Below are 55,741 nucleotides of genomic sequence, written 5' to 3' on the forward strand. Positions count from 1 at the left end.
ATTAAGGATCTACAGATTTTGTGCAACCCTTTTCTGACAAAAAAGACGATTAATTTAACAACCAACCCTTTTTGTTCACATAACAAACAAAAACACCCTTTTTAGAGTGTTTTTTGATCAAACAAAAACGAAAAAGCCCTGTTACAGTTAAGTAACAGGGCTTTCTGAACACTTAAAAATTAAACTTCAACGATACGAAGTTCTTTCGGCATAGAAAAAGAAACGTTTTCTTCTCTACCTTGCAATTCTTCAGGCGCATTACCGCCTTCATCAATTAATCGCGATATCACTTCATTAACTAGAACTTCAGGAGCCGATGCGCCCGCGGTGACACCAACACTCGAAACACCATCGAACCAATCGACATTAATTTCACTAGCATTGTCGATCAGAAAAGCTTTAGCTCCCATTCGCTCCGCTAATTCTTTCAATCTATTCGAATTAGAACTATTAACAGAGCCAACAACCAACACAAGCTGAGATGTTTCAGCCAATGTTTTTACTGCATCTTGGCGGTTCTGTGTTGCATAGCAAATATCGTCTTTTTTAGGACCACGGATCTTTGGAAAATGACGGCGCAATGCATCAATAACGACTGAAGTGTCATCCATTGATAAAGTAGTCTGAGTCACAAACGCCAAATGCTCTGGATCTTTGACTTTTAGGTTCGCCACATCTTCAGGTGTTTCAACAAGGTAAATCGCGCCACCTTGTTGATTATCATATTGCCCCATGGTCCCTTCCACTTCTGGATGACCATCATGACCGATCAAAATACATTCCATTCCGTCACGAGAGTAACGCAATACCTCTAAATGCACCTTAGTAACAAGCGGACAAGTTGCATCAAAAACTTTTAGGCCTCGATTAGTCGCTTCGTCACGAACCGATTTTGAAACACCATGCGCACTAAAGATAACAATATGATCGTCTGGCACTTGATCCAGCTCATCAACAAATACTGCTCCGCGTGCTTTTAATGACTCAACAACAAATTTATTGTGGACAACTTCATGGCGCACATAAATCGGCGCTTCAAATAAATCCAAACAACGATTAACGATTTCAATGGCACGATCAACACCAGCACAAAAGCCACGAGGATTCGCAAGCTGAATAGCAAAACTCATGCTGCATCCTCTATTGCGACAATGCGCACTTTAAAAGTAAGCGAACGACCTGCTAATGGATGATTAAAATCCACCACCACTTCTTTGTCGCCTATTTCTGCAATCACACCAGGCAATTCGTTTTTGCTCATATCCGCAAAAGAAACCACCATACCTTCTTCTAAATCCATTGCGAATTGAGAACGAGGCATACGCTGGATATTACTTTCGTTGTGAACGCCAAAGGCTTTTTCTGGAGGCATAACCAATGAGGATTCTTGATCTACTGACATCCCTAAAAGCGCTTCTTCAAATGCAGGCAACAAACTTCCGTCACCAAACACAAAACTTGCAGGCGTTTGAGAGAAGTTAGAATCCACAATAGAACCGTCTTCAAGAGACAATTCAAAATGAAGTGTCACTCGGCTACTCTCTGTAATTACACTCATTTGCCACCTTCTGTTTTCTTAACAAAAAAGCTTTCAAGCAACATCAAAATAACACCAACCGTTATTGCGCTATCTGCCACGTTAAAAGCAGGAAAATACCAAGACTGCTGCCAATGCAGTTGAATAAAATCCACTACATGACCATAAACCAGTCGATCATATAAATTACCAATGGCACCGCCGAGAATAAAACTAAGAGACAACGCCTCCCAACGATTTTCATTCGCAATCTTAATCAACCGCCAACTAATTCCCACCACAACCGCTAAGGCAATCACAGAGAAAAACCAACGCTGCCAGCCACCAGCTTGTGCAAGAAAACTAAAAGCGGCACCCGTGTTGTATCTAAGCGTCAGATCAAAAAATGGCAACAGAGGAATTTCCTGCCCATAAGACAAATACGCCTCAACAGCTTGCTTAGTCGCCCAATCCAATACGAACAAAATAAGAGCCAGCACCCACCAGCGCTGAACTCTTTTAAACATAGTAGAGACTGTCATTTATGCGTACAGGCGTTGCTCACCTTCCCCATCCGGTAAATTAGAGATACAACGATCACAAAGCTCTGGATGAGATTCACGTTTGCCAACCTCTTCACGGTGGTGCCAGCAACGAACACACTTAGCATTTTCGCTCAATGCAACATGTACTTTTAGGCCTTCTAGATCTGTATCTATCGCATCCGCTCCAGCTTCACCTAAAGGCAATACTTTCACATCAGAGGAGATTAAAACGAATCGCAACTCTTCACCCAAAAGGTTTAGTGTTGTCTGCAATGCTTCATCACAATACAAGGTGATTTCAGCACTCAAGCTCGCTTTTATCTTACCTTCTCCACGAACAGCCTCGATCACTTTATTAGTAGCGACTTTCGTTTCAAGAACATGCTTCCAGAATTCACGACCTAATTTTTCTTCACCAGAAAACTCTTCTAAACCTTCATACCAAGTTTCTAAGAAGATTGACTCTCCTCGCTCCCCCGGTAATGTTTGCCAAATTTCATCGGCAGTAAAGCTCAAGATTGGCGCAATCCAACGAGTGAAGGCCTCCATAACATGATACAAAGCAGTCTGCGCTGAGCGACGAGCCAAGCTGTTTTCTTGCGTTGTATATTGACGGTCTTTGATTACGTCAAGGTAGAAACCACCTAAATCAACCGAACAAAAGTTCTGAATTTTCTGGTTAACCGTGTGGAATTGGTATTCGTTATAAGCTGTGTCCAATTCTTTTTGCAACAAGGAAGCACGGTCAAGAATCCAACGATCTAATGCAAGCATGTCACTAGCAGGAACCATGTCTTTTGCTGGATCAAAGCCATTCAAGTTCGCCATCATGAAACGTGCAGTATTACGAATACGGCGATAAGAATCAGCAACGCGCTTAAGAATCTCGTCAGAGACCGTCATCTCAGTTGTGTAATCTGTCGCTGCAACCCATAGACGAATGATGTCAGCACCCAAAGTGTCCATCACTTTTTGAGGAGATAAGACATTCCCCAAAGACTTAGACATTTTGCGGCCATCGCCATCAACAGTGAAACCGTGAGTAAGTACTTGCTTATACGGAGGCACGCCACGAACAGCAATCGATGTTTTCAAAGAAGACTGGAACCAGCCACGATGCTGATCAGAACCTTCCAAATACAAATCTGCTGGGAAGCTTAGCTCTTCACGCTGATCGATAACAGAATAATGTGTTACACCAGAATCAAACCAAACATCGAGCGTATCAGTGACTTTGCTGTATTTATCCGCATCTGCACCTAACAACTCTTCCGCTTCCATTTCGAACCAAGCGTCGATACCTTCTACTTCGATACGCTTCGCTACTTCTTCAATTAAACGAGGCGTTTCGGGGTGAAGCTCTTGCGTTTCTTTGTTGATAAACAAAGCAATCGGCACCCCCCAAGTACGCTGACGAGACACACACCAGTCAGGGCTGTTATTCAACATTCCTTCCATGCGATTTTGCCCCCAGCTTGGCACCCATTTCACACCTTCAACAGCGTGTTTAGCCGCATCCAACAAGCCTTCTTTGGTCATGCTGATAAACCATTGTGGCGTAGCACGGAAGATAAGCGGTGTTTTAGTACGCCAGCAATGTGGATAACTGTGGAAAATCTTCGACTCAAACACCAAAGCATCATTGCGATTAAGTGCTTCTAAAATAGCACCATCCACTTTATAAACGTGCAAACCTGCAAATTCGCCAGCCGCATCAGAATACACACCATTGTCTTGAACAAGGTTGATGGTACCAATGCCATTTTCACGGCCAACGTTAAAGTCATCTACACCATGATCTGGTGCTGTATGAACACAACCTGTACCAGCTTCTGTCGTTACGTGCTCACCAAGAATTACGGGGATATCACGCTCTAAGAATGGATGATCTAGTAAAGTGCCTTTTAACTCAGCACCCACTGTACGACCAACAATACGGAAATCAGACACACTGTAACGCGCCATCAAACCTTCAACCATATCTTCAGCAACGATCAAGCGCTCTTTGCCTAAGCCCATATTCACTTCAACAAGCGCATAGTTAAATTCTGGGTGAACAGAAACCGCTTGGCTTGCTGGTAGAGTCCAAGGTGTTGTCGTCCAGATAACAACAGAAACCTTTCCTTCGCCCTCTACATCAGAAAACTTAGCCAATAACGCCGCTTCATCTTGTGGCGCATAACGCACATCCAATGACAAAGACGTTTTATCTTGGTATTCCACTTCCGCTTCTGCTAAAGCCGAACCACCAACCACACTCCAGTAAACTGGCTTAAAGCCTTTTACCAAATGTCCGTTCTCAGCGATTTTGCCCAAAGCTCGAACGATATTGGCTTCCGTTTGGAAGTTCATAGTTAGGTAAGGATTTTCCCAATCGCCCATTACACCAAGGCGGATAAAATCTTTTTTCTGTTCTTCAATTTGCGTGTAAGCGTATTCACGACATTTCGCGCGAAACTCTTTGTAGGAAACTTTAACACCAGCTTTACCGATAAGTTGCTCAACCTTGTGTTCAATCGGCAAACCATGGCAATCCCAACCAGGAATATAAGGCGCATCAAAGCCACTAATGGTTTTAGATTTAACAATAATATCTTTGAGGATTTTGTTAACCGCATGACCAATGTGAATACTGCCATTTGCGTACGGAGGGCCATCATGAAGAATAAAAGATTTACGGCCTTTACTTACATCACGTACTTTTTTATACAGATCCATATCCTGCCAACGTTTTAACATTGCAGGCTCACGTTTTGCCAAATCTCCACGCATTGGGAAACTAGTATCTGGCAAATTCAGTGTCGGTTTATAATCACTCATGGTTTATCAACTTATCCTCAAAGATCATCAGTTCACTGATTGGACAAAGAAACGTAACGCCTCTTCTTTATCACATTGAATTTGTTTTTCCAGCGCTTCTAAGCTGGCCATTTTTCGTTCCGACCTAATAAACTGACAAAAAGTCACTTGCACATACTTATCGTACAAGTCGCCATTAAAATCGAATAGGTGTACTTCTAATATTGGCGTTTTACCCTGAACAGTCGGTCGAACACCGATATTCGCCACGCCATTATGCAACATACCGTCAACGTCTAGCGTCACAGCATACACACCAGATAACGCAGATTTAATTCCTTTTAGATGAACATTCGCTGTTGGAAAACCAAGCTTTCGCCCTAATTGTTGGCCATGTATTACTCGGCCATTCAAGGAAACAGAATGTCCCATATTTTCTTGTGCTGCAGAAATGTCACCATTTTCAAGCGCACCTCTGACCAAGGTACTGCTAACACGCTCACCTAATGCATTTAAAACAGAAGGTGTATTTTCAACATCAAAACCATTCTGACTGCCAAATTCTTGCAGGTAATCAAAGTCACCCTGACGATCACAACCAAATCGAAAGTCGTCACCAACCACCAAATGCTTCACTGTCAAACCGTCCAACAAAATTTGCTGGCAAAACGCCTGAGCATTTAGCTGCTGTAATTTCGGGTTGAAAGGCATACAAAGAACATAATCAATGCCTTGGCCTTCCAATAACTTTACTTTATCTCGCAAGCGACCAATGCGGCCAGGAGCAACTTCAGGTGCAAAAAACTCTCTTGGCTGAGGCTCAAAAATCATGATCCCCGCCGGCGCATCATATTGTTTCGCCAGAGATTTAACTCTCGCCAAAATAGCACTGTGCCCCAAATGCACACCGTCAAAGTTCCCAATCGTCAGCACACATTCTTTATGCTTTGAACGGATATTATGAATACCGCGAATTAACTCCATAGAACCCCGTACAAAACAATTAAACCCAGCATCAGAAAAAATAACCGCGATTATATAGCAGTTAACAAGATGAAGGTAGGCCAGAACTTGCACAAGCCGTGCAAACCGACTTCATAAATCAAAAGTTACTAATGTTTCAAAATAGATAGACGTAACCCCGCCGCCACGGCAACCAAGCCGTAAACCGAAACACCACTAACAACAATCAACAAGATATAGCCAACTCGATGCACATCACTCATCTGTGTCCACAACCAACCTTGTTGAAGATAAAAGAACAAACAGCCCCCTAACGCCAAGGTTGCACAAACCAATATTCGCAACAGCTTACGCCATTCACTGGAAAACACATGATGACCTTGCTTATGCAAACCGCGCCAAAGTAGGAACGCGTTTAACCCCGCAGACAAACTTGTCGCCAATGCCAAGCCCACATGCCCAAGCGGCCAAACAAGAATCAAATTCAAAACCATATTCGACACCATTGCGATGATACCAATGCGGACAGGTGTTTTTGTGTCTTGTCGAGAGTAATAGCCAGGCGCCAAAACCTTAATGAGCATCATAAACACCAACCCCAAAGAATAGGCCTGTAAACTCTGCGCAGCTTTCTCCACATCAAGCACGGTTAATTCACCACGATAGAAAATGGTTGCAATCAAAGGCTCAGCCAACATAAACAAAGCCAGAGCAGATGGAATCGCAATAAGCAGCAAAAGACGCAAAGCCCAATCCAATGTTTTAGAAAAGCCACCAGATTCACCACTAGCAAAGCTACGGGACAAAGAAGGCAAAATAACTGTACTGATCGCAATCGCAAAAATTCCCAAAGGCAGTTCGTATAAACGATCAGATAAATACAACCAAGTGATGCTGCCTGTTTGCAAGAAGGAAGCTAAAACAGTGTCTAACAACAAATTGATCTGACTAACAGACACACCAAACAAAGCAGGCCCCATTAAAAGAAGGATCCGCTTTACACCTGCGTGTCGAAAACCGAATCTTGGCATTGGCAACAAACGCAGTCTTGCCAAAAAGGGCACTTGAAACATCAACTGTATCAAGCCCGCAAAGAACACCCCCCAAGCAACCGCCACTTCAGCTTGAGCCGCTGAGCGGGCAAAAAATACAGTAGCAACAATTAAAGAGATGTTCAGAAAAATAGGCGTGATCGCAGGAACCGCATACTCACCATGCGCATTCAAGATTCCACCTGCCAAAGCCGTCAAAGAAATAAACAACAAATAAGGGAAAGTAATCACCAACAAATCGGCAGTTAATGCGGATTGACCAGCATCCCCAGCAAAACCTGGCGCAAACACATAGACAACCCAAGGCGCACACAACATAAATACAGCAGTGACGCACAATAAAACTAAAGACAACGAACCTGTGACAGCGGCAACTAACGCACGAACCTCTTCCTTGCCTTCGTTTATGCGATAATCACTTAAGACAGGAACAAATGCCTGCGCAAAAGCACCTTCAGCAAACAAACGTCGAAAAAAGTTAGGAATTTTAAAAGCCACATAAAATGCATCCGCACTGCCACTTGCCCCCAAAACATAAGCCAATGCCGCATCCCTCACCAAGCCTAAAATACGGGAAAGAAAGGTACAGATGGAAACCAAAATACCAGAACGTAACAAAGACAAAGACTTACGTCCCTTATCGGGCGTGGGATTTATTTCAGACATACAATTTGACAGCACACACAAAGGATAGATAACACAAAGAATACCACCTGCCGACACAAGAGCGCAGCCAAATATCGCAACTCATTTGACTATTTTTGCATTATAGGGTTGTGGCAGCGCAAAAAACTGGTAAAATCCGCCGCGAGATTTTAAAGTTAAAACTTGACATTAATTTCACGACTCAGCAAATTGCTGTGTCGTTTCATGTATTAAACAAAGGAGCCAGACCGTGGCAAATTCCGCAGGTTCAAAAAAACGTGCGCGCCAGGCAATCAAAAGCCGCGCTCACAATGGTAGCATTCGCTCTATGGTTCGTACTTACTTGAAAAAAGTAGATGCAGCTATTGAAACAGGCAACCAAACTGAAGCACAAGCAGCTTACGTTCTAGCGACTTCTCAGCTAGATAAAGCCGCTAACAAAGGCCTATACCATAAAAACAAAGCAGCTCGTCATAAGAGTCGCTTGAGTGCTAAAATCAAAGCACTGGCCTAATACCTATAAAAAAACCGGCAGCTGCCGGTTTTTTTATATCTTCAAAACAGTCATTAGTGGCTAACCAAGCAAAATCACCAACCACACAATACCCGCCAAAATTAAAGCCAGCATTACCGCAGCAGAACCCAAATCCTTCGCTCGACCAGAAAGCTCATGATGCTCATGACTAATTCTATCAACGATAGCTTCAACACTAGAATTCAGCGTCTCGACAATTAGCACCAAGCCAACAGAGAGAATCAGAACCGCTCGCTCCAAGCCACTGTCGCCAAGCCAAATAGCAAAAGGCAGTGCAAACAAGAACAAACAAACTTCTTGCCGAAAAGCTGCTTCGTGTTTCCACTGAGCTCGCAACCCTTGCGACGAGTACTTCATAGCACCGAAAACTCGGTCAAAACCCACTTTCCCAGGCTTAGCCATGACAACCTCTTCTTTTAAATAATGACCAAATCATCTCGATGAATAAGTTCAGGCTCACCTTTATAGCCCAAAATATCACCGATACTAGAGGACGGTTTACCCAAGAGCTTCAACGTCTCGGCCACACTATAATTGACCAAGCCACGCGCAACAAGACCACCGCGCTCATCAACACAGATAACCATGTCTCCGCGAGAAAAAGAGCCTTCAGCATCCTTAACACCAACAGCCAACAAGCTTGTTCCTTCCTGACGAAGCGCCTTTACAGCACCCGCATCCAATACCAAAGAACCTCGGCTCTTAAGATGACCTGCAAGCCACAACTTACGTGCCGCTTGAGGACAATAATCCGGTTCAAGCCAAGTACCTAAAGCCTCACCAGAAACCACTTTAAGAAGAATACTTTCTTCGCGACCAGAAGCAATTAAGGTGTCAGCTCCAGAACGAGCCGCCAAACGAGCCGCTCGAATTTTCGTCAGCATGCCGCCGCTACCTAAAACACCAGCACCACCACTTGCCATCGACTCCAAACGCTCATCCGACGCCAGAACATGAGAGATCAATTCTGCGTCTTCATAGTCACGCGGGTTTTTATCAAACAATCCCTGCTGATCCGTCAAGATAACCAGCAAATCCGCTTCTACTAAGTTTGCTACTAAAGCACCAAGCGTGTCGTTGTCTCCGAATCGAATTTCATCGGTTACAACCGTGTCATTCTCATTAATAATAGGTACAACACCAAGCCCAAGCAGTGTTCTCAACGAAGATCGTGCATTTAAATAGCGTCGACGATTCGACAAATCATCGTGAGTCAGTAGAATTTGCGCCGTACACAAATCATGCTTTTCAAAAAAGGATTCATATACACCCACCAACTCCATTTGACCGACTGCAGCCGCAGCCTGCAATTCGTTAATTTGAGTGGGTCGAGAAGAAAAGCCTAAACGCTTCATACCTGCAGCAATTGATCCAGAGGAAACTAAAACCACCTCTTTCCCTTGCTCACGTAATTGGGCAATTTGCGCCACCCAAAGACCAATTCGAGCAACATCCAATCCCTGTCCATCATTCGTCAACAGTGCACTGCCAATTTTGACAACAATACGCTGCGCCTTTGCAATCTTCTCTCGCATTATCATGACTCTACTTCTACCCACCAATCAAACTAGCTAACGTATTCCACTTCAACATCGTAATCATCATCGTCAAAATCGTCGTCATCCAAAGCTTGGCCAGCTTTGCGACGCTTCTCACGCAATGACATGATACGATTTCGACCTTCTTCATCGATCAGAGCTCGAACTGCTTTCTCTTTCTCGCGGGCTTCTTCACTTTCTGCCAGCAATTCTCTTTGCTCTTCCAATGCGGTCATCAGATCCAAACATAAGATCTCTGTGCCTTCGCCAGAAATAGCAGAAATTCGATACGCCTTACCTTCCCAGCCAAGTGCATCAATAACACTCTGACAACGCTCTTCAAGCTCTTCTTCTGGAACCATATCGACTTTGTTCAGAACCAACCAACGATCACGTTCAGCAAGTGCAGGACTAAATTGATGCAACTCATTTACTGCAATCACAGCCGCTTCAGCAGGCGTAATTTCATCCCACGGAGCCAAGTCAACGATGTGCAATAAGATACGATTACGAACCAAGTGTTTCAGGAATCGAATACCAAGCCCAGCACCTTCAGATGCACCTTCAATAATCCCTGGAATATCAGCAACAACAAAGCTTTGATGCTTTTTAACCTTAACCACACCCAGATTTGGAACAAGCGTTGTAAAAGGATAATCCGCCACTTTTGGCTTAGCAGAAGAAACCGCTCGGATGAAAGTAGATTTACCAGCATTAGGTAGACCCAACAAACCAACATCAGCCAAAACCTTCATTTCTAACTTAAGAGTACGCTCTTCACCAACCGTACCTTTTGTTGTCTGTCTTGGCGCACGGTTAGTACTCGACTTAAATCGAGTATTACCCAAACCATGATGACCACCTTGAGCCACTTTTAACTTTTGACCATCTCGAACAAGATCCCCTAGAGTCTCTCCGGTATCTTCGTCGATCACCGTCGTTCCAATAGGCACCTTAATTTCAAGGTCAGCTCCTTTTGAGCCAGTCATATCACGGCCTTGACCGTTTTCACCACTATCGGCAATGTACTTTTTGGTAAAACGGAAGTCGATCAAGGTGTTAAGAGCATCATCAGCAACCAAGACTACGCTGCCGCCATTTCCGCCATCACCACCATCAGGACCACCTTTCGCTACGAACTTTTCGCGCCAAAAGCTTAAACAACCATTACCGCCCTTACCTGCTCTTACATAGATACTGGCTTCATCAACAAATTTCACAGATACACCTCTTCGGTGGATTATCAGAATCAACAGACACTGATTATAGAATTCTTCCAAAAAAAAAGCCCCGCGTCGCGGAGCTTTTTTTAAGTTTTTAGTAAGCGATTAAGCAGCAACGACAGAAACTGTACGACGCTTCAACTTACCTTTCACTTCAAACTTCACTTGGCCTTCAACAACAGCGAACAAAGTATGATCTTTACCAATTTGAACACCTGCACCAGGGTGGAACTGAGTACCACGCTGACGAACAAGAATGTTACCTGGGATCACAACTTGACCACCAAAACGTTTGACACCTAATCGTTTCGACTCGGAATCGCGACCGTTACGAGTACTACCACCCGCCTTTTTATGAGCCATGACTTACTCCTTAAATTTGAATAGTTAGCGCTTAGTTAATGCCAGTTATTTTCACTTCTGTGAACCACTGACGGTGACCCATACGCTTCATAGAGTGCTTACGACGACGGAATTTCAAAATTTTCACTTTGTCTCCGCGACCATGTGCAACAACTTCCGCTGTTACTTTAGCGCCTTCTACAATTGGTGCGCCAACTTTAACGTCGTCGCCATTGCTTACAAGAAGAACGTCGTCGAACTGAATCGCGCCACCTTCTTCAACAGCTAATTTCTCAACCTTAAGGGTTTGGCCTTCTTCTACACGGTATTGCTTACCGCCAGTTTTGATCACTGCAAACATGTTCTTCTCCAATAAGATTTACCCGGCTACTGAAATTGAATTTGACCTACTTCTAGTGGCAATATTTTTCTGACCGAATCGGACAAAAATCACTAACCATATGATAGGGAGCAAAATGTGGGTAAATCGGACGCGAGATTGTACAAAATCAAACCAGCCAATACAAGTAAAAAGCAAGGTCTTTAGAGATTTTTAATAATTTGGGTTGACCCTGACACAAGCCTTACCTAGCATGATGCAAACTTGCTGATCAGCTCGAGATAATTTAGCTTCGGAAATTGCATGCAACCTACACAAATACATGATGTTGTGGCCAATGAATTTGGCCAAGTAAATGAATATATAGTGTCGCAACTGAGTAGTGACATCCCTCTTATCGAGCAAATCGGTTACTACATCATTAGTAATGGAGGCAAAAGACTCCGACCTTTATTGGTTTTACTTGCCGCCAAAGCAAGCGAAGAGCTGAATAGCGAAAAACAACACCAAGCTATACAAATGGCGACCATCATCGAATTTATCCACACATCAACATTGTTACACGATGATGTTGTTGATGAATCAGATATGCGCCGTGGTAAAAAAACTGCTAACGAAGAATGGGGAAATGCCCCTAGCGTTCTCGTTGGTGACTTCCTGTATTCTCGCGCCTTCCAGATTATGGTTGATGTTGGCAGCATGCAATGCATGAAAGTATTAGCAGAAACCACAAACGTTATTGCCGAAGGCGAAGTACAACAACTCATTAACTGTGGCGACCCAGACACAACGGAAGAAAGCTACTTAAAAGTAATTCAGTACAAAACGGCAAAGCTTTTTGAAGGTGCAGCACTTTGTGGTGCCATCATTGCCAATACAAATAGCGAAACACAAGAAGCACTCAGACAATACGGCATGTATGTCGGCACAGCCTTTCAGCTCATCGATGATGTTATGGACTACACAAGTACAGCAGAAGAAATGGGCAAGAGTGTGGGAGACGATCTGGCCGAAGGCAAACCTACTCTACCTCTTATCTACACCATGAAGCATGGCAGTACAGAAGCAGCTGGCAGAGTTAAGAACGCTATCCTTACTGGCGGTTTAGAGCAACTAGACACTATCATTAAAGATGTTCAAGCTTGCGGCGCTATTGAATACACTGAGAAAAAAGCTCAGCAGCAAGCAGACATGGCTATTAGTGTCATCAACAAGCTACCAGAGTCAGCATACAAAACAGCACTCATTTCCTTAGCTCACGCATCTGTTAAAAGACGCAACTAGAATTCACAAGAGGAACATAGGAACATTTGAGAAGAGCAGATAAGGCTTCCGCTCTTCTTCCTATTTCTCCTCTTTCAGCAAATCCATTACCGCCTCTGCCGACAAACTAGAGTGTTGCTGCATAAAGCAATGCCCGCCATCGACTTCCACAACCGTGATATTAGGGTTCAACTTGGCAGCCAAACGATAAGCTTCCTTGAAATAATCAAACGTCTCTTTACCTTGCACTATGTAGGTAGGCACGGAGATATTCTTTATAGCGCGCCACAAACCTTGTGGATAACTTGAAAAAATTGCCGCCTCCATCCAAGTAGGACAACCTAGTTGATAATGTCCATTTTCATCGCATTTAATTGACGAAGAAATATAATCATCCAAACACTCGTCTTCCCAACCTTTAAAGGTACCTCTTTCAAAGAAGTTTCCTCTAACTTGAGCATAACTTTCCCACTGAGTACGACGGCGCTTTGCTTGCCTCGCCAATGGCACTCGACTCTTCAGTCCTGCCAACTTAACACCACGCATCATCCAGATTAATCGAGGCGGAAAAATAGCCGGATCCAAAAGTACCATGCGATCAAAAGTAGATGGTTTTTGATCGTTCATCAGTACCGTCACACAGCCGCCAAAGCTATGCCCCATACCAATCAAACCGGTATCCGGCAATGCAGACTTCTGCTGTTTCAACGAATCAATGAAGCGTGTCGCCGTTTTATTCCAACCAACAAAACGCTTACCCGCTGTTGATCCACCATGTCCAGCCGCGTCTTGTAAAATTAAATTATACGCTCCCAGTTTTCCCAAAAAGCAAGAATAGGTTTTGACAGAAAACCCATTACCGTGAAGGAAATGAATACTTGGCTCAGTGTCGTTTTTACGGTTCAAGTAGCCTTGAATAGAGCCATCTTCTAATGAGCTATTCCAAGTCACGAAATCTATTTTTTCTTTACTCGCCATACAAAATCTCAAACATCAGACATTACCGAAACAAATATCTTAAAAAGAAAATACTGGCCAAATAGTAATATCAAACAGCCAAAAAATCGCCCAAAAGCAACATACTTTCGGCAAAACATGAAAAACAAAAGTAAAATGATCATTTTTCATGCAGGTAATTTGGTTTTTTTACATTCAAACATTCATATTGAGGCTTCGAACCGATATAATCAGCTAGATTTTATACTGCAAACTGGACCACACAAATCCACCTGACTACTTTTAAGTCATTCTGGATGTGGATATAGGAATACAATGACTACTGCTTCATCTTTTGAAAAAGACGAACTATTAAAATGCGGCTACGGCGAAATGTTTGGTGAAGGTAATGCCCGACTTCCTGTTGGCAATATGCTTATGATGGATCGTATTACTCACATTTCTGCCGAAGGCGGAGAATATGGCAAAGGCGAAATCATCGCTGAGCTAGATATCAACCCTGACCTTTGGTTTTTTGAATGCCACTTCCCAGGTGACCCAGTTATGCCTGGTTGTCTTGGCTTAGATGCAATGTGGCAACTAGTTGGTTTTTTCCTTGGCTGGAAAGGTAACAAAGGGCGCGGACGTGCTTTGGGTTCCGGCGAAGTGAAATTCACAGGTCAAATTCTACCAACAGCGAAAAAAGTTACTTTCAACATTCAACTTAAGCGCGTTATTGAGCGTAAGTTGGTAATGGGTATCGCAGATGGTAGCGTTAAAGTTGACGGACGTGAGATTTACACAGCAAAAGACTTGCGTGTAGGTTTGTTCACATCAACAGACAACTTCTAAAGATTAAGAATGAAAGAGGCACACTTATGCGTCGTGTAGTAGTAACAGGTCTTGGCGTTGTTAGCTGCCTAGGCAATGACAAAAGCAGCGTTCTAAACTCCTTGCGCGAAGGGCAATCAGGTATTCGTTTCGTCGAAGACTATAAAGAATATGGCTTCCGTAGCCATGTTGCTGGCCGAGTTGACTTAGATGACAGTGAAATTGACCGTAAAGTACGTCGTTTCATGGGCCCAGCAGCAACTTATGCTTATGTATCTATGCAACAAGCTATCACTGATGCAGGCTTAACAGAAGAGCAAGTTTCCAATGTTCGCACTGGTTTGGTTGCAGGTTCTGGCGGTGCATCCGCTGATAACCTAGTGCAATCAGCAGACACACTACGCGAAAAAGGCGTTAAACGTGTTGGTCCATACCGTGTTACCCAAACAATGGGAAGTACTGTATCTGCTTGTCTAGCAACACCATTCAAAATCAAAGGTGTGAACTACTCAATCACATCGGCTTGCTCAACCAGTGCACACTGTATTGGTAACGCTATGGAATTAATCCAACTTGGCAAGCAAGACATTGTTTTCGCTGGCGGCGGCGAAGAAGAAAGCTGGGCTCAAACCTGTATGTTTGATGCAATGGGCGCACTATCTTCTAAATACAATGAAACACCAGAAAAAGCGTCTCGCGCATACGATGCAAACCGTGATGGTTTTGTTATCGCTGGCGGTGGCGGTATGTTGGTTATCGAAGAGCTAGAACACGCTAAAGCTCGTGGCGCAAAAATCTATGCAGAACTTGTAGGTTACGGTGCAACATCCGATGGCTACGACATGGTTGCTCCTTCTGGTGAAGGCGCGGTTCGTTGTATGCAAATGGCAATGAGCACTATTGATGGCGACATTGATTACATCAACACTCATGGCACAAGTACTCCTGCTGGTGACATGAAAGAGCTTCAAGCTGTTAATGAAACATTTGGCGACAAGATTCCATTAATTAGCTCAACAAAATCTTTGTCTGGTCACTCTCTGGGTGCTGCAGGTGTACACGAAGCAATTTACTGCTTGCTAATGATGGAAAACAACTTCATCGCAGCATCAGCAAACGTAGATGACCTTGATCCTGCTGCGGGCAACATTCCTGTAGTAACGACTCGTAAAGACAATGCTGATCTTAAATACATCATGTCTAACAGCTTTGGATTTGGCGGTACAAACGCCAGCTTAGTATTTAAAAAATACGAGGCTTAATCCTCTAGCGAGAATCTAGTCACAAAAAAGCCGCATTTCAAATGCGGCTTTTTATTGCTTAAAATAAGTAAGCGTTTGATTAGTCTTGCCCTAGACAACTCTTAGTCTAAAGAGCTATTCCCTTTTGGTAATTTGGCCATTTCAGCGCGCATCCAAGCGTCCATTTCCTCATGTAACGCTGAGGTTTTCTTCCCTTCAGATTCAATAACAGAACCAATCACAACTCGGATTGACCCAGGAAATTTACGCCAGCGTCTACCAGGCCATGTATAGCCAGCATTATGAACAACAGGCAGAATCGGCACATTAGCAGACGTCGCCAACATAGCTGCACCTTTATTAAAGGCTTGCTCTTCGTTTGGCGCAATGCGAGTGCCTTCAGGAAAGATAAGCACAGAACGACCATCTTCTAGTCGCTCTTTACCTTGGCTAATGATTTGCTTAAGAGCATTGGTTCGCTGAGAGCGATCAATCGCGATTGGCTTCACCATGCGCAACCCCCAACCAAAAAATGGTACAGCAAGCAGCTCTTTCTTTAATACAGTTGAAACCGGCGCCATAAGCACCTGCAGAACATAGGTTTCCCATTCGCTTTGATGGTTTGCCACTAAGACAACAGGTCGATTTTTATCAATATTCTCTCGCCCTATTATTTCTACCTTCACGCCACACAGAAGACGAAACGCACACAACAAACCTTTATTATGTAAATTTAACACTGGTTGACGTGCATTTTTAGGCAACAACAGCGTAGCAAAAGGAGCAAGAGCGCCGAACAAAATCGTTGAAACTGCATAATAAGCAAAGAAGACAATTGAACCTATCCAAGACCTTGCTGATTCCCAAACACTCATTAACACCGCACTCCTTTTCTATTTTTCCAAGTATTTTTGCTGCTGCTTCAGAGGGTTAGCATACATAGCCAACACGGTTTCTCTGATGTTTTCAGGGCAAGTTTCAAGGTAACTTGAGAAAGCACTATCCGTTGACGGCAAACCTTGCTGTAAAGCATAAGCCGCTTCATTGGTTGACTGTATCGCATAATTTGTAATGATCTGACGATCCACTTCCGCCACAAACTCTTCTGGCGTTTCAAAGCTATCGTCCATAACATCACCAAAGGTTACAACCACTTTGCCTTTTTGGCCGACAATACCATTTTTAATACTGTCGATGTCTTCGAACTCTGCCTTTTCGTAATTACCCGTTGTCGACTTCTGATACAGCTCTTGCGCCTTATCAAAGGCACAAGGATCATATTCGTAAGAAATCGACACAGGAACAATCTTCAAGTTTGCCATCGCACTGGAAAAAGGGATTTTCTCTTTCTTTTGGCTCATGTAAAACATCTTGATAATCGCAGGGTCTGTTTGGTCTAAGCCATCCTTTGCACGACCCTCTTTTTGCGCAATCCAAATATTCGTCTGCTCTTTCATCAAGGATTCAGAAATGTAAGCCGACAACTGACCAAACGCTGCCATCATTTCACGAATACCATTAGCAGAACGCTTCACGATAAAGCTTTTGTTCAGACGCATAAGATCCGACACAAAAGGACGTCGTAGCAAATTATCACCAATCGCAATACGCACTGTATTTAGGCCAGCCATATATAAGCCATAATTGACAAAAGCGGGATCCATAGCGATATCTCTATGGTTCGACAGGAACAAATAACCTTGGTTTTTATCAAGCTTTTCAATACCACGATATTCCACATTGCTTGTTGTTGTCTTGATCATACGCTCCATGTAACCCGCAACGCGCATTTGGAACTCATGAACATTCGAGATACCGCTAATCTGACGCTTCAAAGCCAGCTTCACTATAAACGACAAAGGCCCATGAAAAACCTTAGGCCATTTGGCAAAACGAAAACCAATAATGGTGTTTATAAAGTCTGGTGTTTCAACCAGGTTATTCAGTACCTCCGCAACTTCGTTGTCATTGTAAGGGCGTATATCGTGAAACTGATCCATTGATTTTTCCAACAATAAAAAACTATTCTGTTTTTTGTTATATAAAAGTCAGCGTTACAGGGTTTGAATATCAAACCCTAACGCTTCTAGCTCTGCACGTTTTGACGTTGACGTCACCACGGCAATGTTTTCATTTTCTTTGACCAAGTAGGTTTTCGTTACTTGCTTAAGCTGCTCTATCGTCACCGCTAGAATTTTAGCGCGGAACGCTTCTCGGTAAGCCAAGCTGCGTCCATGTAATTGCACATAGAAATCACTCTGCGCTTCACCAGCTGGTGAACCAGGTTTATCCATAGAACCAATCACACCCAAAATCGCTTCTTCCAAAGCTTCTTCCGTGTGTTCTTCGTTCAGCATCCAATCAATAGAAGCGTCAAAATCCGCCAAGGTTTCTGTCAAACGCGGATCGCGATAAGAATAGAAACGGAATGAACCTGTGCTGCCATCAAAGCTCGCACCGCCACCGTAAGCACCACCTTGCTCACGAATCGCGCGATGTAAGAAGCCATTACGTAAGAAGCCGCCCAATACTGTAAGAGCTGCCACATCAGGATGCTCACCAGATTCAGTACGGAAAGCCTTACTGCAAAAACTCACCTGTGTTGACGTTAACCAAGCTAACTTCACTCTTGAATCAACAGGCTTCAGCGCAAACTTACTTACTTCCGTTCCTACTGGTAAATCGGTGAAAATAACACGCACATCCGCAAGGATAGCAGCTTCATGTTGAGGCTCTGCGACAAGAAGAAGCTGCTTGTTCGCTTTAAGCAACTTACCATGCAAACGAGCGAACACAGCCAATACATTATGCACCGCGTCATCACTTGCTTTCATGGCATCATCAAGTGCAATCGCAGAGCGAATACCGGACATACCGCCCCAAGCTTCTTGCTGTGCAGCCAAACCAGAAAGCGCACTAGACGCAGCGGTCATCGCCAAGGAGTGACCTTGACCTGTAATAGATTGTTCTCGACGCGCACGACGCTGAGCCACCAGCTCTTTTACTCGAGCCACTTCATCAAATCGAACCGACAACATAGTATCTTTCAGCAATTCACTCATTGCTTTGACATTCGGCACTAAGGCTTTCGTTGATAAAATAAAGTAACCATTTAATGACTGGCGATCTTCAATGGTAGCGCGGATCGAATTCGACGCGCCCAAACCGCCACACACTTGTGCTTGACGCTCTTGAACCGCTAAATAGTCAGACTCGCCAATCCCCAGCTCCGTCATCATGGAAGAGAACAAAGGCAAATACGCAATTTCTTCTTCGTCTAATTCAGGTAAATCAATGACCAACTGCTGGTACACCAAACCATTGGTGCCTTGAGGGTAGAAAGTGATTGGCAAGTCTCCTGCCAATTTTTGGTTATCATATTCTGGCAAGCGAGCAGGAACATCTTCTAAGCCGACTTTCGGCAGAATGCTCATGTCATCTACTTGAGATTGACGTGCTTTCAAAGCCGCACTTTGTTCAACGATGCGCTGTTTTTCTTCATCGGATAACGCTGATTTTATTTTGCTTAATCTGTCTTTCTCTGCCGCATTTCTTCGTGTTTCAAGCGCATCATCTGGGCTTAACGTCAAAGTCACACGATGAGCGTTAGACAAAAGTAAGGTTTTAATCAAACTAGGAATGTAGTTTTTGTCTTGGACTTTTTCACGCATTGCCTCGATCACTGGATCTAAATCCAACTGAGCAATCACGTCACCGGAATGCACCGCTGTCGATAAACCAGCCAAAATCAGCTGTAAACCATAAGGGTATCCGCCGCCGCCAATTTCGCGCTGACTTAGCTCTAACTGATGCAACATGGCATCCACAGATTCTTGCGGCACGCCTTTCTCTGCAATATCTTCTAACGTAGAAATGATCAGTGCTTCCACTTTGGTCGCGTCTTCTTTTTTAACGCCTTCCAAACCACACATAAAACTCATTTCTTTGTTCGAGTCTTCTAAACCACACAAAGGCGACGGCGCTCGTCCTAAATCAGAGTTTTCCAATACACGGCGCAATGGCGATGCACTGTTATCCAATAACACACTCGATAATAGTTGTGCTTCAAACTGTTGGTTCAAATCAGTGCTTTCACCTAACAACCAACCAACAACCACATGACTGCCATCTTCTTTCACTTCGTCAGCGGCGTAGCCTTCTTCAACACGAACAGGCGAGAAATAACGTTTCGCATTAGGAACAGTAACTTGCGTATCTAAGCGTTCAAAACGACTCAAGACCTTGGCTTCGAATTCTTCTTGCAATGTGTCTGCAGGAATATCACCAAACGTCATAAAGACAGCATTAGAAGGGTGATAATGTGTGCGATAGAACGCCAAAAGATCATCGTAAGATAAATCAGGAATATCTGTTGGCTCACCGCCAGAGTTGAAATGGTACGTATTGTTCGGGAACAAATATTTTGTCAGTGTTTGCCACAAGACAGACGTCGTAGAACTCATCGCGCCTTTCATCTCATTGAAAACAACACCCTTGAAGGTTAAATCCGATTCCGTGTTTTCTGGCTCGGCAAATTCAAGACGGTGACCTTCTTGAGAAAAGTCCAAAGGATCTAAACGAGAGAAAAACACCGCATCCAGATACACGTCCAAAAGGTTGTGGAAGTCTTTTTTGTTCTTGCTCGCGAAAGGGTAAGCCGTCCAGTCGGATGATGTGAAAGCGTTCATAAAAGTATTCAATGAACGGCGAATCATCATGAAGAAAGGGTCACGAACAGGGAAACGTTCTGAACCACACAATACTGTGTGTTCGAGAATATGCGCGACACCACAAGAATCCGTCGGAACGGTTTTTAAACCGACAAGAAAAACGTTTTCATCATTCTCTGACGCAATATGAAAATGCTTAGCGCCAGTCACCGTATGTTCGAATTCCTGTACTGTAACGTTAAGAGCATCAATAAACTCACTGCGAAGAAATGTAAACGCAGGATGTGCCTTGATATTGGTCATTATCTACCTCAATAGAATTAGAATGCGATGACAATAATGTTTGGGACTGCTTGGATAAACTCAAGTCAGTAAAGTGGCGGGATTATAGCAAAAATATGGCTTTTACTGCACGAAATAACGTGAAAGCTTTCTATTTTAGCGACAAAAAAGTCTAGCGTTTCTGATGTTTTTCCCAGTCATCTAAGCGCGCTTTTTCAGTCTTCTTCAATAACACATACACGGCACCTAAACCGCCGTGATAGCGCTGGGCGCTATGGAACGCCATCACAGCATCCAGATCTCGTAACCACTTGTTTATATGGCTTTTTAACATGGCTCGACTCTCAGGATCCGGCGTTCGCTCTCCTTTGCCATGCACAATAATCGCGACACGAATATCGTTGCGCATGCAGTCATCCACAAACTGATAAACCTGCTCTCGGGCTTGGGCCACTGTGTGATTGTGCAAATCTAACCTAGCCTCAATGCCGTATTTGCCCTGACGAAGACGTTTAAAAACACCATCTTGTACACCAGAGCGTTTATATTCCAGCACGTCGTTCGGCTCAACCTTCTCTATGTAATCTTGGGAAAGGTGATTCTTATCTGCTTCTTTTGCAATCATCGCCGCTTTCTGGCGCTCTTCAAAGTCCACCTGCGGGCCTTTTTTTGCAAGATACACTTCGCTTTTATCAAGCGGCTTAATGCCTGCTACTTCTTGAGCAAACAAAGATGTCTCGTCATCTGCCATCGTTATTCACCTCAAATACCATTCATCACACTCATTAAGACCGCCAAAACAGAAAAAGGCTCCCAAAGGAGCCCATTAAAGATTTCTCAGCTTTTCGCTTAATTAACATACCTTAAGATGCGTGAATTATAACAGCATAACCAAGCCACAGCACAGATTGTCAGCGTTTTTCGGAAAGTCGATTCTTTCTCCGTTTTCTCAACAACCAAATGGCGAACAGTCCAGATGGTGACCAAACCAAAGGCAGGATAAAAAGTTCTTCAACAAAACCATAGCCTGCCCTTGTTATTCCTAACCACATATTCACCAATGAGATTGCGCTCCAAAGTACAAGATACACCTCAAGCCTCATAATGCGGGAAACCAGACTTACCTGTTTCGTCTCCAATACAAGGAAAAAAGCCAAGAGCGCAAAACCACCAAGAATCATATTTAAGGAGTGCATGATTACACTAGACCGCCATTTGCACGAAGTGTTTGACCATTAATCCAACCACCATCAGGGCCAACAAGAAAAGCAATGCTTCCTGCGATGTCACTTGGTTTACCTAAGCGCTCAAGTGGACTCATTTTACTCATACGCTCAATGACTTCTTGTGGCTTACCTTCTAAAAACAAATCTGTCGCCGTTGGTCCAGGAGCCACCGCATTCACCGTAATATTGCGACCACGCATTTCTTTCGCCAAGATGCCTGTCGCCACTTCAATCGCCCCTTTTGTCGCAGCATAAACACTGTAGTTTTCCAGTTTTAATCCCACCACTGTCGTGGATAAATTCACCACTCGGCCACCGTCATTTAAATGCTGAGCCGCCGCTCTTAGAGCATATAACGAACCTTTTAAATTGATATCAATATGCTTGTCGATCACTTCGTCCGTTACGGCAGCCAAAGGTCCTAGCGCCATAACACCCGCATTATTTATCAGAACATCTATACCGCCAAATTTCGCTTTAATATCAGTGAACATACGATCCACTTCGGCTGAACTTGCCACATTTGCTTGAAAGATCGCTGCAACACCATTACTCGCTTCAATTTCCTTTTGCACTGCTTCCGCTGCTTGCTGGTTACTGCTGTAATTAATCGCCACAGCGAAACCGTCTTTCGCTAAACGTCTTGCCACCTCAGCACCAATACCTCGTGATGCTCCCGTCACCAATGCAACTCGCTGATTATTTGCCATATCCTCTTCTCCACTTGTTTTACTGATTACTTTATATGGAAGACTTTTCCAACCTTGCCAAGAGAAACATCAGACTAACACTTTAGATTTTTCGGATAATTATCTAATATTCGTTATCAGAATCCGAAAATAGCAAACAATTATGGATAGAATCGATGCAATGCGCGTTTTCACACGCGTGCTTGAAAGGCGCAGTTTTACTCTCGCTGCCAAAGATTTGGATCTGCCTCGTTCAACCGTCACAGATGCCATCAAAAAAATAGAGCACAAACTGGGTGTTCGTTTACTTGAGAGAACAACGCGACAAGTCACGCCTACGTTAGATGGTGAGGATTTCTATCATCGCTGCTTATCCATCATCAGTGATGTGGAAGATGCGGAAAGCACCTTCTCAGGACACAACCCAAAAGGCCTATTACGGGTCGATGTGCATGGCACACTTGCTCGGCACTTTTTACTGCCTTCTCTTCCGACATTTTTATCACGCTACCCAGACATAGAACTCTATATGAGCGAAGGAGATCAGCTCGTTGACCTCGTTCGTGAAGGCATAGATTGCGTACTGCGAGTTGGCAAACCTCAAGCAGAAGATTTGGTCGCAAGAGAAATCACACAGTTGAATGAAGCCACCTTAGCGGCACCAAGTTATCTAGAAAAATTTGGTACGCCTCACCATCCAGACGACATAGCAAGGCACAAGATGATAGGTTTTCGCACAACAGGAAGCCGTACTCCTATGCCATTAGAATTTATGATGGATGGTAAGATCATCACTCAAAAGCCGACAACATCGCTCATGGTCAACTCAGCAGAAACGCTTATATCCGCAGCAAAAATGGGCCTAGGCATCATTCAAGCGCCGAAATATCATGTCGAAAAAGAACTGGCGAATGGCGAACTGGTCGAACTGATTCCTAACCATCCACCAAGCCCTTCTCCTGTTTGCATTCTTTACCCAAGAAACCGAACACATTCCCCAAGAGTGAAAGTCTTTATTGAATGGTTAGAAAGTCTGTCTTTTTAAAAGCCTTTTGAAAAGGCAGAACAAGCATCAATACCTCTTCAAATTACTCGGCAAGAATCAGATGGCATAGCGAAAATAATTGTGATCAGATAATCCCTAAGTAGCAAAAGAGCGAATATCAGAATGACCATGCCCACCGAACAAGACATGATCCTAGCCGTGGCAAAAAGAAATTCTCTGTTTGATGGTGTATTCTATTATGGCGTCATCACAACAGGCATATTTTGCCAACCATCTTGCTCAACAAAACAAGCCCACCCAGATCATTTGAGATTCTTTCCCGACATAGAATCGGCTATGACTATGGGGTTTCGTCCCTGCAAACGTTGCTATCCAGCGGGAAACGACCCACGCCATCAAGAAGTCATTAATCTGGCCAGACACATAGAAAAACATGCCGAAGAAAAGATCACTTTGGAGTCCCTTAGCAAGGTTGTGAAACTTTCCCCATCACGCTTACAAAAAGCCTTCAAAGATACTTTTGGCATTTCACCAAAACACTATCAAGATGCTCTAAGAATGAAAAAATTCAAACAAGACCTAAAGCAAGGAAGCCAAGTAACAACAGCCATTCATGCATCAGGATTCAGTTCAGACAGTCGAATCTATGGAGAAACATTAAGACAGATAGGCATGACGCCTAAAACTTACCAGAAAGGAGGCATTGGCGAAGAAATTCATTATGCCTGCCGCTCAACTCACTTTGGTGTCTTGCTCATGGCCGCCACAGAAAAAGGCGTTTGCTGTGTTCAATTTGGCGATGACCAAGGCCAGCTTATCCAGCAATTACACGAAGAGTTCCCAAGCGCCGATTTGAAAAAATCCCCAGCACAAGATTCCATCGAGCTAGACCATTGGCTCGAGGCTCTGGATCAACACATCAACCACAATGCTCCTCGTCCAAACATTCCCTTGGATATTCGAGGCACGGCTTTTCAAATGACAGTTTGGCAGTTTCTCACTCACATCCGAGAAGGAGAAACCATGACCTACAAAGACCTGGCTGAAAAAATAGGCAAGCCCAACGCCGTCAGAGCGGTTGGCACAGCCTGCGGAAAAAACCGCATTGGCGTCTTAATACCCTGTCATCGAGTATTAAGAAGCGACGGCGGATTAGGGGGTTATCGCTGGGGGTTAGAAAGAAAGCAAACCTTATTAAACAATGAGAAACAGGAGTCCAATCTATGACACACCCTTATGATCGACTGACATTAGACAATGGCGCTACTTTTATTTTCACGCCTTGCCCCGGTACAAAAGAAGCTGACTTAACCTCTTCCATCAAAACGCTCAAAGAAGCGGGCGCGGATATCATTATCAGCATGTTACCCAATGATGAAATCATCAAACTGAACGTCACAGAGCTTGGCAAAGAAACGGAGCAACAAGGCATGATTTGGTATCAACTGCCTGTGGAAGATGATCACGCTCCTGAGCAAGCTTTCTTCTCTGCGTTTAACCCAGTCAAAGAAGCAATACTTGGTCATTTAAAAGAGAAAAAGACCATTGTAATTCATTGCCGTGGAGGAACAGGCCGCACAGGAATGATGGCGGCGATATTATTACTGGAATCTGGATATCAGTGGGAACGCGCTAAATCTCTCGTCCAATCCATTCGCCCGACGTCTTTGACGATTCCAGCGCACGTGACCTTTCTTGAAGAGCAATATGGTTTTTAATTGCCTCTAGCTCTCTCACGACAAAACGAAGGATAAGCCCAAAACAGGAGCTTATCCTTCACAAGCATAGGTTACGCCAGCTACAGACAACATCGCTTCGCTTCCTTTGTTCCAAAAGCGCACTTTATCATCTGTATATTGCGCGCCAGACGCCGTCGGCTGGCGCTGTAAAATACGCGTTTGTTCACTTGCCGTAAGCTCTATGGTTTCAGGCCCAACGAAACGAAATTGAACCTCTCCGATTTGATCGCATTGATACCGATTTATTTTGCTTAAGCCTTTATCAATGGGTTTGTCTTGAGGCGACATTCTGACTAATTTAAGTCGCTGCTCGTTATTAGCGTCATAAACCACCAGTCCTTTATACTCTTGCCATTCGTATCTGGAAGCATCTTGTAACGCAGCCAGAAAACGTGATTCTTGCTTTCCGATTGCCGGAACACAAGCTCGACGTGTCGACACAGCCTCGCTAACAATAAAGCGCCCTTGCTCAGTATCCACATTTGCACTGTAGCGATTACAGCCAGTAAAACCAGCGATTCGCCCTTCAGCACCGAACTCAACCGTCATCATGCTGCTGTCAATAATGCCCGCTTGATCAATGTCTTCGACTTGCCATGAACCAGATAAAAGATCTTCATGTAAAACAGCTAATGTAGACTCGTCTGTGTCTTCCGATATAGCGCTGCATCCGACCAATTGAATACTGGCCAGCAATACTCCCAACAACATGCTTTTTGGCATTTTCTATCCCTAAAAATAATATCGCTTCACAAGCTAAGAGTGGCGGATTTACCAACCACTCATTAAAACAACTACTTAACCTGATATCTCAGTAACACTTCATTATCGAGCACCACATTGCTCGACCAAATAAACTGAGCGCCTGCGCCACTGAACTGATCAATAAAGTTCATATAACTGCGCTTATTATCAACACCTATATCGTCTTCACTGTATAGCGTTGCTTGCGGCCAAGCGCTGTCGTCGAAGTCTTCACTCAACCAATCCGCCGGAACAGGCCAATGCACGCCATACACTTCACTTTGATCATCTTGCCCTCGCGTTTGGCAACTCTTGGATAGTCGAGCACCAGCTTCTTCACTCAAACAACTCAGATCATAAACAGGCGAGGTATAAAAGGTTTGCGCTTGCCAATCATCATTGGTCACTGTGCCATCACTAAAGCTAGCAATAAAACCGCCGTCTCCTGGATGATACTTGGTGCCGCGATTACGTTCTGAGCCGAGGCCTAAATTTTCTTCCCAATCAATAACTTTCACCGCCAAAGTGTACGGCTTATTGACTTTAAATTTCACGATGCTGGAGTTAAAAGGAGTGAAAGGAACGGAATCAACGCCAATCAGCTTGCCATTTACGTAAAGCTCAAAATAGTTATCCGCAAAGATATAACCCGTCACTACTTCTCCATCAGGATCTACTTCCACAACAGGAACGGATGCTTCATCAACTTGCGCTAAGCCAGATGGTGTAATTTGGTGGCATTCTTCATATAAATCGTTTGCCTTTGTCCCAGACTGAAACAAGTTCGCTGCCGGAACCGTCCAGACTTTACCCCCTTGATCGGTTATTTCGCCTACTGGCGAGGGGCGGCTATAACCATTGGAACAATCAAATAAGTTGGACACTAACGTGGTTGCGCCGCCTTGAGTCAGGCTGCCAGTGCCTTGATAAGATGAAGTTGAACTGGCGACCGCCAATGCAGGAAGTCCGAGACCTAACATCACCACAGGCAATATAGAACCCATTTGATTTTTCGACATACACATACACTCCCTCTAAACATTCTGATCCGCGCAACAAGCGAAACGCTCACTGACATGAAGTATAACGAGGTATCCGTAAATCTATGTCAGCGAATCTTTGAATTGCGTAAAGATCTCAACTCATTTAAAACACAAGCAGCATTTCTCGGTTCGCTTAACTCCCTTTAGCTAGGATTTGCCTCATGCACTACATGAAGTTTATTGCCGTCCAAATCTCGACAGTAAGCGCCATAATAATGTGGCCGATAGCGATAATCTGGCGCGCCTTCGTCTACCCCACCAGCAGACAAAGCGGCTTGGTAAAAGTGATCAACCGCTTCATTGCTCGGTGCCTGAAAGCTAATTTGCACGCCATTACCTACCGTTGCAGGCTTTTTATTAAAAGGCGTCAAAACCCAAAAACAACTTGAGCCGCCTTTAGAACCATAACCAATTTCACCTTCCACCGTCATGGTACGCACCATATCAATAGTACCAAGCACTTCATCATAAAAAGCCCCTGCTTTCATGAGATCATTGGTTCCTAGCATTGCACCCAATAGCATCCGATTATCCTTTGTCTCTTCAAAATAACCGTCAGTGTAACCAGTTTCGCCTAAAAATACCGACCAAAATAAGAACACTTTGCGCTATCACTCACTTTGTAAAAGCGTCTTAGACGAAAAAGGTGATAGCACGACACCAATCGAGGCCACTACGATTGCGCCAATACCCAAGCATTGCAGTAAAGATAATTGCTCCCCTAAGATCAAGAAGCTGACAATCGCCCCCATCACAGGCTCGCCACTCGCCATGACACCATAAATATGAGTTGGCAAATTACGCAAGGCAAACATCTCAAACATCAATGGTATAGCGCTGGATAACAGAGCGATCACTACCACTAATAAAAACACATTAAGGCCTAATATCTGGGAAAGCGAATCACTGTCGCCCACAGGCATCACGATCAAAGAGGCAACCACCAAACCGAGTGATGGCGCTTTACTGCCGAAACGCTTACCCGCTTTTTTCCCCATGATGATATAAGCACCCCAGAAAAACGCGGCCACCAGCGCGTAAAAAAGTCCTACCACATCAAGGCTCTCAACCTGTTCTGACTTTGGCAACAGCAAATAAATTCCCATCGCCGCCAGTAACACCCACAGATAATCGGAACGGTTTTTCGAATAACACGCCGCCACACACAAAGGGCCAATCAATTCCACCGCCAAAGCCACACCGACCGGCACTGTCTTGATCGACATGTAAAAGAACAAATTCATACCAGCCACGGTGATGCCGTAAGCCAAAACCGTGGCTAAACTGTAACGATTAAAGCGCACTCGCCAAGCTTTTAAGAGGAAAAATAAGATCACCGCCGACACTGACAAACGCAATACAGTGACATCTTCAGGAGTCAGCACAGAAAACATAGATTTCGCCAACGCCGCCCCAGCGGTAATCGACACAATGGCCATCAGCAACGCCGCTACAGAAGTCACGAGTTTGAATGAGGAGGATGCAATTATCATAGGTTGATCTCTAATAAGTCGAAAATATGAGATAAAATTTATCAGCTTGACGTATATTTCTAAGTCATAATTCACTTAGATTTGATAATTTTTATCAAAATATCCCTAAGAAAGGTCAAAACCTGATGGACGCATTAGATAAGAAGATCCTCGAGCAGCTGCAAATAGATGCCAAAGCTTCCATGGGTTCAATTGCCGAAAAAGTCGGCCTATCTGAACCTGCCTGCTATCGCCGAGTGAGACAACTCCGCAGTAGTGGTGTTATTGAAAAGGAAATGGCCATCGTCAAACCCAAAACCATGGGTTGGCCCCTAAGCATGCTTGTCATGATCACCTTCGAAAGAGACCACAGCGCCATCATAAACAGCTTCCTTGCTCGGGTTAACAAGGAGCCAGAAGTACTCGATTCATGGTGTGTAACAGGGGATCATGATGTGGTGCTGCAAGTACTGTCTACCGACATGGAAGCCTTCGATGACTTTGCCAACCGAGTGCTGCACAAAGACGACAGCGTGAAATACTTTCGCACCCTAGTGGTACTCAAACACGCCAAAGCCAACAGCCCGATACCGCCAGCGGGGTAGCTGCTCTCAATCAAAGTAAAAACACGAAGGCAAATTTCGATAAAAAACTAAACTGGTTATTTAATACCAAGATAGATAGAATCCTTTTTTCTTTAGAAAACAATATTAATTTCATTTTTATATGGAGTATAAAATGACAAAGCCTTTCTTCACCCCTTTTAAAAAAACTATCTATTTTCTTTTTTTTTCATCCGTCTTAGCTTTAACAGGGTGTTCAGCAACTCAATCTCACAAAGCCATATCAACTGAGTCTGTAGCAAGCTACAACACTGAATATAACGGCACTAAAACCACATTAGTGGTTGGTAATTTTCAGAACCGCTCATCTTATATGCAAGGGCTCTTTTCATCTGGAACAGATAAGTTAGGAAACCAATCAAAAACCATCCTTAAAACCCACCTTCAACAGACAAATAGATTTAAAGTTGTCGACAGAGAGAACCTAGAGTTATTAAAGCGCGAAGCAGAGTTAAACGGTGTAACACAAAACCTTACTGGCGCTCGATATACAATTACAGGTGATGTTACAGAGTTTGGCCGTAAGGTCACAGGTGACAAGCAACTATTTGGTATTCTCGGCTCTGGTAAAACCCAAATAGCATACGCAAAAGTAAGTATGAATATCATTGATGTTCTGAATGGGGAAATAGTTTACTCAACTCAAGCTGCGGGTGAATATGAGTTAAGTAACCGCGAAGTGGTAGGTTTTGGTTCAACAGCAAGCTATGACGCAACCTTAAATGGTAAAGTTTTAAATTTCGCAATTAAAGAAGCGGTCAATAATCTTGTACGCGACTTAGAACATGGCATATGGACGGTGCAATAAAATGCAATTAAAAAAAGAATTTAAAGCAACATTAATAATACTATCCATCCTTGTACTAGGAGGCTGTGCTTCTAAACAAAATACATTCTATTGGGGTGAATATGAAAACCTGATTTATGACATGTATATTGAACCGGGCAGTGCAGACTCAACTACCCAAATATCAGTTTTGCTTGCAGACATTCAAAAAGCGGAGGCAAAAAATATTCCTATCGCACCAGGTATTCATGCACATTTAGGCTATATGTATGCCCTTGAAGGTGATATAGACCAGTCAATCACAGAGTTTAACACTGAAAAGTCTCTCTACCCAGAATCTGCAACACTTATAGATGGAATGCTAAAACGTTTAGAAGGAGCTAATTAATGAACAATTGTAAAAAAGTCTTTTTATGTTTTCCTCTTTTTCTGGCTCTATTCATTACAGGGTGTGCCACAAAACCTTATAATTACGACGCGCTGTTAGCATCCAAACCAAGATCGATATTAGTTATTCCCCCGAAAAATAATTCGGTTGAAGCCAGTGCTCCATATATTTATTTATCAACAATCAGTAAACCACTAGGTGAAAAAGGTTATTACGTATTTCCTGTAGCTGTTATTGATACATTTTTAAAAGAAAATGGGCTGCCAACTCCAGAAGAAATGAACTTTGTCCCGCTTGATAAATTATACGAGCATATTGGAGCTGATGCAGTCCTATATGTTGAAATAAATGACTGGGGGCAAAAATATCGTATTCTATCCTCAGACACTGTTGTAGAAGTTTCTATGAAGTTAGTCGATGGTAAAACGGGAGCTCTTTTGTGGGATGCAAGCTCATCAGCTATTCAAAGTTCTAACTCAGGGAATGGAGGGCTAATTGGTAATCTAGTAGGCGCCTTAGCATCACAAGTTATCGGTTCTGTCTCTGACAGAACGCCCGAGGTGGCAAGAATAGCCAATACAAATGCTATCTATAGTCCTAGCAAAGGACTATTAACCGGCCCATACGCCCCCGAAAGTGAATAGTATAAAAAACCGAATACTGTTTATAATATCCCTGTGACTTGATCAACCTAGTTATAGGGGTATTATCATGCTTCCTTATAACAAGCTACACCCCACCTTGATTTTGGCGACCCAAAAGACTCAATCAAATGGGGCAGAGTTAAATTAACAACTCCTCTGCTCCGATTTACACCCATAACGAGCACATATTCAATCCAAAAATAAAAAAGCCCCGCATTAGCGAGGCTTTGAAGCTATTTCTAAACGAGCTGGAACAACCTTTTAAGACAATCCTCAGAACGGTATATCATCATCGAAGTCGTCAAAGTTTGGCGCTTGCTGTGGTTTAGGTGCCGCTGGTTGCTGCGGTGCTTGTCTGGCTGGCTGCGCTGCTTGTGGCGGACGCTGCTGAGGTGCAGCTTGAGCTGGCGCTTGTTGAGGTGCATTGCCCCAGCTACCAAAAGATTGTGGTTGTGGTGCCGCTTGAGCTGGTGCAGCCTGTTGTGGCTCTTGACCATATCCACCTTGTGGCTGATTAAAGCCTTGTGGCGTTTGTTGAGGTGCAGCCGCTGGCGCTTGACCATAACCGCCTTGCTGAGGTGCCGCTTGTTGTGGCGCGCTGTTGCCATAACCACCTTGAGCACCACCGTCGTTACGGCCGTCTAACAATTGCATTTCGTTCGCTACGATTTCTGTTGTGTAACGTTTAATACCGTCTTTTTCCCACTCACGAGTACGTAATGAACCTTCTACGTAAACTTTAGAGCCTTTCTTGATGTAATCACCCGCGATCTGACCAAGACGGAAGTTACCACGGTCCATGAATGAAACACGGTGCCATTCTGTACGTTCTTGCATTTGGCCAGTTTGCTTATCACGCCAGCTTTCTGTTGTTGCTAAGTTAACGTTTGCAACCGCAGCGCCGGATGGCATAAAGCGTACTTCGGCATCATTGCCGGCATTACCTATCAAGATTACTTTGTTTATTCCACGGGCCATGACCTAGTTCTCCAACTAAAAAGTAAAATAATGTTTTTCTAAAGAGCAATTTGAGGCGCCAGATGCTTCAAACTCTCTTTATCTAAGATCTTTTTATCAACTTTAAGATAAGCGGTTTGCTCATCTTTGAATATTTGCATACCTTCCACTCCTTGGATTTTAATAAGTTGATCCGCCAACTTAGTTATTTCTGTTTCGGTCATATTGGGTAAGCTGAACGCAAGACTGCTTAGCTGACGAGGCGCTGCTTGCGCTAAAGCAACCAGTGACCAAGCTAAGAAGACAACACCAACCACCCAGAATATGCCGCTGTTTGAATAGCTCTGCAGTAACCAACCACCGCCGACACCACCCAAAAAAGAACCTATAAATTGATGTGTCGAAAACACACCCATTGCCGTGCCACGATAACCCACTGGAGCTTGCTTGCTTATTAAGGAAGGCAATGTCGCTTCCAATGCATTAAAGCCAACAAAATAGCCCCAAAGTAAGACACCAAACAACCAAATAGAATGTGTCCATTGTAACAAGATCGCACTTGCGCCCAATAGCATCAGCACAAAAACTAAAACGCTTTTCATTTTGCCTTTTGATTCGGCAATAATCACCAATGGTAACATACCTACAAAGGCAAAACCCATGACGGTTAAGTAGAGCCAGCTGTGTTGAGACAGGGGTAAATCAAAGTGCTCAATGAGTAAGTTTGGTATCGTTATAAATAACGCGGTTAAGCTAGCATGCAACAATAATACGCTGACATTCAAAAAGCCTAATCGCTTATCTTTCAACACTTCTCCTAATGCGAGCAAGCTCGGAGTCGTATCTCGGCGAAAGGTATGTTGAACAATATTTGGTACCGCGAATAAGATCAGTCCAATTCCCAGTACAGATAGAGCAAAAGATAAATAAAACAACCCTGAAAGGCCGACTAAAGAGAATATCCAAGGCCCCAATACCAGGGAAATCATAAAGGAAGCACCAATGCTGATGCCAACAATAGCCATGGCTTTGGTGCGGTTTTGCTCACGCGTCACATCACTTAATAACGCCATGAGTGTGCTCGCAATGGCGCCTGCGCCTTGCACCGCTCGACCAACAATTAAAGTGTTTATATCGTCGGCATTGGCGCAAATCAAACTGCCTATGGCAAATAGGATTAAGCCAATAATAATAACAGGCTTGCGACCTATTTTATCGGACCACATGCCCATGGGAATTTGCAGGCTAGCTTGTGTCAAACCATAAATACCAATGGCGGTGCCAATTAAAGCTGCGTCGGCACCGGTTAAACCGTCTGCGGCAACACTAATGACAGGCATAATCAGGAATAAGCCTAGCATTCTAAATAGATAGATCAGCGCTAAAGCAAAGACTGAACGACGTTCAAGTAGATCCATAAGGAAGTTACAACCACTTAACTTAGGGGTTAAGGAAAAAAGATAGCCATTTTACTCAAAATACCGTTGAAGCTCCATTTCAACTACTGTAAAAATAGACAGTTATTTAAATTACTGACAGATTTATCTCTGTTGATCAATTTCACTTGGGAGACTCATGGATACCATTACGATACGCGGGGCCCGCACCCACAACCTAAAAAATGTGGATTTAGACATTCCAAGAGACAAACTTGTCGTCATCACAGGTTTATCTGGCTCGGGCAAATCTTCTCTCGCTTTTGACACCTTGTATGCCGAAGGCCAACGCCGCTACGTAGAATCCCTATCCACTTACGCTCGACAATTTTTATCTATGATGGAAAAACCAGACATAGACCATATTGAAGGCTTGTCTCCAGCCATCTCTATCGAGCAAAAATCTACGTCTCACAACCCAAGATCGACAGTAGGCACCATCACTGAAATATATGATTATTTGCGCTTGTTATTTGCTCGTGCAGGACAACCACGTTGCCCTGATCATGGCGAACCGTTAGAAGCGCAAACCATATCACAAATGGTAGATAAAATTATATCTCTACCAGAGGAAACAAAAATGATGCTGCTCGCTCCGATCGTCAAAGATCGCAAAGGTGAGCACTTACATACCATCAGTGATTTGTTATCCAAAGGTTTCATTCGTGCGCGTATTGACGGCATTGTTGTGGATTTAGATGACGCGCCAACACTGGAGAAAAACAAAAAGCACACGATTGAAGTGGTAATCGACCGTTTTAAAGTACGCTCTGATTTACAACTAAGATTAGCGGAGTCGTTTGAAACTTGTTTAGGTTTGTCTGACGGAATCGCCAAAGCCATTAATATGGATGACGAGTCTGAAGAATATATCTTCTCCAGTAAGTTTGCTTGTCCTGTTTGTGGCTATAGCCTAACTGAGCTGGAACCAAGGCTTTTCTCTTTTAATAATCCGAATGGTGCTTGTCAGACTTGTGACGGTCTAGGTACTCACCAAATGTTCGACCCTGATCGCATCATTCAAGATCCAACGCTTACTTTGGCAGAAGGCGCCATTCGAGGCTGGGGACGACGCAGCATTTTTTACTATCAACAGCTTAGCGCTTTAGCAAAGCATTACGGTTTTGATATTGAAGCAAAATACCAAGATATTCCGGACAACTTCAAAAAGCGGATTTTACAAGGGTCAGGTAAAGACAAGATAGACTTTGTTTATATCAATGAGCGTGGAGACAAAATGACACGCTCTCACTCTTTCGAGGGCGTTATTCCAAACCTTCAACGCCGCTATCACGAGACCGAATCAGACAGTGTTCGCGATGATTTATCCCAATACATCAGCATACAGCCTTGTCCAGATTGTGACGGTGCTCGACTAAATCGTTCAGCTCGACATGTTTTCATCAATGAACAAACATTGCCTGAAGTTGTTACTTACCCTATCGCCGAATGCTTAAGCTATTTTGAGAGTCTTAATTTACCAGGCGCCAGAGGTGAAATTGCTTCTAAAATATTAAAAGAGATTCGTGATCGACTGACCTTCTTGGTCAATGTCGGTTTGGACTATCTCACTTTAGATAGAAAAGCAGATTCATTGTCTGGAGGTGAAGCTCAACGGATACGCTTAGCAAGCCAAATTGGCGCTGGCCTTGTTGGCGTCATGTACATTCTGGATGAACCTTCCATTGGCCTTCACCAGAGAGACAACGAACGCCTGATTGCAACCCTTACACGATTACGAGACTTGGGAAATACCGTGATTGTTGTAGAACATGATGAGGACGCTATTCGTGTCGCGGACTTTGTCGTCGACATAGGCCCGGGCGCTGGTGTTCATGGCGGGGAAATTATTGCCAGCGGAACACCGCAAGACATTATGAACTGTGAGAAATCCATTACAGGTCAGTATTTAGTTGGCAAACGTAAAATTGAGATTCCGAGTATTCGCCATAAGGCAAAGGACAACCAATCATTGAATCTCATTGGCGCCGTTGGCAACAACCTCAACTCTGTTGATTTAAATATCCCTGTCGGTGTAATGACCTGTGTTACAGGTGTTTCTGGCTCAGGCAAATCCACCTTAATAAACGGAACATTGTATCCACTTGCCGCAACGGCATTAAACGGCGCAACCACACTAAAAGCAGCGCCGCATGATCGAATTGAAGGGTTAGAGTTATTCGACAAATGTGTTGATATTAACCAAAGCCCAATTGGTCGCACTCCTCGCTCTAACCCAGCGACGTACACGGGCATTTTCACTCCTATGCGTGAGTTATTCTCTGCTACACAAGAAGCTCGCTCTCGTGGCTATAAACCTGGTCGCTTTAGTTTTAACGTCAAAGGTGGACGCTGTGAAGCTTGTCAGGGTGACGGGGTAATTAAGGTGGAAATGCATTTCTTACCCGATGTTTATGTCCCATGTGACACCTGTAAAGGCAAACGCTACAACCGAGAAACATTAGAGATACTCTATAAAGGCAAAAACATCCATGAGTGTCTAGAAATGACCATTGAAAATGCTCGTGAGTTTTTTGATGCTGTACCTTCGATTGCTCGCAAACTACAAACGCTCATTGATGTGGGCCTTGGCTACATTCGTCTGGGACAAGCGGCAACTACTTTATCGGGTGGTGAAGCACAACGTGTTAAGTTGGCAAAAGAACTCTCTAAACGAGATACAGGAACAACCTTATACATTCTTGATGAGCCAACGACTGGACTGCATTTTGCGGATATAGAGCAGCTGCTAAAAGTACTCCACAGATTAAGGGATCACGGCAACACTGTTGTTGTGATTGAACATAACTTGGATGTTATTAAAACTGCTGATTGGATCGTAGATTTAGGCCCTGAAGGCGGAAGTGGTGGCGGTTTCATCATTGCGGAAGGTACACCTGAAGAAATAGCTAAATCTGAGAAATCTCATACAGGTAGATTCTTAAAAGATATGCTGAACTAGGTTATTAATTTCAAACTCTGGAATGACAAAAAGGCTGATGAATTGAGTTTCATCAGCCTTTTTTTGACCTTTAAGTCACTTTGAGTAATAAATTTCAGCGAAAAAAAAGCCGAGCATAAGCTCGGCTTTTTTATTACAAACTGATATTACTCAGCGGCTTCTGTAACTGGTCGATCGACCAATTCAACGTAAGCCATAGGTGCGTTGTCACCTGCACGGAATCCACATTTTAGAATGCGAACATAACCGCCAGGACGAGCTTGGTAACGAGGACCAAGTTCAGAGAACAATTTACCTACTGCATCTTTGCTACGAGTACGAGCAAAGGCAAGGCGACGATTCGCTACGGAATCAACTTTCGCCAATGTGATTAACGGCTCAGCAACACGACGTAATTCTTTTGCTTTAGGCAACGTAGTTTTAATAACTTCGTGCTCAAACAAAGAAGCAGCCATATTTTTAAACATCGCTTTACGATGTGAGCTAGTACGGTTTAAGTGACGTCCACTCTTACGATGACGCATTTTACATTCCTTACCAAACTACGGTGGTCAGGGAACAATGACCTAGCGAGCTAGAACTTTGCTATCGTCTTTCAAACTAGCTGGTGGCCAGTTTTCTAGACGCATTCCCAAAGACAAACCACGCTGTGCTAAAACATCTTTGATTTCAGTTAACGACTTCTTACCTAGGTTAGGCGTCTTAAGAAGCTCAACCTCAGTACGTTGAATCAAATCACCGATGTAATAAATGTTCTCTGCTTTTAAACAGTTAGCACTGCGAACGGTCAACTCAAGATCATCAACCGGGCGTAGCAAAATTGGATCAATTTCATCTTCTTCTTCTTCAACAGGTGCTTCACTTTCGCTTTCAAGAGCGACGAATACGGCAATCTGTTGTTGAAGAATAGTTGCTGCTCTGCGAATTGCTTCTTCTGGATCAATTGTGCCGTTAGACTCAATGTCTAGGACCAATTTATCCAAGTCAGTGCGTTGCTCAACACGAGCATTGTCAACACTATAAGCAACACGACGAACAGGGCTGAATGAAGCATCCAGTTGCAAGCGACCGATAGGACGAGTCTCATCGTCGCCGGCAGTACGGGCATCAGCAGGCTCATAACCACGACCACGCGCAACTTTGATCTGCATAGATAACTCTGCAGTATCATCTAAATGCGCAATTACATGGTCAGGATTAGCGATCTCTGCATCAGAAACCAACTGGATATCTCCAGCTGTTACGACACCAGGACCCTTTTTACTTAGAGTAAGAGTTGCTTCATCTTGCCCGTGTAGAGCGATCGCAACTCCTTTCAGGTTAAGAAGAATCTCAATTACATCTTCTTTAACCCCTTCGATTGCGCTGTATTCATGCAATACACCGTCGATTTCAACTTCAACAATCGCACAACCTGGCATAGAAGATAAAAGAATACGGCGTAGCGCATTACCCAAAGTATGACCAAAACCACGTTCTAGAGGTTGCAGTGTAACTTTAGCTCGGCTATTCCCTAACTCTTGCACTTCAATGTTGCGTGGGGTTAACAATTCGCTCACTGAACGCTGCATAGATCCACCTATTTCTTAATCCTAATTACCGGCTTACTTAGAGTAAAGCTCGACAATTAGGTTCTCATTAATTTCAGCTGATAAATCGGCACGCTCTGGAAGCGCTTTATAAGTTGCTTCCAATTTGGTTGAATCAACCTCGATCCAATGGATCGCTGCACGACTTTTAGATAGCTCTAGTGCGCTTTGAACACGCAATTGCTTCTTAGCTTTTTCACGGATAGACACAACATCACCAGCTTTAACTTGGTAAGATGGAATGTTAACCGTAGCGCCATTTACTAGAATGCCTTTATGGCCTACTAACTGACGAGCTTCCGCACGTGTAGAACCAAAACCTGCGCGATAAACAACGTTATCCAAACGAGACTCTAAAAGTTGTAACAAGTTTTCACCTGTTGCGCCTTTAAGACGAGCCGCAGATTTGTAGTAATTACGGAATTGTTTTTCAAGAACACCGTACATACGACGTACTTTTTGTTTCTCACGTAATTGTAAGCCGTAATCAGAAAGACGACCGCGACGTGCACCGTGCACACCTGGAACTGTTTCTGCTTTACATTTCGACTCAAGAGCGCGTGAACCGCTCTTCAATTGCAAGTCGGTACCTTCACGACGAGACAACTTACAAGTTGGACCTATATAACGAGCCATGTATCTGTCTCCTCAATTAAACGCGACGTTTCTTAGGTGGACGACAACCATTGTGTGGAATTGGCGTCACATCTGTGATGTTATTGATACGCAAGCCCAATGCATTCAATGCACGAACTGCGGACTCACGACCTGGACCAGGGCCCTTGATCATTACGTCAACGTTTTTAAGGCCGAATTCTTGAGCGACAGCACCGGCACGTTCCGCTGCTACTTGAGCTGCGAATGGTGTACTTTTACGAGATCCGCGGAAACCAGAACCACCTGCAGTAGCCCATGAAAGAGCGTTACCTTGGCGATCAGTGATTGTCACGATCGTATTATTAAATGATGCATGTACATGAGCAACACCGTCGACGACCGTCTTTTTGACTTTCTTCTTGGTGCTGCGCGTTGCTGGCTTAGCCATATTGCACTTTCCTATTTAATGCTCAGCTCTAACCTAATTATATGGTTAGAGCGAAACGCGTTTAAATTACTTACGAATTGGCTTACGTGGGCCTTTTCGTGTACGAGCGTTCGTTTTGGTACGTTGACCACGAACAGGTAGGCTGCGGCGATGACGGATCCCGCGGTTGCAACCTAAGTCCATCAAACGTTTGATAGACATGCTGACTTCACGACGCAAGTCACCCTCTACAGTGTACTTACCAACTTCACCACGAAGTTCATCAAGGACATCATCACTTAATGAACCGATTTTCGCAGTTTCAGCAACACCCGTAGCTGCACAAATAGCGCGTGAACGAGTGCGACCAATTCCGAAGATGTAAGTCAGAGAAATGACCGCATGTTTATTGTCAGGAATATTGACACCGGCTATACGAGCCATCACTTTACTCCGTTGTTATAGATGATTAACTAATAAACCATCACTTTACTTTCATGAGGGCGGCTGATTATGCCTATCTTTAGGCCATAAATCAACCACCCTTTCCTATCATTGAGAAACTCGCAATTAGCCTTGACGTTGCTTATGACGAGGCTCAATGCAAATCACTCGAACTGAACCGTTACGACGAACGATTTTGCAGTTACGACAGATTTTCTTTACAGATGCACGTACTTTCATGTTCACTCCAACCTATGTTTATCACATAAGGCCATTTGGACCATAGCCAGTCAGATTAGATTTCTTCATTAATGACTCGTATTGCTGACTCATCAGATGACTTTGAACTTGCGACATAAAGTCCATGACAACCACTACTACGATCAACATAGAAGTACCGCCAAAGTAGAATGGAACATTCCACGCAACGACAAAGAACTGAGGCATCAAAGACACTAGAGTGATGTACAAAGCACCAAACAATGTCAAACGGGTCATTACACCATCAATATATCGAGCTGTATGATCACCTGGACGAATACCCGGCAAAAAAGCACCGGACTTTTTCAAGTTATCTGCTACATCTTTAGGGTTGAACACTAGCGCTGTGTAGAAAAAGCAAAAGAAGACAATTGCAATTGCAAACAACAACACATAGAGCGGTTGCCCTGGAGCGAGAGCCAAAGAAATATTTTGCAACCATTCCATACCCTCACCTTGACCGAACCATTGGCCGATCGATGCAGGGAACAAAAGGATACTTGAAGCAAAGATCGGTGGTATTACACCAGCCATGTTTACTTTAAGTGGCAAATGACTCTTTTGTGCAGCAAACACTTTTTTGCCTTGCTGTCTTTTCGCGTAATTAACAGTGATACGACGTTGACCACGTTCAATGAACACGACAAACGCAACCGTAGCAATCGCTAAAATACCGATTAACAGCAAAGCTAAAATATTAATATCGCCTTGACGAGCCGATTCAAAAGACTGAGCTAAAGCTGAAGGAAGACCCGCTACGATACCAGCAAAGATTAGAATGGAAATACCATTACCAATGCCTTTCTCTGTAACTTGTTCTCCCAACCACATCAAAAAGACAGTACCAGCCACAAGAGTAACAACAGCAACGGCATAGAATTCCATACCTGTACTGAATGAAATACCCTGACTTGCAAGGCCAACCGACATACTAGCCGACTGAACCAACGCAAGAAGGACGGTACCATAGCGAGTATATTGAGTAATCTTACGACGACCCGCCTCACCTTCTTTTTTCAACTGCTCTAGCTGCGGACTCACAACCGTCAATAACTGCATAATAATAGAGGCAGAAATATAGGGCAGAATACCAAGCGCAAAAATACTCATACGCTCTAACGCGCCCCCTGAGAATACGTTAAATAAACTCAGAATTGTGCCTTCATTTTGATCAAACAATGCAGACAACCTATCAGGGTTAATTCCTGGGACAGGGATATGTGCACCAATTCGGTATACAATAATTGCTAAAAACACAAAGCGAATACGAGACCAAAGCTCGCTTAATCCGTTTTGCATCCCAGCAGGTAGTGAGCCACGCTTTGCCATTTATTCCTCGACTTTTCCGCCAGCTGCTTCAATAGCAGCACGAGCACCTTTAGTCACTTTAAGACCACGAACGGTAACAGCTTTGTCGATAGAACCAGACAAAATTACACGTGCAGTTTTAATTTGGTGACCAAGAATGTCGGCGCTTTTAAGAGCAGCTAAATCTACAACTTCAGCATTTACAGCAGCAAGCTCGTTTAGACGAACCTCAGCAACATACTTCGCTTGACGTGAAGTAAAACCAAATTTTGGCAGACGTTTCTGCAAAGGCATTTGACCGCCTTCAAAACCAGGTTTTACTGAGCCACCTGAGCGAGACTTAAGACCTTTATGACCACGTCCGCCAGTTTTACCCAAGCCGCTACCAATACCGCGACCAACACGTTTAGGAGCATGTTTGCTACCTTCGGCAGGACTAATTGTATTTAAAAACATATTACTCTCCTACCACTTTAACCATGTAATAAACTTTATTAACCATACCACGTACCGCTGGTGTATCTTCCAACTCACGAGTTTGGCCAACTTTGCGTAAACCCAAACCTTTTACAGTTTCACGGTGCTTTGGAAGACGACCGATCGGGCTACGGGTTAGTTGAACTGTGATGGTATTATTCGCCATAACACATTACCCCAAAATTTGATCGACTGACTTACCGCGTTTAGCCGCGATTTGCTCAGGCGCTTTCATATCCTGCAAACCTTTGATCGTAGCGCGAACTACGTTTACTGGGTTTGTAGAACCGTAACATTTCGCCAATACGTTGTGCACACCAGCGATTTCAAGAACCGCACGCATTGCACCACCGGCGATAACACCAGTACCTTGAGACGCAGGTTGCATGTAAACTTTTGAAGCACCGTGAGATGCTTTAACAGGATACTGAAGCGTATCACCGTCAAGTTTTACAGAAACCATATTGCGACGTGCTTGCTCCATAGCTTTTTGAATCGCTTGTGGAACTTCACGCGCTTTACCGCGACCAAAGCCAACTTTACCATTTCCATCACCGACAACTGTTAAAGCTGTGAAAGAGAAGATACGACCACCCTTAACAACTTTAGCAACGCGGTTTACTTGAACTAGCTTCTCTTGGAGGTCGCTAGTTTGTTGATCATTAACAGCCATTTGCTACCCCTTAAAACTCTAGACCGGCTTCACGTGCAGCGTCAGCAAGAGCTTGAACGCGACCATGATATTTGAAGCCAGAACGGTCAAAAGCGACCGAAGTGACACCTGCTTCTTTAGCGCGAGTAGCGATCAAAGTACCAACTTCTTTAGCTGCTGCTTTGTTACCAGTCGCTGTACCACGAAGAGCTTCTTCAAGAGTAGAAGCACTAGCTAGTACTTTACTACCGCAAGGAGAAATCACTTGAGCATACATATGGCGAGGCGTGCGATGTACAGCAAGACGATTCGCACCTAAGTCACGAATATGCAAACGAGCACGACGTGCACGACGAATCCGAGATTGTTTTTTAGTGTTCATGAATGCTTACCTACTTCTTCTTAGCTTCTTTACGACGAATAATCTCGTCAGCATAACGAACACCCTTACCTTTATAAGGCTCAGGCGGACGGAAACCGCGAACTTCTGCAGCAACCTGACCAACGGCTTGTTTATCAATACCGCGAATCACGATTTCTGTTTGAGAAGCACATTCAGCTGTTATGCCTTCAGGTAGTTCGTAATCTACTGGATGAGAAAAACCCAGAGAAAGGTTCAGTACTTTACCTTTAACGGCAGCACGGTAACCAACACCTTGAAGAAGCAATCTTTTTTCGAAACCTTGGCTAACACCAACAACCATGTTGTTAACTAAAGCACGAGTTGTACCAGCTAAGGCACGGCTTTGTTTTGCACCATCGCGTGGAGCGAAAGTGATTACATTTTCTTCTTTAGACACTTGAACGCTTGTGTGAACATTAAACTCTAAAGAACCTTTACCGCCTTTAACAACGACAGTTTGGCCATTTAGTGTCAAATCTACACCACTAGGAAGCGTCACGGGACTATTAGCAACTCGAGACATACTAACTCCTAGAATACTGTGCAGATTACTTCGCCACCAATACCAGCAGCACGAGCTGCACGGTCTGTCATCACACCTTTAGAAGTAGAGATGATAGCAACACCAAGACCTGCTTCTACTTTAGGAAGTGAAGTAGTGCCTTTGTATTGACGCAAACTTGGGCGAGATGCGCGTTTAATTTGTTCGATAACCGGCTTACCTTCGTAATATTTCAATTCGATAGTAAGAGTCGGTTTCACTGCTTCGTCTACAGAGAAGTCACCTACGTAACCTTCTTCGCGTAGAACTGCAGCGATAGATGCTTTCATTTTTGATGAAGGCATGCTCACAGATGTCTTTGAAGCCATCTGTGCATTACGAATACGTGTAAACATATCCGCAAGGGTATCTTGCATACTCATTTAAGAGCTCCTAATTTAAAAAACCATTGTGCAGCAAATAGAGCTCGCGCATAGTACACAGCAGCGAGCGGAATGTCCAGCTTTTAGACACCCCACTCACTGCAATGTATTATGATCGCGCTCTACTTGCTTACCAACTAGCTTTCTTCAAGCCTGGCACGTCACCACGCATCGCTGCTTCACGCAGTTTGATACGAGACAAGCCGAAACGACGGTAAACACCGTGTGGACGACCTGTTACTTGACAACGGTTACGCTGGCGAGAAGAAGATGAATCGCGTGGAAGCGCTTGCAATTTAAGCGTTGCTTCCCACTTTTCATCGTCCGATGCATTAACGTCGCTAATGATCGCTTTTAGAGCAGCACGCTTTTCAGCGTACTTAGCTACTAATTTGGTACGTTTTGCTTCGCGCTGAATCATTGAGATCTTTGCCATGATTCCTACCTCTTATTTCTTGAAAGGGAAACTAAAGGCGGCTAACAAAGCACGACCTTCTTCATCGGTACGAGCAGTCGTTGTAATGGTAATATCCATACCACGTACACGATCTACTTTATCGTAGTCGATTTCAGGGAAGATGATTTGCTCTTTAACACCCATGCTGTAGTTACCGCGACCGTCGAAAGACTTAGGATTAAGTCCACGGAAGTCACGGATACGTGGGATAGCAACATCAACCAAACGGTCGAAGAAATCCCACATACGCTCACCACGTAGAGTTACTTTACAACCGATCGGGTAACCGTCACGGATTTTAAAGCCTGCTACTGATTTACGCGCCTTAGTCACTACAACTTTTTGGCCGCTAAGTGCTTCTAGATCATTTACTGCATGCTCAAGAAGTTTCTTGTCAGCAATAGCTTCACCTACACCCATATTTAGTGTGATTTTAGTGATTTTCGGCACTTCCATCACGTTTTTGTAGCTAAACTCTTCTGTAAGTTTTGCTACAACTTGATCTTTATAAACTTGCTTAAGTCTCGCCATGGCTATAATTCTCGCTCTTAGGCGTCGATCGCTTCACTATTTGATTTAAAGATACGTACTTTCGTACCGTCTTCATTCAATTTAAAGCCGACGCGATCCGCTTTACCAGTAGCATTGTTAAAAATGGCTACATTCGAAACCTGGATAGGTGCTTCTTGTTCAACGATACCACCAGTTGAACCCTTCATAGGGTTTGGTTTTTCATGCTTCTTAACAGTGTTAATGCCAGAAACTAGAACTCGGTTTTCGTCTACTACCTTAACAACTTTACCGCGTTTGCCTTTGTCTTTCCCAGCAATCACGATAACTTCGTCGTTACGTTTGATTTTTCGCATAATGTCCCCCTCTCTCTTACAGCACTTCAGGTGCAAGAGAAACAATTTTCATGAACTGCTCTGTACGCAATTCACGTGTTACAGGGCCAAAGATACGAGTACCAATAGGCTGTCCTGAAGCGTTCAACAATACCGCTGAATTTACATCAAAGCGGATTACGGAACCATCAGAGCGACGAACACCTTTCTTAGTTCTAACGACAACAGCGTTAAGAACCTGCCCTTTTTTAACACGACCACGAGGGATCGCTTCTTTCACTGTGACCTTAATGATGTCACCGATAGCAGCATAACGACGATGTGAGCCACCCAGTACTTTAATACACTGAACACGCTTTGCGCCGCTGTTATCTGCAACATCAAGCATCGATTCTGTTTGAATCATTACTGCTCTCCAATCAAATTAGATAACAAGTCTCACGAAGGAAGGAGCAGCTTATACAGCTGCTGCTTTCTCTACAACTTGAACCAGATTCCAAGTCTTAGACTTAGAGTAAGGACGTGTTTCTACGACCTTAACTGTATCACCGATCTGGCACTCATTGTTTTCATCGTGAGCGTGTAATTTCGTTGAACGACGTACGAACTTACCGTATAGAGGGTGTTTTTCTGTACGCTCAACTAGTACTGTAATGGTTTTATCCATTTTGTCGCTGACTACCTTACCAGTAGCTGTACGCGCTTTTGTTTCTGCCATCTTAGTTACCTGCCTTATCATTAAGCACGGTTTTAACACGTGCGATATTGCGGCGGACTTGAGAAAGCAAATGAGTTTGCGTCAACTGACCAGTCGCTTTCTGCATGCGCAATGTGAATTGCTCACGTAGAAGCTCAATCAAGGTCGCTTGTAGCTCTGCTACAGACTTTTCTTGCAGTTCTTTTGCTATCATCTACATCACCGTACGCGTTACGAAAGTTGTGGACAAAGGAAGTTTAGCTGCAGCTAGCGCAAAAGCTTCGCGTGCTAGTTGCTCTGAAACGCCCTCAACTTCATAAAGCATCTTACCAGGCTGAATTTGTGCAACCCAGTATTCTACATTACCCTTACCTTTACCCTGACGAACCTCAAGAGGCTTCTGAGTAATCGGCTTATCAGGGAACACACGAATCCAAATTTTACCACCACGTTTGATGTGACGAGTCATTGCACGACGCGCCGCTTCAATTTGACGAGCAGTAATACGACCACGTTCTGTGGACTTCAATCCGAATTCACCAAAGCTAACTTGGTTTCCGCGTAATGCAAGACCACGATTACGGCCTTTCATCATCTTACGGAATTTAGTACGTTTCGGTTGTAACATGACTTACCCCCTACTTAGACTTCTTCTTTTGTGCGCCTTTATCAGCACGCACTTGTTCAATACCGCCCAAGATTTCGCCTTTAAAGATCCACACTTTTACGCCAATGATGCCGTAAGTTGTGTTTGCTTCATAAGGAGCGTAGTCGATGTCTGCACGTAGTGTATGTAGAGGCACACGACCTTCACGGTACCACTCAGCGCGGGCAATTTCTGCACCGCCTAGACGACCACTTACCTGAACCTTGATACCCTTCGCACCGGCACGCATAGCGTTTTGTACTGCACGCTTCATTGCACGACGGAACATTACACGGCGCTCAAGTTGGCTAGCAATGTTTTGCGCAACCAATTTCGCGTCCATTTCAGGCTTACGAATTTCTTCGATGTTGATGTGTACAGGAACGCCCATCATTTCTGAAATAGCATTACGTAGTTTTTCAACATCTTCGCCTTTCTTACCAATCACGATGCCTGGACGGGCAGTGTGAATAGTAATGCGAGCTGTTTGAGCAGGACGTTGGATCTCGATACGAGAAACAGACGCCTGAACCAATTTTTTCTCCAAGTACTCACGAACCTGAAGATCATTTAATAGCAGCTTAGAGTAGTTTTGATTATTCGCATACCAAGTAGAAGTATGGTCTTTAACTATCCCTAGGCGTATACCAGTTGGATGAACCTTCTGACCCATTGGGTTTCTCCTAATTAGTCAGCGACTTTAACTGTTATGTGACAACCGCGTTTCAAAATACGGTCAGCACGGCCTTTAGCACGTGGCATAATACGTTTCAGAGTCATTGCCTCATCCACATACGCCGTAGAAACACGCAAGTCATCTACATCAGCACCTTCGTTATGCTCAGCGTTCGCTATCGCAGACTCAAGTACCTTCTTGACAATTACTGCCGCCTTTTTAGGACTGAACGTTAAAATGTTCAGTGCTTCGCTAACAGATTTGCCGCGGATTTGATCTACAACCAAACGGGCCTTCTGCGCTGAGAGGCGAGCACCCTTCAATGAAGCGCTTACTTCACTCATGTTAATACCCCTTATTACCGTTTGGCTTTCTTGTCCGCAGCATGACCACGATATGTACGGGTCGGAGCGAACTCACCCAATTTATGACCGACCATGTCTTCAGTTACTAGAACTGGAACATGCTGGCGACCATTATGGACAGCGATAGTCAACCCTACAAAATCAGGGAAGATAGTAGAACGGCGCGACCAAGTTTTAATTGGACGGCGATCTTTTTTCTCTACCGCAGCCTCTACCTTTTTCAACAAATGAAGGTCGATAAAAGGACCTTTTTTTAGTGAACGTGGCACAGTCGTTTCCTCTTATTACTTAGTACGGCGACGTACAATAAGTTTATCAGTACGCTTGTTGCTGCGTGTTTTGTACCCTTTAGCAGGAATACCCCAAGGTGAAACAGGATGACGACCACCCTTACTACGACCTTCACCACCACCATGTGGGTGATCAACTGGGTTCATTGCCGCACCGCGAACGGTAGGACGAACACCACGCCAACGCGTAGCACCAGCTTTACCAAGAACTCGCAAGCTATGCTCGGAGTTTGATACTTCACCCAAAGTGGCGCGACACTCAGTCAATACTTTACGCATTTCGCCTGAACGTAGACGAAGAGTAACGTAACGACCTTCACGTGCAACTAGCTGAGCTGAAGCACCGGCAGAACGCGCAACTTGTGCACCTTTACCTGGCTTAAGCTCGATACAGTGAACCGTACTACCAACTGGAATATTTTGCAGAGGCAAAGTATTACCAGCTTTGATAGGCGCATCTGCACCACTAAAAACAACATTGCCTGCAACCATACCTTTGGAAGCGATAATGTAACGACGCTCACCATCAGCATATTTAATCAATGCAATATTTGCAGAACGGTTTGGATCATATTCCAAACGCTCAACTACCGCAGGAATTCCGTCTTTGTTACGACGAAAATCAACCATACGATAATGCTGCTTATGACCACCACCTACGTGACGCGTAGTGATGCGTCCGTTATTGTTACGTCCACCTGACTTGCTTTTTTTGTCTAGCAAAGGTGCATAAGGTGCGCCTTTGTGCAAGTCACTGTTGGTAACTTTAACAACGTGACGACGGCCTGCAGACGTTGGCTTACTTTTTACAACAGCCATTGACCTATCTCCCCTTATTCAGCGACCATGAAATCAATGTCTTGACCTTCGGCCAAACGAACGTACGCTTTTTTCACGTCGCTACGCTTACCTAGACCACGAACTGTGCGCTTAGTCTTACCTTTTTGGTTCAACGTACGTACAGACTCAACTTTGACTTCAAAAAGCGCTTCGATAGCTTGTTTGATTTCAGGTTTTGTCGCATCACCCGTTACACGAAATACATACTGACCGTTGCCTTCGGCTACGATAGTTGCTTTTTCGGAAATGTGTGGACCCAACAGAACTTTATAAATGCGTTCGCCGATCATGCTAGTGCCTCCTCAACTTGTTTCAGAGCACCAACTGTCACCAACACTTTGTCGTAAGCAATCAAGCTAACAGGATCGATAGACGCTGCATCGCGCACATCTACGCTAGGAATATTGCGAGCTGCTAAAAACAAATTGTCATCCAATTCATGGGAAACAATCAAAGCATTCTCAACATTCAATTCTGTCATTTTTGCTATGAAGAGCTTAGTTTTTGGGGCTTCCAATTTAAGATCTTCAACCACAACAAGACGGTCTTGACGTACAAGTTCAGACCAGATGGTGCGCATTGCTGCACGGTACATCTTCTTGTTCACTTTCTGAGAGTGATCTTGTGGTTTCGCAGCGAAGGTAACACCACCTGAGCGCCATAATGGGCTACGGATAGTACCTGCACGTGCACGACCAGAACCTTTTTGTTTCCAAGGTTTACGTCCACCACCGGCTACTTCAGAGCGAGTTTTTTGAGCACGAGAACCTTGACGACCGCCAGCCAAATAAGATGTAACTACTTGGTGTACTAGCGCTTCGTTGTATTCACGAGCAAAGGCTACATCAGAAACTTCTACTGTTCCTTCTGCGCCTGTTAGATTCAAGTTCATTGTCTACCCCTCTTAGCGAGCTTTAACAGCTGATTGAAGAATAACATCACCATTCACTGCACCAGGTACGGCACCTTTCACTAGGATAAGGTTACGTTCTGTGTCTACACGAACCACTTCTAGTGATTGAGTAGTAACTTGTGCAGCACCCATGTGGCCAGCCATCTTCTTGCCTTTCCAAACACGACCAGGTGTTTGACATTGACCGATGGAACCAGGTGCACGGTGAGACAATGAGTTACCATGCGTAGCGTCTTGCATAGAGAAATTATGACGCTTGATGGCACCCTGAAATCCTTTACCCTTTGATTGACCAGTTACATCAACCGTTTGGATAGATTCGAAATCAGCAACAGTTAGCTCATCACCAACATTGATTTCTTTTTCGTCACCTGCCAGGCGGAACTCCCACAAACCACGACCTGCTTCAACATTCGCTTTTGCATAATGACCCGCAGCAGCTTTGTTAACGCGGCTCGAACGGCGAGAACCTACAGTTACTTGAACAGCTTGGTAGCCGTCAGTTTCTGCTGTTTTCACCTGAGTAACGCGGTTCGGTTCAACCTCGATGACGGTTACTGGCACGGATACACCTTCTTCTGTGAAGACACGTGTCATTCCGGCTTTGCGTCCGACTAATTGAATAGCCATTTTTTACCTCACTTGCCAGTTGTGTATGGGGCTATCACCCGCTACGGCTGACCATTCCAGATCATTCCACTAATGTGCATAAGCCGACTGATAACCAGTCGGTTCTCGCACCCCAGATTTTAGGCTATTAACCTAAAGAAATTTGTACTTCCACGCCTGCCGCAAGATCTAACTTCATCAAAGCGTCAACTGTTTTTTCAGTTGGCTCAACGATGTCTAGAACACGTTTGTGTGTACGGATTTCATACTGATCACGCGCATCTTTGTTTACGTGTGGTGAAATCAATACTGTATAACGCTCTTTGCGAGTAGGAAGTGGAATTGGTCCACGAACTTGTGCACCTGTACGTTTCGCTGTGTCCACAATTTCTTGTGTTGAAGCATCAATCAGACGATGATCAAATGCTTTCAGACGAATACGGATTTTTTGGCTTTGCATTTCCAACTCCAAATACTGTGTATTTATGGTTTAACTGTACATTTATTAAACCACAATCCTTTTTAAGGACGGCGAATATTAGCCACTCAGAAACTGGTTGTCAAGTAACCAATTTGCAAGCAACAAAAATAAACCAATAAAAAAGCCGCCCACTAAGGGCGGCTTTTAAAACTTATCTAACTAGAACAAAGTCTAATTATTTAAGAATTTTAGCTACAACACCAGCACCAACTGTACGACCACCTTCACGGATCGCGAAACGTAGACCTTCGTCCATCGCGATTGGGTGAATCAGTTCAACAGTCATCTGAATGTTATCACCAGGCATAACCATTTCTACGCCTTCAGGTAGAGAACAAGCACCAGTTACGTCAGTTGTACGGAAGTAGAACTGTGGACGGTAGCCTTTGAAGAATGGAGTGTGACGACCACCTTCATCTTTACCCAACACGTATACTTCTGCTGTGAACTCAGTGTGAGGAGTGATAGAACCAGGCTTAGCCAATACTTGACCACGCTGAACGTCTTCACGCTTAGTACCACGTAGAAGGATACCACAGTTCTCACCAGCACGACCTTCGTCAAGAAGTTTACGGAACATCTCAACACCAGTACAAGTTGTCTTAGTAGTATCAACGATACCAACGATTTCAACTTCTTCTTGAACACGGATGATACCGCGCTCAACACGACCAGTTACAACAGTACCACGACCTTGGATAGAGAATACGTCCTCGATAGGCATGATGAAAGCACCATCGATAGCACGCTCTGGCTCAGGAATGTATTCGTCAAGAGTCTCAACAAGCTTCTTAACTGCAGTTGTACCCATTTCGTTGTCGTCTTCGCCGTTCAATGCCATCAAAGCAGAACCTGGGATGATTGGAGTGTCATCACCTGGGAAGTCGTATTCAGAAAGAAGGTCACGCAATTCCATTTCAACCAACTCTAGCATTTCAGCGTATTCTTCAGAATCCGCGCCGCCACAGTCTTCAGCCAACAAGTCAGCTTTGTTTAGGAATACTACGATGTAAGGAACACCTACTTGACGAGAAAGCAAGATGTGCTCACGAGTCTGAGGCATAGGGCCGTCAGTCGCACCACAAACAAGGATAGCGCCGTCCATTTGAGCAGCACCAGTGATCATGTTTTTAACATAATCGGCGTGTCCTGGACAGTCTACGTGTGCGTAGTGACGTACTGGAGAATCATACTCAACGTGAGAAGTTGAGATAGTGATACCACGCTCACGCTCTTCTGGAGCATTATCGATACCGTCAAAAGCAACAGCTTCGCCGCCGAATACTTCTGCACATACACGAGTCAATGCTGCAGTTAGAGTTGTTTTACCATGGTCAACGTGACCAATAGTACCAACGTTAACGTGTGGTTTATTACGTTCGAATTTACTCTTTGCCATGATACATACACCTTAAGAATTAGTAAGTATGATGATTAATCTTCATTTTTGATGATCGCGTCTGCCACACTAGCCGGTGCTTCAGCGTATTTCTCAAACTCCATTGCATAACTTGCACGCCCTTGCGACAAGCTACGCACGTCAGTTGCATATCCGAACATCTCCCCGAGAGGAACTTCAGCACGAATAATCTTCCCTGACGGGGAATCGTCCATCCCCTGAACAATACCTCGACGACGATTCAAGTCACCCATCACATCGCCCATATATTCTTCAGGAGTCACAACTTCCACTTTCATTACCGGCTCAAGAACACAAGGATCGGCATCAACCGCCCCTTTTCTCAAACCTTGAGAAGCTGCAATTTTAAAGGCCATTTCATTAGAGTCAACATCATGGAATGAACCATCGAATAATACCACCTTGAGACCCAATAAAGGATACCCAGCAATGACACCATTCTTCATTTGCTCTGAAACACCTTTTTCTATCGCAGGGATGTATTCTTTAGGAATAACACCACCAACAATCTCGTTAACAAACTCAAGACCATCTTTATCAGATGGAATCAACTTCATTACGACGTGACCGTATTGGCCACGACCACCAGATTGACGCACAAATTTGTGATTAACCACCACTTCTTTGCGAATTTTTTCACGGTAGGAAACCTGAGGCTTACCAATGTTCGCCTCCACCTTAAACTCGCGACGCATACGGTCAACAAGAATATCAAGATGCAGCTCACCCATACCTGAAATAATTGTTTGCCCTGTCTCTTCATGCGTTTCCACACGGAAAGAAGGATCTTCTTGCGCTAGCTTACCCAACGCAATACCCATTTTTTCTTGATCCGCTTGAGATTTAGGCTCAACCGCAACAGAAATAACAGGCTCTGGAAATTCCATACGTTCAAGTACAACAACATCGTTCATATCACAAAGAGTGTCACCTGTAGTTACGTACTTCATACCTACAGCTGCAGCAATATCACCCGCCAACACCTCTTTGATCTCTTCACGATCATTTGCATGCATCTGAACCATCCGGCCGATACGCTCACGCTTCTGTTTAACAGAGTTGTAAACTGCATCACCCGAACGCAACATACCAGAGTACACACGCATGAATGTCAAAGTACCAACAAACGGATCGGTTGCTATCTTGAACGCCAATGCAGAGAAAGGAGCCTCATCATCAGCCACTCGAGTAACAGCCGTTTCGCCATCCTCAAGCGTCCCTTCAATCGCTTTAACTTCAAGCGGTGAAGGCATGTATTCAACAACAGCATCCAAAACAGCTTGCACGCCTTTATTTTTAAAGGCCGAACCACAAGTAACAAGAACAATGTCATTCGCTAAAGTTCGTGCACGCAAGCCACTTTTAATTTCTTCAATAGATAACTCACCTTCTTCAAGGTACTTATCCATTAATTCTTCATTTGCTTCCGCAGCCGCTTCAACCATCTCTTCTCGCCATTCTCCAGCAGTCTCAAGAAGGTCGGCTGGTATATCTTCCAATTCGTAAGACATACCTTGATCTTCTTCATTCCACATAATGGCTTTCATGAGAATCAAATCAACAACGCCCTTGAAGTCATCTTCAGTACCGATGTTAATTTGAATAGGAACGGCATTCGCTCCTAGGCGAGCTTTAAGCTGCTCAACAACCGAAAAATAATCCGCACCTGTTCGGTCCATCTTATTGACGAACACCATACGAGGCACTTCATATTTATTCGCTTGTCGCCATACAGTCTCAGTCTGAGGCTGTACGCCAGAAGAGCCACAAAGCACAACAACGGCACCATCCAGAACACGCAAAGAACGCTCCACTTCAATAGTGAAATCTACGTGCCCAGGCGTATCAATAATATTGATACGATGCTGTTCAAACTGTTTACTCATACCACTCCAGAAGCAAGTTGTTGCCGCTGAAGTGATGGTAATACCGCGTTCTTGTTCTTGCTCCATCCAATCCATAGTAGCCGCACCATCGTGCACCTCACCTATTTTATGAGACAGACCTGTATAGAAAAGAACGCGTTCAGTTGTCGTCGTTTTACCTGCATCAACGTGCGCACAAATACCAATATTACGGTAGCGGTTGATAGGTGTTTTACGTGCCACTGTGTATAGCTCTCCAGGAGATTAGAAACGGTAATGAGAAAATGCTTTGTTCGCTTCTGCCATGCGATGAACGTCTTCACGTTTCTTAACAGCAGAACCTTTATTCTCAGCAGCATCTAAAATTTCGCCAGCTAGGCGTAGAGCCATTGATTTCTCACCACGTTTGCGAGAAGCATCAACCAACCAACGCATAGACAAAGCTGCGCGGCGAGCTGGACGTACTTCAACAGGAACTTGATAAGTTGCACCACCAACACGGCGAGATTTAACCTCAACCATTGGTTGGATAGATTCTAGTGCTTTTTCGAAGACAGCCATAGGCTCTTCAGTTTTAGCGCGCTCTGCAACAGTGTTTAGAGCGTTGTATACGATGCTCTCTGCAACAGATTTTTTACCACTAACCATTACGTGGTTAATGAATTTAGCGAGTAGTTGGCTTCCGTGTTTAGGATCCGGAAGTACATCACGCTTTGCGACGACGCGTCTTCTTGGCATTTCTATACCCTCTTCAGGTTCGCCCGAGACAATTCAACAATTGCTCGGCCTTACTGTATTACAAAATTATGTCTAAACGATGATCTAAGCAGTATTAACTTACTTAGGACGTTTAGTACCGTATTTAGAACGACCTTGCTTACGATTTTGTACGCCTGAAGTATCTAAACTACCGCGAACTGTGTGATAACGAACACCTGGCAAATCTTTTACACGACCGCCACGGATCAGTACAACACTGTGTTCTTGTAGATTATGACCTTCACCACCAATGTAGGAAGTTACTTCAAAGCCGTTAGTCAAGCGAACACGACATACTTTACGCAAAGCCGAGTTAGGCTTTTTAGGTGTAGTAGTATATACGCGAGTGCAGACACCGCGGCGTTGCGGACAAGCTTGTAACGCAGGTACGTCACTCTTTGCCACTTTACGTTTACGTGGTTTACGAACCAACTGGTTAACGGTTGCCATTAGACAAGCTCCACAAATCCAATTCTTATGGCGGAAATCGCCAAAATTAAGGAGGCGCAAGTTTAATTTGCGCCTATAAAACAGTCAAGAGGAAGGTGACTAAAAAATCACCTCCCTCACGATTTAACAGCAAATAACTAGTCTTTCAGTGCTGCGCTCAATGCTTCTTCCACATCTGACGCACTTACCACTGAACTTCCTTCTTTTGCTGCTTGCGCAAGCTCTTTCTTTCTCTTGCGCTCATTGTGGTAAGCCAAGCCTGTACCTGCTGGTATCAAACGACCCACTACAACGTTTTCTTTCAAGCCACGTAAGTGATCTTTCTTACCAGTTACCGCACCTTCCGTAAGAACTCGAGTTGTTTCTTGGAAAGACGCTGCTGATATAAAGGACTCAGTAGCCAAAGATGCTTTAGTGATACCCAGAAGCACACGTTCAAACTTAGCAGGGAATTTACCTTCTGCTTCCGCTTTCTCGTTTGCATCAAGAAGTTGAGTCAACTCAACCTGATCACCTTGGATAAGATCTGTATCACCAGACTCACCCACTTCCACTTTACGTAGCATCTGACGAACGATAACTTCGATGTGCTTATCGTTAATCACAACACCTTGTAAGCGGTAAACTTCTTGCACTTCATTACTAATGTAGTCAGCTAATGCTTCTACACCTTTTAGGCGCAAAATGTCATGAGGGCTCAAAGGACCATCGGCAATAATCTCGCCTTTCGCCACTTCTTCACCATCAAAGATATTGATTTGACGCCATTTCGGAATCAAAGTCTCAATTGGATCACTGCCATCTTGAGGCGTGATAACCAAACGGATCTTGCCTTTCGTCTCTTTACCGAAGCTCACTACACCACTTGCTTCTGCCATAACAGCAGGATCTTTCGGGCGACGCGCTTCA

At 44.1% G+C, this 55,741-nt stretch carries 68 protein-coding genes (1 of these 68 cut by a window edge); 12 read left to right on the top strand and 56 right to left on the bottom strand.

The window, feature by feature from the left end; genetic code table 11:
- Window positions 1-179: 179 nt before the first annotated feature.
- From ispH to murJ, 6 genes are all read right to left on the bottom strand, one after another.
- Entirely contained in the window at window positions 180-1,130 is a 951-nt protein-coding gene (gene ispH, locus ACMUMQ_RS14785) for a 4-hydroxy-3-methylbut-2-enyl diphosphate reductase (RefSeq protein ID WP_414682721.1), read from the bottom strand.
- Complete coding sequence (locus ACMUMQ_RS14790; protein ID WP_317005356.1) at window positions 1,127-1,558, bottom strand: FKBP-type peptidyl-prolyl cis-trans isomerase; 432 nt, start codon at window positions 1,556-1,558, stop codon at window positions 1,127-1,129. The genes ispH and ACMUMQ_RS14790 overlap by 4 nt, the downstream gene beginning before the upstream one ends.
- Complete coding sequence (gene lspA, locus ACMUMQ_RS14795; protein ID WP_414682722.1) at window positions 1,555-2,043, bottom strand: signal peptidase II; 489 nt, start codon at window positions 2,041-2,043, stop codon at window positions 1,555-1,557. Before lspA ends, ACMUMQ_RS14790 begins: the two co-directional genes overlap by 4 nt.
- Window positions 2,044-2,058: 15 nt before the next feature.
- The gene (gene ileS / locus ACMUMQ_RS14800) at window positions 2,059-4,881 is read right to left on the bottom strand and encodes an isoleucine--tRNA ligase (protein ID WP_414682723.1); all 2,823 of its coding nucleotides are present in this window, start codon (window positions 4,879-4,881) and stop codon (window positions 2,059-2,061) included.
- A 27-nt stretch (window positions 4,882-4,908) separates the two neighbouring features.
- Window positions 4,909-5,844: a bifunctional riboflavin kinase/FAD synthetase gene (gene ribF / locus ACMUMQ_RS14805; protein WP_414682724.1), complete on the bottom strand. Its 936-nt coding sequence runs from the start codon at window positions 5,842-5,844 to the stop codon at window positions 4,909-4,911.
- Window positions 5,845-5,972: 128 nt separating this feature from the next.
- Window positions 5,973-7,541, bottom strand: a complete 1,569-nt coding sequence (gene murJ, locus ACMUMQ_RS14810) for a murein biosynthesis integral membrane protein MurJ (protein ID WP_414682725.1) — start codon at window positions 7,539-7,541, stop codon at window positions 5,973-5,975.
- Between the two features lie 229 nt (window positions 7,542-7,770).
- Between murJ and rpsT the strand changes: the two genes are divergently transcribed.
- Window positions 7,771-8,034: a 30S ribosomal protein S20 gene (rpsT, locus tag ACMUMQ_RS14815; protein ID WP_347985016.1), complete on the top strand. Its 264-nt coding sequence runs from the start codon at window positions 7,771-7,773 to the stop codon at window positions 8,032-8,034.
- Between the two features lie 60 nt (window positions 8,035-8,094).
- On the opposite strand, the gene ACMUMQ_RS14820 is transcribed toward rpsT, so the two are convergent.
- The 5 genes from ACMUMQ_RS14820 to rplU all read right to left on the bottom strand — a co-directional run bounded on the left by ACMUMQ_RS14820 (window position 8,095) and on the right by rplU (window position 11,519).
- Window positions 8,095-8,457: a diacylglycerol kinase gene (locus tag ACMUMQ_RS14820; RefSeq protein ID WP_347985015.1), complete on the bottom strand. Its 363-nt coding sequence runs from the start codon at window positions 8,455-8,457 to the stop codon at window positions 8,095-8,097.
- Between the two features lie 14 nt (window positions 8,458-8,471).
- On the bottom strand, window positions 8,472-9,596 hold the full coding sequence (gene proB / locus ACMUMQ_RS14825; RefSeq protein ID WP_414682726.1) for a glutamate 5-kinase: 1,125 nt from the start codon (window positions 9,594-9,596) through the stop codon (window positions 8,472-8,474).
- Window positions 9,597-9,622: 26 nt separating this feature from the next.
- A complete protein-coding gene (gene cgtA / locus ACMUMQ_RS14830) occupies window positions 9,623-10,813 on the bottom strand; it encodes an Obg family GTPase CgtA (RefSeq protein ID WP_414682727.1) in 1,191 nt (396 codons plus the stop codon).
- A 108-nt stretch (window positions 10,814-10,921) separates the two neighbouring features.
- The gene (gene rpmA, locus ACMUMQ_RS14835; protein ID WP_265730332.1) at window positions 10,922-11,179 is read right to left on the bottom strand and encodes a 50S ribosomal protein L27; all 258 of its coding nucleotides are present in this window, start codon (window positions 11,177-11,179) and stop codon (window positions 10,922-10,924) included.
- 31 nt (window positions 11,180-11,210) lie between these two features.
- Window positions 11,211-11,519, bottom strand: coding sequence for a 50S ribosomal protein L21 (gene rplU / locus ACMUMQ_RS14840; protein ID WP_199469959.1), 309 nt, complete (start codon window positions 11,517-11,519; stop codon window positions 11,211-11,213).
- A gap of 282 nt (window positions 11,520-11,801) precedes the next feature.
- Between rplU and ispB the strand changes: the two genes are divergently transcribed.
- On the top strand, window positions 11,802-12,782 hold the full coding sequence (gene ispB, locus ACMUMQ_RS14845) for an octaprenyl diphosphate synthase (protein ID WP_414682728.1): 981 nt from the start codon (window positions 11,802-11,804) through the stop codon (window positions 12,780-12,782).
- 60 nt (window positions 12,783-12,842) lie between these two features.
- Here ispB and ACMUMQ_RS14850 read toward each other — a convergent pair whose 3' ends face one another.
- Window positions 12,843-13,739, bottom strand: coding sequence for an alpha/beta fold hydrolase (locus tag ACMUMQ_RS14850; protein WP_414682729.1), 897 nt, complete (start codon window positions 13,737-13,739; stop codon window positions 12,843-12,845).
- A gap of 294 nt (window positions 13,740-14,033) precedes the next feature.
- On the opposite strand from ACMUMQ_RS14850, the gene fabA reads away from it, so the two are divergent.
- Both fabA and fabB read left to right on the top strand, forming a co-directional pair.
- Entirely contained in the window at window positions 14,034-14,549 is a 516-nt protein-coding gene (gene fabA / locus ACMUMQ_RS14855; RefSeq protein WP_347985010.1) for a 3-hydroxyacyl-[acyl-carrier-protein] dehydratase FabA, read from the top strand.
- Between the two features lie 26 nt (window positions 14,550-14,575).
- Complete coding sequence (gene fabB / locus ACMUMQ_RS14860) at window positions 14,576-15,790, top strand: beta-ketoacyl-ACP synthase I (protein ID WP_414682730.1); 1,215 nt, start codon at window positions 14,576-14,578, stop codon at window positions 15,788-15,790.
- A gap of 101 nt (window positions 15,791-15,891) precedes the next feature.
- On the opposite strand, the gene ACMUMQ_RS14865 is transcribed toward fabB, so the two are convergent.
- From ACMUMQ_RS14865 to ACMUMQ_RS14885, 5 genes are all read right to left on the bottom strand, one after another.
- Window positions 15,892-16,644, bottom strand: coding sequence for a lysophospholipid acyltransferase family protein (locus ACMUMQ_RS14865; RefSeq protein WP_414682731.1), 753 nt, complete (start codon window positions 16,642-16,644; stop codon window positions 15,892-15,894).
- Between the two features lie 18 nt (window positions 16,645-16,662).
- Window positions 16,663-17,769: a 1-acyl-sn-glycerol-3-phosphate acyltransferase gene (locus tag ACMUMQ_RS14870; RefSeq protein WP_414682732.1), complete on the bottom strand. Its 1,107-nt coding sequence runs from the start codon at window positions 17,767-17,769 to the stop codon at window positions 16,663-16,665.
- Window positions 17,770-17,823: 54 nt separating this feature from the next.
- Window positions 17,824-20,742 carry an insulinase family protein gene (locus ACMUMQ_RS14875; protein WP_414682733.1) on the bottom strand — a complete coding sequence of 973 codons (2,919 nt, stop codon included), beginning with the start codon at window positions 20,740-20,742 and terminating at the stop codon, window positions 17,824-17,826.
- Between the two features lie 151 nt (window positions 20,743-20,893).
- Entirely contained in the window at window positions 20,894-21,472 is a 579-nt protein-coding gene (smrA, locus tag ACMUMQ_RS14880; protein ID WP_414682734.1) for a DNA endonuclease SmrA, read from the bottom strand.
- A gap of 447 nt (window positions 21,473-21,919) precedes the next feature.
- Window positions 21,920-22,657: an SDR family oxidoreductase gene (locus ACMUMQ_RS14885; protein ID WP_414682735.1), complete on the bottom strand. Its 738-nt coding sequence runs from the start codon at window positions 22,655-22,657 to the stop codon at window positions 21,920-21,922.
- A gap of 142 nt (window positions 22,658-22,799) precedes the next feature.
- On the opposite strand from ACMUMQ_RS14885, the gene ACMUMQ_RS14890 reads away from it, so the two are divergent.
- The 3 genes from ACMUMQ_RS14890 (at window position 22,800) to ACMUMQ_RS14900 (ending at window position 25,360) form a co-directional block, all read left to right on the top strand.
- A complete protein-coding gene (locus ACMUMQ_RS14890) occupies window positions 22,800-23,681 on the top strand; it encodes a LysR family transcriptional regulator (protein ID WP_414682736.1) in 882 nt (293 codons plus the stop codon).
- Window positions 23,682-23,804: 123 nt separating this feature from the next.
- The gene (gene ada / locus ACMUMQ_RS14895) at window positions 23,805-24,869 is read left to right on the top strand and encodes a bifunctional DNA-binding transcriptional regulator/O6-methylguanine-DNA methyltransferase Ada (RefSeq protein WP_414682737.1); all 1,065 of its coding nucleotides are present in this window, start codon (window positions 23,805-23,807) and stop codon (window positions 24,867-24,869) included.
- On the top strand, window positions 24,866-25,360 hold the full coding sequence (locus tag ACMUMQ_RS14900; protein WP_414682738.1) for a phosphatase domain-containing protein: 495 nt from the start codon (window positions 24,866-24,868) through the stop codon (window positions 25,358-25,360). The genes ada and ACMUMQ_RS14900 overlap by 4 nt, the downstream gene beginning before the upstream one ends.
- A gap of 51 nt (window positions 25,361-25,411) precedes the next feature.
- Here ACMUMQ_RS14900 and ACMUMQ_RS14905 read toward each other — a convergent pair whose 3' ends face one another.
- The 4 genes from ACMUMQ_RS14905 to ACMUMQ_RS14920 form a co-directional block, all read right to left on the bottom strand.
- Window positions 25,412-26,104 carry an META domain-containing protein gene (locus tag ACMUMQ_RS14905; protein WP_414682739.1) on the bottom strand — a complete coding sequence of 231 codons (693 nt, stop codon included), beginning with the start codon at window positions 26,102-26,104 and terminating at the stop codon, window positions 25,412-25,414.
- Between the two features lie 71 nt (window positions 26,105-26,175).
- Window positions 26,176-27,144, bottom strand: coding sequence for a hypothetical protein (locus ACMUMQ_RS14910; protein ID WP_414682740.1), 969 nt, complete (start codon window positions 27,142-27,144; stop codon window positions 26,176-26,178).
- 167 nt (window positions 27,145-27,311) lie between these two features.
- A complete protein-coding gene (locus ACMUMQ_RS14915; RefSeq protein ID WP_414682741.1) occupies window positions 27,312-27,692 on the bottom strand; it encodes a VOC family protein in 381 nt (126 codons plus the stop codon).
- Between the two features lie 87 nt (window positions 27,693-27,779).
- Window positions 27,780-28,661 (bottom strand): EamA family transporter, encoded by an 882-nt coding sequence (locus tag ACMUMQ_RS14920; protein ID WP_414682742.1) that lies wholly within the window; start codon window positions 28,659-28,661, stop codon window positions 27,780-27,782.
- A gap of 125 nt (window positions 28,662-28,786) precedes the next feature.
- On the opposite strand from ACMUMQ_RS14920, the gene ACMUMQ_RS14925 reads away from it, so the two are divergent.
- From ACMUMQ_RS14925 to ACMUMQ_RS14940, 4 genes are all read left to right on the top strand, one after another.
- Window positions 28,787-29,245, top strand: a complete 459-nt coding sequence (locus tag ACMUMQ_RS14925) for an Lrp/AsnC family transcriptional regulator (RefSeq protein WP_414682743.1) — start codon at window positions 28,787-28,789, stop codon at window positions 29,243-29,245.
- 133 nt (window positions 29,246-29,378) lie between these two features.
- Entirely contained in the window at window positions 29,379-30,071 is a 693-nt protein-coding gene (locus tag ACMUMQ_RS14930; protein WP_414682744.1) for a CsgG/HfaB family protein, read from the top strand.
- A gap of 1 nt (window position 30,072) precedes the next feature.
- Window positions 30,073-30,438 carry a DUF4810 domain-containing protein gene (locus ACMUMQ_RS14935; protein ID WP_414682745.1) on the top strand — a complete coding sequence of 122 codons (366 nt, stop codon included), beginning with the start codon at window positions 30,073-30,075 and terminating at the stop codon, window positions 30,436-30,438.
- The gene (locus ACMUMQ_RS14940; protein WP_414682746.1) at window positions 30,438-31,082 is read left to right on the top strand and encodes a DUF799 domain-containing protein; all 645 of its coding nucleotides are present in this window, start codon (window positions 30,438-30,440) and stop codon (window positions 31,080-31,082) included. The genes ACMUMQ_RS14935 and ACMUMQ_RS14940 overlap by 1 nt, the downstream gene beginning before the upstream one ends.
- Window positions 31,083-31,355: 273 nt before the next feature.
- Here ACMUMQ_RS14940 and ACMUMQ_RS14945 read toward each other — a convergent pair whose 3' ends face one another.
- Entirely contained in the window at window positions 31,356-32,060 is a 705-nt protein-coding gene (locus ACMUMQ_RS14945; protein ID WP_414682747.1) for a single-stranded DNA-binding protein, read from the bottom strand.
- Between the two features lie 38 nt (window positions 32,061-32,098).
- Entirely contained in the window at window positions 32,099-33,457 is a 1,359-nt protein-coding gene (locus ACMUMQ_RS14950; RefSeq protein ID WP_414682748.1) for an MFS transporter, read from the bottom strand.
- A 157-nt stretch (window positions 33,458-33,614) separates the two neighbouring features.
- On the opposite strand from ACMUMQ_RS14950, the gene uvrA reads away from it, so the two are divergent.
- Window positions 33,615-36,437, top strand: a complete 2,823-nt coding sequence (gene uvrA, locus ACMUMQ_RS14955) for an excinuclease ABC subunit UvrA (protein ID WP_414682749.1) — start codon at window positions 33,615-33,617, stop codon at window positions 36,435-36,437.
- A gap of 146 nt (window positions 36,438-36,583) precedes the next feature.
- On the opposite strand, the gene rplQ is transcribed toward uvrA, so the two are convergent.
- The 33 genes from rplQ to rpoC form a co-directional block, all read right to left on the bottom strand.
- Entirely contained in the window at window positions 36,584-36,961 is a 378-nt protein-coding gene (rplQ, locus tag ACMUMQ_RS14960; protein ID WP_212653851.1) for a 50S ribosomal protein L17, read from the bottom strand.
- A gap of 42 nt (window positions 36,962-37,003) precedes the next feature.
- Complete coding sequence (locus tag ACMUMQ_RS14965; RefSeq protein WP_347984857.1) at window positions 37,004-38,008, bottom strand: DNA-directed RNA polymerase subunit alpha; 1,005 nt, start codon at window positions 38,006-38,008, stop codon at window positions 37,004-37,006.
- Window positions 38,009-38,041: 33 nt separating this feature from the next.
- A complete protein-coding gene (gene rpsD, locus ACMUMQ_RS14970; protein ID WP_347984856.1) occupies window positions 38,042-38,662 on the bottom strand; it encodes a 30S ribosomal protein S4 in 621 nt (206 codons plus the stop codon).
- 16 nt (window positions 38,663-38,678) lie between these two features.
- Window positions 38,679-39,071 carry a 30S ribosomal protein S11 gene (rpsK, locus tag ACMUMQ_RS14975; RefSeq protein WP_414682750.1) on the bottom strand — a complete coding sequence of 131 codons (393 nt, stop codon included), beginning with the start codon at window positions 39,069-39,071 and terminating at the stop codon, window positions 38,679-38,681.
- 66 nt (window positions 39,072-39,137) lie between these two features.
- Window positions 39,138-39,494: a 30S ribosomal protein S13 gene (gene rpsM, locus ACMUMQ_RS14980; protein ID WP_212653854.1), complete on the bottom strand. Its 357-nt coding sequence runs from the start codon at window positions 39,492-39,494 to the stop codon at window positions 39,138-39,140.
- A gap of 126 nt (window positions 39,495-39,620) precedes the next feature.
- A complete protein-coding gene (gene rpmJ / locus ACMUMQ_RS14985) occupies window positions 39,621-39,734 on the bottom strand; it encodes a 50S ribosomal protein L36 (RefSeq protein ID WP_110577380.1) in 114 nt (37 codons plus the stop codon).
- A 21-nt stretch (window positions 39,735-39,755) separates the two neighbouring features.
- Window positions 39,756-41,084: a preprotein translocase subunit SecY gene (secY, locus tag ACMUMQ_RS14990; protein ID WP_317005388.1), complete on the bottom strand. Its 1,329-nt coding sequence runs from the start codon at window positions 41,082-41,084 to the stop codon at window positions 39,756-39,758.
- Complete coding sequence (gene rplO / locus ACMUMQ_RS14995) at window positions 41,085-41,519, bottom strand: 50S ribosomal protein L15 (protein ID WP_317005389.1); 435 nt, start codon at window positions 41,517-41,519, stop codon at window positions 41,085-41,087. It lies immediately after the preceding gene.
- Between the two features lies 1 nt (window position 41,520).
- Window positions 41,521-41,706 (bottom strand): 50S ribosomal protein L30, encoded by a 186-nt coding sequence (gene rpmD, locus ACMUMQ_RS15000; RefSeq protein WP_036163144.1) that lies wholly within the window; start codon window positions 41,704-41,706, stop codon window positions 41,521-41,523.
- 6 nt (window positions 41,707-41,712) lie between these two features.
- Window positions 41,713-42,213, bottom strand: coding sequence for a 30S ribosomal protein S5 (gene rpsE, locus ACMUMQ_RS15005; protein WP_317005390.1), 501 nt, complete (start codon window positions 42,211-42,213; stop codon window positions 41,713-41,715).
- A 10-nt stretch (window positions 42,214-42,223) separates the two neighbouring features.
- Complete coding sequence (gene rplR / locus ACMUMQ_RS15010) at window positions 42,224-42,574, bottom strand: 50S ribosomal protein L18 (protein WP_414682751.1); 351 nt, start codon at window positions 42,572-42,574, stop codon at window positions 42,224-42,226.
- A 10-nt stretch (window positions 42,575-42,584) separates the two neighbouring features.
- Window positions 42,585-43,118 carry a 50S ribosomal protein L6 gene (gene rplF / locus ACMUMQ_RS15015; RefSeq protein ID WP_414682752.1) on the bottom strand — a complete coding sequence of 178 codons (534 nt, stop codon included), beginning with the start codon at window positions 43,116-43,118 and terminating at the stop codon, window positions 42,585-42,587.
- An 8-nt stretch (window positions 43,119-43,126) separates the two neighbouring features.
- On the bottom strand, window positions 43,127-43,519 hold the full coding sequence (gene rpsH, locus ACMUMQ_RS15020; protein WP_347984850.1) for a 30S ribosomal protein S8: 393 nt from the start codon (window positions 43,517-43,519) through the stop codon (window positions 43,127-43,129).
- Between the two features lie 130 nt (window positions 43,520-43,649).
- A complete protein-coding gene (rpsN, locus tag ACMUMQ_RS15025) occupies window positions 43,650-43,955 on the bottom strand; it encodes a 30S ribosomal protein S14 (protein WP_067020116.1) in 306 nt (101 codons plus the stop codon).
- Window positions 43,956-43,967: 12 nt separating this feature from the next.
- Entirely contained in the window at window positions 43,968-44,507 is a 540-nt protein-coding gene (gene rplE / locus ACMUMQ_RS15030) for a 50S ribosomal protein L5 (protein ID WP_012071924.1), read from the bottom strand.
- Between the two features lie 17 nt (window positions 44,508-44,524).
- Entirely contained in the window at window positions 44,525-44,842 is a 318-nt protein-coding gene (gene rplX, locus ACMUMQ_RS15035) for a 50S ribosomal protein L24 (RefSeq protein ID WP_317005395.1), read from the bottom strand.
- A 16-nt stretch (window positions 44,843-44,858) separates the two neighbouring features.
- Window positions 44,859-45,227 (bottom strand): 50S ribosomal protein L14, encoded by a 369-nt coding sequence (gene rplN / locus ACMUMQ_RS15040; protein WP_067020125.1) that lies wholly within the window; start codon window positions 45,225-45,227, stop codon window positions 44,859-44,861.
- Window positions 45,228-45,278: 51 nt separating this feature from the next.
- A complete protein-coding gene (rpsQ, locus tag ACMUMQ_RS15045; RefSeq protein WP_013797833.1) occupies window positions 45,279-45,539 on the bottom strand; it encodes a 30S ribosomal protein S17 in 261 nt (86 codons plus the stop codon).
- A gap of 1 nt (window position 45,540) precedes the next feature.
- Entirely contained in the window at window positions 45,541-45,732 is a 192-nt protein-coding gene (gene rpmC / locus ACMUMQ_RS15050; protein ID WP_317005397.1) for a 50S ribosomal protein L29, read from the bottom strand.
- Window positions 45,733-46,146 carry a 50S ribosomal protein L16 gene (gene rplP / locus ACMUMQ_RS15055; protein WP_133004497.1) on the bottom strand — a complete coding sequence of 138 codons (414 nt, stop codon included), beginning with the start codon at window positions 46,144-46,146 and terminating at the stop codon, window positions 45,733-45,735.
- Between the two features lie 10 nt (window positions 46,147-46,156).
- Window positions 46,157-46,837 (bottom strand): 30S ribosomal protein S3, encoded by a 681-nt coding sequence (gene rpsC / locus ACMUMQ_RS15060; protein ID WP_414682753.1) that lies wholly within the window; start codon window positions 46,835-46,837, stop codon window positions 46,157-46,159.
- 14 nt (window positions 46,838-46,851) lie between these two features.
- Window positions 46,852-47,184 (bottom strand): 50S ribosomal protein L22, encoded by a 333-nt coding sequence (rplV, locus tag ACMUMQ_RS15065; RefSeq protein ID WP_110577367.1) that lies wholly within the window; start codon window positions 47,182-47,184, stop codon window positions 46,852-46,854.
- A 14-nt stretch (window positions 47,185-47,198) separates the two neighbouring features.
- Entirely contained in the window at window positions 47,199-47,474 is a 276-nt protein-coding gene (gene rpsS, locus ACMUMQ_RS15070; RefSeq protein ID WP_036163121.1) for a 30S ribosomal protein S19, read from the bottom strand.
- Between the two features lie 15 nt (window positions 47,475-47,489).
- On the bottom strand, window positions 47,490-48,314 hold the full coding sequence (gene rplB / locus ACMUMQ_RS15075) for a 50S ribosomal protein L2 (protein WP_347984847.1): 825 nt from the start codon (window positions 48,312-48,314) through the stop codon (window positions 47,490-47,492).
- A gap of 14 nt (window positions 48,315-48,328) precedes the next feature.
- Window positions 48,329-48,625 carry a 50S ribosomal protein L23 gene (rplW, locus tag ACMUMQ_RS15080; protein ID WP_191596020.1) on the bottom strand — a complete coding sequence of 99 codons (297 nt, stop codon included), beginning with the start codon at window positions 48,623-48,625 and terminating at the stop codon, window positions 48,329-48,331.
- Window positions 48,622-49,227, bottom strand: a complete 606-nt coding sequence (gene rplD / locus ACMUMQ_RS15085) for a 50S ribosomal protein L4 (protein ID WP_317005399.1) — start codon at window positions 49,225-49,227, stop codon at window positions 48,622-48,624. Before rplD ends, rplW begins: the two co-directional genes overlap by 4 nt.
- A gap of 12 nt (window positions 49,228-49,239) precedes the next feature.
- Window positions 49,240-49,878: a 50S ribosomal protein L3 gene (gene rplC, locus ACMUMQ_RS15090; RefSeq protein WP_414682754.1), complete on the bottom strand. Its 639-nt coding sequence runs from the start codon at window positions 49,876-49,878 to the stop codon at window positions 49,240-49,242.
- 127 nt (window positions 49,879-50,005) lie between these two features.
- Complete coding sequence (rpsJ, locus tag ACMUMQ_RS15095; protein WP_012071937.1) at window positions 50,006-50,317, bottom strand: 30S ribosomal protein S10; 312 nt, start codon at window positions 50,315-50,317, stop codon at window positions 50,006-50,008.
- A gap of 196 nt (window positions 50,318-50,513) precedes the next feature.
- Window positions 50,514-51,737: an elongation factor Tu gene (tuf, locus tag ACMUMQ_RS15100; protein WP_414682755.1), complete on the bottom strand. Its 1,224-nt coding sequence runs from the start codon at window positions 51,735-51,737 to the stop codon at window positions 50,514-50,516.
- Between the two features lie 35 nt (window positions 51,738-51,772).
- Window positions 51,773-53,866, bottom strand: a complete 2,094-nt coding sequence (gene fusA, locus ACMUMQ_RS15105) for an elongation factor G (protein WP_414682756.1) — start codon at window positions 53,864-53,866, stop codon at window positions 51,773-51,775.
- Window positions 53,867-53,887: 21 nt separating this feature from the next.
- Window positions 53,888-54,361 carry a 30S ribosomal protein S7 gene (rpsG, locus tag ACMUMQ_RS15110; RefSeq protein ID WP_317005403.1) on the bottom strand — a complete coding sequence of 158 codons (474 nt, stop codon included), beginning with the start codon at window positions 54,359-54,361 and terminating at the stop codon, window positions 53,888-53,890.
- Between the two features lie 99 nt (window positions 54,362-54,460).
- Window positions 54,461-54,832, bottom strand: coding sequence for a 30S ribosomal protein S12 (gene rpsL / locus ACMUMQ_RS15115; protein WP_013659444.1), 372 nt, complete (start codon window positions 54,830-54,832; stop codon window positions 54,461-54,463).
- 137 nt (window positions 54,833-54,969) lie between these two features.
- On the bottom strand, window positions 54,970-55,741 hold the final stretch of the coding sequence (gene rpoC / locus ACMUMQ_RS15120; RefSeq protein ID WP_414682757.1) for a DNA-directed RNA polymerase subunit beta'. It continues 3,431 nt past the right edge of the window; only the last 772 of its 4,203 coding nucleotides appear in the window; its start codon lies beyond the right edge, outside the window; the stop codon is at window positions 54,970-54,972.

The sequence above is a fragment of the Marinomonas algae genome (genome assembly GCF_047525555.1).
Taxonomy (GTDB): domain Bacteria; phylum Pseudomonadota; class Gammaproteobacteria; order Pseudomonadales; family Marinomonadaceae; genus Marinomonas.

Excerpts from the sequence above, each read along its gene's own strand:
- ispH (WP_414682721.1), bottom strand. The coding sequence starts at position 1,130 with ATGAGTTTTGCTATTCAGCTTGCGAATCCTCGTGGCTTTTGTGCTGGT.
- ACMUMQ_RS14790 (WP_317005356.1), bottom strand. The coding sequence starts at position 1,558 with ATGAGTGTAATTACAGAGAGTAGCCGAGTGACACTTCATTTTGAATTG.
- lspA (WP_414682722.1), bottom strand. The coding sequence starts at position 2,043 with ATGTTTAAAAGAGTTCAGCGCTGGTGGGTGCTGGCTCTTATTTTGTTC.
- ileS (WP_414682723.1), bottom strand. The coding sequence starts at position 4,881 with ATGAGTGATTATAAACCGACACTGAATTTGCCAGATACTAGTTTCCCA.
- ribF (WP_414682724.1), bottom strand. The coding sequence starts at position 5,844 with ATGGAGTTAATTCGCGGTATTCATAATATCCGTTCAAAGCATAAAGAA.
- murJ (WP_414682725.1), bottom strand. The coding sequence starts at position 7,541 with ATGTCTGAAATAAATCCCACGCCCGATAAGGGACGTAAGTCTTTGTCT.
- ACMUMQ_RS14820 (WP_347985015.1), bottom strand. The coding sequence starts at position 8,457 with ATGGCTAAGCCTGGGAAAGTGGGTTTTGACCGAGTTTTCGGTGCTATG.
- proB (WP_414682726.1), bottom strand. The coding sequence starts at position 9,596 with ATGATAATGCGAGAGAAGATTGCAAAGGCGCAGCGTATTGTTGTCAAA.
- rpmA (WP_265730332.1), bottom strand. The coding sequence starts at position 11,179 with ATGGCTCATAAAAAGGCGGGTGGTAGTACTCGTAACGGTCGCGATTCC.
- rplU (WP_199469959.1), bottom strand. The coding sequence starts at position 11,519 with ATGTTTGCAGTGATCAAAACTGGCGGTAAGCAATACCGTGTAGAAGAA.
- ispB (WP_414682728.1), top strand. The coding sequence starts at position 11,802 with ATGCAACCTACACAAATACATGATGTTGTGGCCAATGAATTTGGCCAA.
- ACMUMQ_RS14850 (WP_414682729.1), bottom strand. The coding sequence starts at position 13,739 with ATGGCGAGTAAAGAAAAAATAGATTTCGTGACTTGGAATAGCTCATTA.
- fabA (WP_347985010.1), top strand. The coding sequence starts at position 14,034 with ATGACTACTGCTTCATCTTTTGAAAAAGACGAACTATTAAAATGCGGC.
- fabB (WP_414682730.1), top strand. The coding sequence starts at position 14,576 with ATGCGTCGTGTAGTAGTAACAGGTCTTGGCGTTGTTAGCTGCCTAGGC.
- ACMUMQ_RS14865 (WP_414682731.1), bottom strand. The coding sequence starts at position 16,644 with ATGAGTGTTTGGGAATCAGCAAGGTCTTGGATAGGTTCAATTGTCTTC.
- ACMUMQ_RS14870 (WP_414682732.1), bottom strand. The coding sequence starts at position 17,769 with ATGGATCAGTTTCACGATATACGCCCTTACAATGACAACGAAGTTGCG.
- ACMUMQ_RS14875 (WP_414682733.1), bottom strand. The coding sequence starts at position 20,742 with ATGACCAATATCAAGGCACATCCTGCGTTTACATTTCTTCGCAGTGAG.
- smrA (WP_414682734.1), bottom strand. The coding sequence starts at position 21,472 with ATGGCAGATGACGAGACATCTTTGTTTGCTCAAGAAGTAGCAGGCATT.
- ACMUMQ_RS14885 (WP_414682735.1), bottom strand. The coding sequence starts at position 22,657 with ATGGCAAATAATCAGCGAGTTGCATTGGTGACGGGAGCATCACGAGGT.
- ACMUMQ_RS14890 (WP_414682736.1), top strand. The coding sequence starts at position 22,800 with ATGGATAGAATCGATGCAATGCGCGTTTTCACACGCGTGCTTGAAAGG.
- ada (WP_414682737.1), top strand. The coding sequence starts at position 23,805 with ATGACCATGCCCACCGAACAAGACATGATCCTAGCCGTGGCAAAAAGA.
- ACMUMQ_RS14900 (WP_414682738.1), top strand. The coding sequence starts at position 24,866 with ATGACACACCCTTATGATCGACTGACATTAGACAATGGCGCTACTTTT.
- ACMUMQ_RS14905 (WP_414682739.1), bottom strand. The coding sequence starts at position 26,104 with ATGCCAAAAAGCATGTTGTTGGGAGTATTGCTGGCCAGTATTCAATTG.
- ACMUMQ_RS14910 (WP_414682740.1), bottom strand. The coding sequence starts at position 27,144 with ATGTCGAAAAATCAAATGGGTTCTATATTGCCTGTGGTGATGTTAGGT.
- ACMUMQ_RS14915 (WP_414682741.1), bottom strand. The coding sequence starts at position 27,692 with ATGCTATTGGGTGCAATGCTAGGAACCAATGATCTCATGAAAGCAGGG.
- ACMUMQ_RS14920 (WP_414682742.1), bottom strand. The coding sequence starts at position 28,661 with ATGATAATTGCATCCTCCTCATTCAAACTCGTGACTTCTGTAGCGGCG.
- ACMUMQ_RS14925 (WP_414682743.1), top strand. The coding sequence starts at position 28,787 with ATGGACGCATTAGATAAGAAGATCCTCGAGCAGCTGCAAATAGATGCC.
- ACMUMQ_RS14930 (WP_414682744.1), top strand. The coding sequence starts at position 29,379 with ATGACAAAGCCTTTCTTCACCCCTTTTAAAAAAACTATCTATTTTCTT.
- ACMUMQ_RS14935 (WP_414682745.1), top strand. The coding sequence starts at position 30,073 with ATGCAATTAAAAAAAGAATTTAAAGCAACATTAATAATACTATCCATC.
- ACMUMQ_RS14940 (WP_414682746.1), top strand. The coding sequence starts at position 30,438 with ATGAACAATTGTAAAAAAGTCTTTTTATGTTTTCCTCTTTTTCTGGCT.
- ACMUMQ_RS14945 (WP_414682747.1), bottom strand. The coding sequence starts at position 32,060 with ATGGCCCGTGGAATAAACAAAGTAATCTTGATAGGTAATGCCGGCAAT.
- ACMUMQ_RS14950 (WP_414682748.1), bottom strand. The coding sequence starts at position 33,457 with ATGGATCTACTTGAACGTCGTTCAGTCTTTGCTTTAGCGCTGATCTAT.
- uvrA (WP_414682749.1), top strand. The coding sequence starts at position 33,615 with ATGGATACCATTACGATACGCGGGGCCCGCACCCACAACCTAAAAAAT.
- rplQ (WP_212653851.1), bottom strand. The coding sequence starts at position 36,961 with ATGCGTCATCGTAAGAGTGGACGTCACTTAAACCGTACTAGCTCACAT.
- ACMUMQ_RS14965 (WP_347984857.1), bottom strand. The coding sequence starts at position 38,008 with ATGCAGCGTTCAGTGAGCGAATTGTTAACCCCACGCAACATTGAAGTG.
- rpsD (WP_347984856.1), bottom strand. The coding sequence starts at position 38,662 with ATGGCTCGTTATATAGGTCCAACTTGTAAGTTGTCTCGTCGTGAAGGT.
- rpsK (WP_414682750.1), bottom strand. The coding sequence starts at position 39,071 with ATGGCTAAGCCAGCAACGCGCAGCACCAAGAAGAAAGTCAAAAAGACG.
- rpsM (WP_212653854.1), bottom strand. The coding sequence starts at position 39,494 with ATGGCTCGTATAGCCGGTGTCAATATTCCTGACAATAAACATGCGGTC.
- rpmJ (WP_110577380.1), bottom strand. The coding sequence starts at position 39,734 with ATGAAAGTACGTGCATCTGTAAAGAAAATCTGTCGTAACTGCAAAATC.
- secY (WP_317005388.1), bottom strand. The coding sequence starts at position 41,084 with ATGGCAAAGCGTGGCTCACTACCTGCTGGGATGCAAAACGGATTAAGC.
- rplO (WP_317005389.1), bottom strand. The coding sequence starts at position 41,519 with ATGTTTTTAAATACAATTAGTCCTGCCGAAGGTAGCAAACATGCTCCT.
- rpmD (WP_036163144.1), bottom strand. The coding sequence starts at position 41,706 with ATGGCGAATAATACCATCACAGTTCAACTAACCCGTAGCCCGATCGGT.
- rpsE (WP_317005390.1), bottom strand. The coding sequence starts at position 42,213 with ATGGCTGTTAATGATCAACAAACTAGCGACCTCCAAGAGAAGCTAGTT.
- rplR (WP_414682751.1), bottom strand. The coding sequence starts at position 42,574 with ATGAACACTAAAAAACAATCTCGGATTCGTCGTGCACGTCGTGCTCGT.
- rplF (WP_414682752.1), bottom strand. The coding sequence starts at position 43,118 with ATGTCTCGAGTTGCTAATAGTCCCGTGACGCTTCCTAGTGGTGTAGAT.
- rpsH (WP_347984850.1), bottom strand. The coding sequence starts at position 43,519 with ATGAGTATGCAAGATACCCTTGCGGATATGTTTACACGTATTCGTAAT.
- rpsN (WP_067020116.1), bottom strand. The coding sequence starts at position 43,955 with ATGGCAAAGATCTCAATGATTCAGCGCGAAGCAAAACGTACCAAATTA.
- rplE (WP_012071924.1), bottom strand. The coding sequence starts at position 44,507 with ATGGCGAGACTTAAGCAAGTTTATAAAGATCAAGTTGTAGCAAAACTT.
- rplX (WP_317005395.1), bottom strand. The coding sequence starts at position 44,842 with ATGCGAAAAATCAAACGTAACGACGAAGTTATCGTGATTGCTGGGAAA.
- rplN (WP_067020125.1), bottom strand. The coding sequence starts at position 45,227 with ATGATTCAAACAGAATCGATGCTTGATGTTGCAGATAACAGCGGCGCA.
- rpsQ (WP_013797833.1), bottom strand. The coding sequence starts at position 45,539 with ATGGCAGAAACAAAAGCGCGTACAGCTACTGGTAAGGTAGTCAGCGAC.
- rpmC (WP_317005397.1), bottom strand. The coding sequence starts at position 45,732 with ATGATAGCAAAAGAACTGCAAGAAAAGTCTGTAGCAGAGCTACAAGCG.
- rplP (WP_133004497.1), bottom strand. The coding sequence starts at position 46,146 with ATGTTACAACCGAAACGTACTAAATTCCGTAAGATGATGAAAGGCCGT.
- rpsC (WP_414682753.1), bottom strand. The coding sequence starts at position 46,837 with ATGGGTCAGAAGGTTCATCCAACTGGTATACGCCTAGGGATAGTTAAA.
- rplV (WP_110577367.1), bottom strand. The coding sequence starts at position 47,184 with ATGAGTGAAGTAAGCGCTTCATTGAAGGGTGCTCGCCTCTCAGCGCAG.
- rplB (WP_347984847.1), bottom strand. The coding sequence starts at position 48,314 with ATGGCTGTTGTAAAAAGTAAGCCAACGTCTGCAGGCCGTCGTCACGTT.
- rplW (WP_191596020.1), bottom strand. The coding sequence starts at position 48,625 with ATGATCGGCGAACGCATTTATAAAGTTCTGTTGGGTCCACACATTTCC.
- rplD (WP_317005399.1), bottom strand. The coding sequence starts at position 49,227 with ATGAACTTGAATCTAACAGGCGCAGAAGGAACAGTAGAAGTTTCTGAT.
- rplC (WP_414682754.1), bottom strand. The coding sequence starts at position 49,878 with ATGGCTATTCAATTAGTCGGACGCAAAGCCGGAATGACACGTGTCTTC.
- rpsJ (WP_012071937.1), bottom strand. The coding sequence starts at position 50,317 with ATGCAAAGCCAAAAAATCCGTATTCGTCTGAAAGCATTTGATCATCGT.
- tuf (WP_414682755.1), bottom strand. The coding sequence starts at position 51,737 with ATGGCAAAGAGTAAATTCGAACGTAATAAACCACACGTTAACGTTGGT.
- rpsG (WP_317005403.1), bottom strand. The coding sequence starts at position 54,361 with ATGCCAAGAAGACGCGTCGTCGCAAAGCGTGATGTACTTCCGGATCCT.
- rpsL (WP_013659444.1), bottom strand. The coding sequence starts at position 54,832 with ATGGCAACCGTTAACCAGTTGGTTCGTAAACCACGTAAACGTAAAGTG.